The sequence below is a fragment of the Prochlorococcus sp. MIT 1303 genome, assembly GCF_001631965.1.
In the GTDB taxonomy this organism is placed as follows: domain Bacteria; phylum Cyanobacteriota; class Cyanobacteriia; order PCC-6307; family Cyanobiaceae; genus Prochlorococcus; species Prochlorococcus marinus_D.
Genome location: NZ_LVHK01000044.1, coordinates 113,524 through 171,194, shown reverse-complemented (window position 1 = coordinate 171,194; position 57,671 = coordinate 113,524). Strand labels below are relative to the sequence as shown.

50 protein-coding genes (2 of these 50 only partly in view) are annotated in these 57,671 nt (G+C 50.1%); 32 read left to right on the top strand and 18 right to left on the bottom strand.

Annotated features, from left to right (window positions below):
* Nucleotides 1–1,763, bottom strand: partial view of a molecular chaperone DnaK gene (gene dnaK / locus PMIT1303_RS10000; protein WP_063398589.1) — the 5' portion only. 148 nt of this gene lie to the left of the window's left edge; the window shows 1,763 of its 1,911 coding nt (coding positions 1–1,763); its start codon is at nt 1,761–1,763; the stop codon falls past the left edge of the window.
* A gap of 131 nt (nt 1,764–1,894) precedes the next feature.
* On the opposite strand from dnaK, the gene PMIT1303_RS09995 reads away from it, so the two are divergent.
* The 4 genes from PMIT1303_RS09995 to PMIT1303_RS09980 all read left to right on the top strand — a co-directional run bounded on the left by PMIT1303_RS09995 (nt 1,895) and on the right by PMIT1303_RS09980 (nt 4,227).
* Nucleotides 1,895–2,806, top strand: a complete 912-nt coding sequence (locus PMIT1303_RS09995; protein WP_041375294.1) for a shikimate dehydrogenase — start codon at nt 1,895–1,897, stop codon at nt 2,804–2,806.
* A gap of 24 nt (nt 2,807–2,830) precedes the next feature.
* Nucleotides 2,831–3,295 carry a Tic20 family protein gene (locus tag PMIT1303_RS09990; protein ID WP_011827574.1) on the top strand — a complete coding sequence of 155 codons (465 nt, stop codon included), beginning with the start codon at nt 2,831–2,833 and terminating at the stop codon, nt 3,293–3,295.
* A gap of 78 nt (nt 3,296–3,373) precedes the next feature.
* The gene (gene rpsF, locus PMIT1303_RS09985; protein ID WP_011827575.1) at nt 3,374–3,748 is read left to right on the top strand and encodes a 30S ribosomal protein S6; all 375 of its coding nucleotides are present in this window, start codon (nt 3,374–3,376) and stop codon (nt 3,746–3,748) included.
* A gap of 44 nt (nt 3,749–3,792) precedes the next feature.
* The gene (locus tag PMIT1303_RS09980) at nt 3,793–4,227 is read left to right on the top strand and encodes a hypothetical protein (protein WP_063398588.1); all 435 of its coding nucleotides are present in this window, start codon (nt 3,793–3,795) and stop codon (nt 4,225–4,227) included.
* 33 nt (nt 4,228–4,260) lie between these two features.
* Here PMIT1303_RS09980 and PMIT1303_RS09975 read toward each other — a convergent pair whose 3' ends face one another.
* A complete protein-coding gene (locus PMIT1303_RS09975) occupies nt 4,261–5,466 on the bottom strand; it encodes an argininosuccinate synthase (protein ID WP_063398587.1) in 1,206 nt (401 codons plus the stop codon).
* Nucleotides 5,466–5,696, bottom strand: a complete 231-nt coding sequence (locus PMIT1303_RS09970; protein WP_231901440.1) for a hypothetical protein — start codon at nt 5,694–5,696, stop codon at nt 5,466–5,468. The genes PMIT1303_RS09975 and PMIT1303_RS09970 overlap by 1 nt, the downstream gene beginning before the upstream one ends.
* Before the next feature lie 81 nt (nt 5,697–5,777).
* Between PMIT1303_RS09970 and PMIT1303_RS09965 the strand changes: the two genes are divergently transcribed.
* The 5 genes from PMIT1303_RS09965 (at nt 5,778) to PMIT1303_RS09945 (ending at nt 9,872) form a co-directional block, all read left to right on the top strand.
* Complete coding sequence (locus PMIT1303_RS09965) at nt 5,778–6,053, top strand: DUF3134 domain-containing protein (RefSeq protein WP_041374996.1); 276 nt, start codon at nt 5,778–5,780, stop codon at nt 6,051–6,053.
* Between the two features lie 61 nt (nt 6,054–6,114).
* The gene (gene mraY, locus PMIT1303_RS09960) at nt 6,115–7,236 is read left to right on the top strand and encodes a phospho-N-acetylmuramoyl-pentapeptide-transferase (protein WP_063398585.1); all 1,122 of its coding nucleotides are present in this window, start codon (nt 6,115–6,117) and stop codon (nt 7,234–7,236) included.
* Nucleotides 7,237–7,341: 105 nt separating this feature from the next.
* Nucleotides 7,342–7,956 (top strand): hypothetical protein, encoded by a 615-nt coding sequence (locus tag PMIT1303_RS09955; RefSeq protein WP_369818723.1) that lies wholly within the window; start codon nt 7,342–7,344, stop codon nt 7,954–7,956.
* Nucleotides 7,957–8,444: 488 nt separating this feature from the next.
* A complete protein-coding gene (locus tag PMIT1303_RS09950; protein WP_063398583.1) occupies nt 8,445–8,927 on the top strand; it encodes a zf-TFIIB domain-containing protein in 483 nt (160 codons plus the stop codon).
* A 195-nt stretch (nt 8,928–9,122) separates the two neighbouring features.
* Nucleotides 9,123–9,872: a hypothetical protein gene (locus PMIT1303_RS09945; protein ID WP_156486998.1), complete on the top strand. Its 750-nt coding sequence runs from the start codon at nt 9,123–9,125 to the stop codon at nt 9,870–9,872.
* A gap of 183 nt (nt 9,873–10,055) precedes the next feature.
* Here the strand turns inward: PMIT1303_RS09945 and PMIT1303_RS09940 are convergent, their stop codons facing one another.
* From PMIT1303_RS09940 to PMIT1303_RS09930, 3 genes are read right to left on the bottom strand one after another with little or no spacing between them, the layout of a single operon-like run.
* Nucleotides 10,056–12,137 carry a DUF3488 and transglutaminase-like domain-containing protein gene (locus PMIT1303_RS09940; protein ID WP_063398581.1) on the bottom strand — a complete coding sequence of 694 codons (2,082 nt, stop codon included), beginning with the start codon at nt 12,135–12,137 and terminating at the stop codon, nt 10,056–10,058.
* Nucleotides 12,134–13,066 (bottom strand): hypothetical protein, encoded by a 933-nt coding sequence (locus tag PMIT1303_RS09935; protein WP_063398580.1) that lies wholly within the window; start codon nt 13,064–13,066, stop codon nt 12,134–12,136. Before PMIT1303_RS09935 ends, PMIT1303_RS09940 begins: the two co-directional genes overlap by 4 nt.
* On the bottom strand, nt 13,063–13,977 hold the full coding sequence (locus tag PMIT1303_RS09930; protein WP_063398579.1) for a MoxR family ATPase: 915 nt from the start codon (nt 13,975–13,977) through the stop codon (nt 13,063–13,065). The genes PMIT1303_RS09935 and PMIT1303_RS09930 overlap by 4 nt, the downstream gene beginning before the upstream one ends.
* A gap of 539 nt (nt 13,978–14,516) precedes the next feature.
* On the opposite strand from PMIT1303_RS09930, the gene PMIT1303_RS09925 reads away from it, so the two are divergent.
* The 3 genes from PMIT1303_RS09925 (at nt 14,517) to purT (ending at nt 16,908) form a co-directional block, all read left to right on the top strand.
* Complete coding sequence (locus PMIT1303_RS09925; RefSeq protein WP_369818722.1) at nt 14,517–15,122, top strand: hypothetical protein; 606 nt, start codon at nt 14,517–14,519, stop codon at nt 15,120–15,122.
* Nucleotides 15,123–15,400: 278 nt separating this feature from the next.
* Entirely contained in the window at nt 15,401–15,649 is a 249-nt protein-coding gene (locus PMIT1303_RS09920) for a hypothetical protein (RefSeq protein WP_063398578.1), read from the top strand.
* 80 nt (nt 15,650–15,729) lie between these two features.
* Nucleotides 15,730–16,908 (top strand): formate-dependent phosphoribosylglycinamide formyltransferase, encoded by a 1,179-nt coding sequence (gene purT / locus PMIT1303_RS09915; RefSeq protein ID WP_063398577.1) that lies wholly within the window; start codon nt 15,730–15,732, stop codon nt 16,906–16,908.
* Here the strand turns inward: purT and PMIT1303_RS09910 are convergent.
* The 4 genes from PMIT1303_RS09910 to recN form a co-directional block, all read right to left on the bottom strand.
* A complete protein-coding gene (locus PMIT1303_RS09910) occupies nt 16,905–19,037 on the bottom strand; it encodes an HAD family hydrolase (RefSeq protein ID WP_063398576.1) in 2,133 nt (710 codons plus the stop codon). The two genes, purT and PMIT1303_RS09910, sit on opposite strands and share 4 nt — an antisense overlap.
* A 258-nt stretch (nt 19,038–19,295) precedes the next feature.
* The gene (locus PMIT1303_RS09905; protein ID WP_063398575.1) at nt 19,296–20,813 is read right to left on the bottom strand and encodes an alpha/beta fold hydrolase; all 1,518 of its coding nucleotides are present in this window, start codon (nt 20,811–20,813) and stop codon (nt 19,296–19,298) included.
* The gene (gene uvrA, locus PMIT1303_RS09900) at nt 20,813–23,773 is read right to left on the bottom strand and encodes an excinuclease ABC subunit UvrA (protein ID WP_063398574.1); all 2,961 of its coding nucleotides are present in this window, start codon (nt 23,771–23,773) and stop codon (nt 20,813–20,815) included. The genes PMIT1303_RS09905 and uvrA overlap by 1 nt, the downstream gene beginning before the upstream one ends.
* Before the next feature lie 45 nt (nt 23,774–23,818).
* The gene (gene recN, locus PMIT1303_RS09895) at nt 23,819–25,501 is read right to left on the bottom strand and encodes a DNA repair protein RecN (RefSeq protein ID WP_063398573.1); all 1,683 of its coding nucleotides are present in this window, start codon (nt 25,499–25,501) and stop codon (nt 23,819–23,821) included.
* A gap of 58 nt (nt 25,502–25,559) precedes the next feature.
* Here recN and PMIT1303_RS09890 point away from each other — a divergent pair, with 58 nt between their 5' ends.
* From PMIT1303_RS09890 to purF, 7 genes are all read left to right on the top strand, one after another.
* Nucleotides 25,560–27,449, top strand: a complete 1,890-nt coding sequence (locus tag PMIT1303_RS09890; RefSeq protein ID WP_231901439.1) for an AarF/ABC1/UbiB kinase family protein — start codon at nt 25,560–25,562, stop codon at nt 27,447–27,449.
* Nucleotides 27,450–27,473: 24 nt separating this feature from the next.
* Nucleotides 27,474–28,061, top strand: a complete 588-nt coding sequence (locus tag PMIT1303_RS09885) for an alpha/beta hydrolase (protein WP_063398571.1) — start codon at nt 27,474–27,476, stop codon at nt 28,059–28,061.
* A gap of 90 nt (nt 28,062–28,151) precedes the next feature.
* Complete coding sequence (gene thrC / locus PMIT1303_RS09880) at nt 28,152–29,210, top strand: threonine synthase (RefSeq protein WP_063398570.1); 1,059 nt, start codon at nt 28,152–28,154, stop codon at nt 29,208–29,210.
* Between the two features lie 409 nt (nt 29,211–29,619).
* On the top strand, nt 29,620–30,786 hold the full coding sequence (dnaN, locus tag PMIT1303_RS09875; protein ID WP_063398569.1) for a DNA polymerase III subunit beta: 1,167 nt from the start codon (nt 29,620–29,622) through the stop codon (nt 30,784–30,786).
* Nucleotides 30,787–30,789: 3 nt separating this feature from the next.
* The gene (locus PMIT1303_RS09870; protein WP_063398568.1) at nt 30,790–31,566 is read left to right on the top strand and encodes a hypothetical protein; all 777 of its coding nucleotides are present in this window, start codon (nt 30,790–30,792) and stop codon (nt 31,564–31,566) included.
* A gap of 57 nt (nt 31,567–31,623) precedes the next feature.
* A complete protein-coding gene (gene purL, locus PMIT1303_RS09865) occupies nt 31,624–34,008 on the top strand; it encodes a phosphoribosylformylglycinamidine synthase subunit PurL (RefSeq protein WP_063398567.1) in 2,385 nt (794 codons plus the stop codon).
* A 59-nt stretch (nt 34,009–34,067) separates the two neighbouring features.
* The gene (gene purF / locus PMIT1303_RS09860; RefSeq protein WP_011824694.1) at nt 34,068–35,525 is read left to right on the top strand and encodes an amidophosphoribosyltransferase; all 1,458 of its coding nucleotides are present in this window, start codon (nt 34,068–34,070) and stop codon (nt 35,523–35,525) included.
* Between the two features lie 35 nt (nt 35,526–35,560).
* Here purF and PMIT1303_RS09855 read toward each other — a convergent pair whose 3' ends face one another.
* The 3 genes from PMIT1303_RS09855 to queG form a co-directional block, all read right to left on the bottom strand.
* On the bottom strand, nt 35,561–38,050 hold the full coding sequence (locus tag PMIT1303_RS09855) for a DNA topoisomerase (ATP-hydrolyzing) subunit A (RefSeq protein ID WP_063398566.1): 2,490 nt from the start codon (nt 38,048–38,050) through the stop codon (nt 35,561–35,563).
* Between the two features lie 77 nt (nt 38,051–38,127).
* Nucleotides 38,128–39,021, bottom strand: coding sequence for a hypothetical protein (locus tag PMIT1303_RS09850; RefSeq protein ID WP_063398565.1), 894 nt, complete (start codon nt 39,019–39,021; stop codon nt 38,128–38,130).
* A gap of 9 nt (nt 39,022–39,030) precedes the next feature.
* Entirely contained in the window at nt 39,031–40,005 is a 975-nt protein-coding gene (gene queG, locus PMIT1303_RS09845; RefSeq protein ID WP_063398564.1) for a tRNA epoxyqueuosine(34) reductase QueG, read from the bottom strand.
* 86 nt (nt 40,006–40,091) lie between these two features.
* Between queG and PMIT1303_RS09840 the strand changes: the two genes are divergently transcribed.
* From PMIT1303_RS09840 to PMIT1303_RS09810, 7 genes are all read left to right on the top strand, one after another.
* A complete protein-coding gene (locus tag PMIT1303_RS09840; RefSeq protein WP_063394992.1) occupies nt 40,092–40,706 on the top strand; it encodes an HpsJ family protein in 615 nt (204 codons plus the stop codon).
* Nucleotides 40,707–40,774: 68 nt separating this feature from the next.
* Nucleotides 40,775–41,527, top strand: coding sequence for a DUF502 domain-containing protein (locus PMIT1303_RS09835; RefSeq protein WP_041374634.1), 753 nt, complete (start codon nt 40,775–40,777; stop codon nt 41,525–41,527).
* Between the two features lie 29 nt (nt 41,528–41,556).
* Complete coding sequence (gene nusB, locus PMIT1303_RS09830) at nt 41,557–42,192, top strand: transcription antitermination factor NusB (RefSeq protein WP_063398563.1); 636 nt, start codon at nt 41,557–41,559, stop codon at nt 42,190–42,192.
* Nucleotides 42,192–43,646, top strand: a complete 1,455-nt coding sequence (ftsY, locus tag PMIT1303_RS09825) for a signal recognition particle-docking protein FtsY (RefSeq protein ID WP_011824701.1) — start codon at nt 42,192–42,194, stop codon at nt 43,644–43,646. Before nusB ends, ftsY begins: the two co-directional genes overlap by 1 nt.
* Before the next feature lie 63 nt (nt 43,647–43,709).
* Complete coding sequence (locus PMIT1303_RS09820; protein WP_011824702.1) at nt 43,710–45,113, top strand: PP2C family protein-serine/threonine phosphatase; 1,404 nt, start codon at nt 43,710–43,712, stop codon at nt 45,111–45,113.
* Between the two features lie 29 nt (nt 45,114–45,142).
* Entirely contained in the window at nt 45,143–46,555 is a 1,413-nt protein-coding gene (gene argH / locus PMIT1303_RS09815) for an argininosuccinate lyase (protein WP_063398562.1), read from the top strand.
* 123 nt (nt 46,556–46,678) lie between these two features.
* Nucleotides 46,679–47,182, top strand: a complete 504-nt coding sequence (locus tag PMIT1303_RS09810; RefSeq protein WP_063398561.1) for an RNA-binding protein — start codon at nt 46,679–46,681, stop codon at nt 47,180–47,182.
* A 9-nt stretch (nt 47,183–47,191) separates the two neighbouring features.
* Here PMIT1303_RS09810 and dusA read toward each other — a convergent pair whose 3' ends face one another.
* Nucleotides 47,192–48,196 (bottom strand): tRNA dihydrouridine(20/20a) synthase DusA, encoded by a 1,005-nt coding sequence (gene dusA, locus PMIT1303_RS09805; protein ID WP_063398560.1) that lies wholly within the window; start codon nt 48,194–48,196, stop codon nt 47,192–47,194.
* A 69-nt stretch (nt 48,197–48,265) separates the two neighbouring features.
* Between dusA and msrB the strand changes: the two genes are divergently transcribed.
* Both msrB and PMIT1303_RS09795 read left to right on the top strand, forming a co-directional pair.
* On the top strand, nt 48,266–48,772 hold the full coding sequence (gene msrB, locus PMIT1303_RS09800) for a peptide-methionine (R)-S-oxide reductase MsrB (protein WP_063398947.1): 507 nt from the start codon (nt 48,266–48,268) through the stop codon (nt 48,770–48,772).
* Complete coding sequence (locus PMIT1303_RS09795) at nt 48,699–50,021, top strand: NAD(P)/FAD-dependent oxidoreductase (protein WP_063398559.1); 1,323 nt, start codon at nt 48,699–48,701, stop codon at nt 50,019–50,021. The genes msrB and PMIT1303_RS09795 overlap by 74 nt, the downstream gene beginning before the upstream one ends.
* Here PMIT1303_RS09795 and PMIT1303_RS09790 read toward each other — a convergent pair.
* The 3 genes from PMIT1303_RS09790 to PMIT1303_RS09780 are packed head-to-tail and all read right to left on the bottom strand — an operon-like array spanning nt 49,996 to nt 54,296.
* A complete protein-coding gene (locus PMIT1303_RS09790) occupies nt 49,996–51,276 on the bottom strand; it encodes a type II secretion system F family protein (protein WP_063398558.1) in 1,281 nt (426 codons plus the stop codon). The two genes, PMIT1303_RS09795 and PMIT1303_RS09790, sit on opposite strands and share 26 nt — an antisense overlap.
* Nucleotides 51,277–51,292: 16 nt before the next feature.
* The gene (locus PMIT1303_RS09785) at nt 51,293–52,369 is read right to left on the bottom strand and encodes a type IV pilus twitching motility protein PilT (RefSeq protein ID WP_063398557.1); all 1,077 of its coding nucleotides are present in this window, start codon (nt 52,367–52,369) and stop codon (nt 51,293–51,295) included.
* Nucleotides 52,370–52,379: 10 nt separating this feature from the next.
* Nucleotides 52,380–54,296, bottom strand: coding sequence for a GspE/PulE family protein (locus PMIT1303_RS09780; RefSeq protein ID WP_063398556.1), 1,917 nt, complete (start codon nt 54,294–54,296; stop codon nt 52,380–52,382).
* Between PMIT1303_RS09780 and grpE the strand changes: the two genes are divergently transcribed.
* From grpE to rsgA, 4 genes are read left to right on the top strand one after another with little or no spacing between them, the layout of a single operon-like run.
* A complete protein-coding gene (grpE, locus tag PMIT1303_RS09775; protein ID WP_063398555.1) occupies nt 54,295–55,008 on the top strand; it encodes a nucleotide exchange factor GrpE in 714 nt (237 codons plus the stop codon). The genes PMIT1303_RS09780 and grpE overlap by 2 nt on opposite strands.
* Before the next feature lie 44 nt (nt 55,009–55,052).
* Complete coding sequence (gene dnaJ / locus PMIT1303_RS09770) at nt 55,053–56,189, top strand: molecular chaperone DnaJ (RefSeq protein ID WP_063398554.1); 1,137 nt, start codon at nt 55,053–55,055, stop codon at nt 56,187–56,189.
* Complete coding sequence (locus PMIT1303_RS09765) at nt 56,186–56,431, top strand: sulfurtransferase TusA family protein (RefSeq protein WP_063398553.1); 246 nt, start codon at nt 56,186–56,188, stop codon at nt 56,429–56,431. The genes dnaJ and PMIT1303_RS09765 overlap by 4 nt, the downstream gene beginning before the upstream one ends.
* Complete coding sequence (rsgA, locus tag PMIT1303_RS09760; protein ID WP_063398552.1) at nt 56,418–57,383, top strand: ribosome small subunit-dependent GTPase A; 966 nt, start codon at nt 56,418–56,420, stop codon at nt 57,381–57,383. The genes PMIT1303_RS09765 and rsgA overlap by 14 nt, the downstream gene beginning before the upstream one ends.
* Here rsgA and PMIT1303_RS09755 read toward each other — a convergent pair.
* A protein-coding gene (locus tag PMIT1303_RS09755) for a YbaB/EbfC family nucleoid-associated protein (RefSeq protein WP_011824714.1) crosses the window boundary here: on the bottom strand, nt 57,340–57,671 show its 3' portion. 10 nt of this gene lie beyond the right edge of the window; the window shows 332 of its 342 coding nt (coding positions 11–342); the start codon falls outside the window, past its right edge; its stop codon occupies nt 57,340–57,342. The genes rsgA and PMIT1303_RS09755 overlap by 44 nt on opposite strands.

The following is a 57,671-nucleotide window of genomic DNA, read 5'->3' as shown; positions in this document are numbered from 1 at the left end:
TCCTGCTGCAGTTCCTCCAATAGTGACTTCATCGCATCAAAGTCATCTTTCTCAATGGCAGCCTTAAGCTTGACGCGCTTATCTTCCACCTTTGCCTTTGAATCAGCATCAACCTTGTCAGCCAACTCTCCGAGTTGCTTTTCCGCCTGATAAACAAGAGTCTCAGCCTGGTTCTTAATGTCAATGCGCTCACGCTTTTCTTTATCAGCTGAAGCATTGGTCTCAGCATCCTTAACCATCTTCTCAACCTCATTTTCAGAGAGGGTTGAAGCACCAGTAATCGAAATGCTTTGCTCCTTACCGCTACCCTTATCCTTGGCATTAACACTAAGAATACCGTTAGCATCGATATCAAAAGTCACCTCAATCTGAGGAACACCACGAGGGGCAGGAGGAATTCCATCAAGACGGAATGTTCCCAAGCTCTTATTATCAGAGGCCATCTCACGTTCACCCTGAAGCACGTGAATCTCCACATTGGTTTGTCCATCAACCGCCGTGGAATACGTTTCCGACTTCTTCGTAGGAACAGTCGTATTACGCGTAATCATCTTGGTCATCACACCACCAAGAGTCTCCACACCCAAGGAGAGAGGAGTGACGTCAAGCAGCAAGATGTCCTTAACTTCACCAGCCAATACCCCGCCCTGTATGGCAGCGCCTACTGCAACAACCTCATCAGGATTGACAGTCTGATTGGGATCTTTACCCGTAACCCTCTTAACAAGTTCCTGGACTGCAGGCATGCGGCTGGAGCCGCCCACCATCACGATTTCGTCAAGTTCACCAGAAGAGAGTTTGGCGTCCTTAAGAGCCTGCTCCACAGGTACACGACAACGATCAATCAGCTTTGAAGCCAATTCCTCAAATTTGGCACGTGTCAGGGTTAGATCGAGATGCTTAGGCCCCTCAGAGGTAGCAGTAATAAATGGCAGGTTGATCTCACTTTGCGTAGCACTGGAAAGCTCGATCTTGGCTTTCTCTCCCGCCTCAGTGAGCCGCTGAAGAGCCTGCTTATCCTGACGCAGATCAATACCTTCATTGGCCTTAAAAGTTGCAGCCAGATGATCAACAATCACTTTGTCGAAATCATCTCCGCCTAGATGAGTGTCACCAGAGGTAGATAGAACCTCAAAAACACCATCACCTACCTCGAGCACAGAAACATCAAAGGTTCCACCACCCAGGTCAAACACCAGAATTCGCTCATTGCTCTTCTTATCGAGGCCATACGCCAACGCAGCCGCGGTTGGCTCGTTAATGATGCGTAGCACCTCTAAGCCAGCTATCTTGCCGGCGTCTTTGGTGGCCTGTCTCTGTGAATCATTAAAATAGGCAGGCACCGTGATCACGGCCTGGGTTACGTTCTCACCGAGATACTTACCAGCGTCCTCAGCTAACTTGCGCAACACCTGAGCACTCACTTCCTCAGGAGAAAACTGCTTATCAAGAACCGGGCACTTCAACCTCACATTAGAGCCAGACTTCTCAACCTCATAGCTCACTTCCTTCGATTCTTCGTTCACCTCATCAACCCGACGACCAACGAAGCGCTTCGCTGAATAAAAGGTGTTATCAGTGTTCATCACCGCTTGGCGCTTGGCGATCTGGCCAACCAATTGATCCTGATTTTTGGTATACGCGACCACGGAGGGAGTTGTTCTAAACCCTTCAGCGTTAGCAATCACGACGGGCTTGCCACCCTCCATTACGGCGACACAACTGTTCGTGGTTCCAAGGTCAATGCCAACAACCTTTCCCATTCGTGCCGACCTCCTAAAGATCTCTGTCTTGAACAGGTGCATCCTCGGCAGTGAGGCCACTTAGAGGCGAGGTGTGGTTCCCGAACAGCTCGCCCGGCAGGCTGGGCACAGAACCCGATCAAGCAATGGGAATGATTAGCGGCACAACCTCCCTAATAGGCCTGCTCGGCCAACCAGTGCACCATTCCCTCTCACCAGTGATGCAAAACGCAGCCCTCACTGCAATGAATCTCGACTGGTGCTACATGGCCATGCCCTGCGAAACCAACGATCTGGCCAATGTGCTCTGCGCTCTGCGTTCGATCAACTGCCTTGGCCTGAACATCACCATCCCCCACAAACAAGACGTGGCCAAAACCTGTCGAGAGCTCAGCCCACTAGCAAAACGACTTAAAGCCGTCAACACTCTGATCCCTCATGTCGACGGCGGCTGGACAGGCACCAACACAGACGTGGCCGGTTTTATTGCACCCCTTCAAGAAAGCAAGTGCGAGTGGCATGGGCGTCGTGCCGTCGTGCTCGGTTGCGGTGGTAGCGCCCGCGCAGTCGTTGCAGGTCTACAAGATTTAAAATTGGCTCAAATCATGGTGGTTGGCCGCCGATCTGATGCGCTGAAGAGATTTCTCGATGATCTCCAGCCCAACCCAGCCAGCTCCGAATCTGATTGCCAAGTGCTCTTGCAAGGAATTCTCCAACAGGACCCTGCTCTGGTTGAACAGCTAACCAAAGCCGATCTGGTGGTCAACACCACACCAGTAGGCATGTCCCAAAACCGTTCGGAAACATCAACTCCTAGAGCGCCAATGCCCCTGGGGAAGAACATTTGGCAAAACCTAAGCCCAAAGACAACTCTCTATGACCTGATTTACACACCAAAACCAACCGCCTGGCTGACCTTAGGAACTGAACATGGCTGCCATTGCATAGATGGCCTCGAAATGCTTGTTCAACAAGGCGCTGCCTCTCTAAGGCTCTGGAGCGGCAACAACCAGGTGCCTGTCGAAGAGATGAGAAAAGCTGCTCTGGGCTGGCTCACGGTTTAGCGTCATAGCAGTGATCTGACCCCCATGCTGATCCCTATCTGGCAACGATTGCTGGGAGTGCTGATTTACATGCTCCCTTGGAGCGACACCATTCCATTTGGGCGAAGTTTATTTGTGCAATTTCCATTGCTTGAATTGCTTGCACTTCCAGCCCTACCCTTCATGATCCTGGAACAAGGGATCCCGTTCGGAAGTCTTCTAATATTTTTCTTGCTCTTTCTTGCCGTTGTAAGGAACCCTAAAGTTCCCTATTTTCTTCGCTTCAACACACTGCAAGCACTACTAGTAGACATTGTTGTCGTACTACTGGGCTATGCCTTCCAAATCCTTCTACAACCTCTTAGTGGTGCTTTCATGCTGCGCACGCTAACCAGCACTGTGCTGGTCGCAATGCTTGCCATCGTGATTTTCGCCCTCATCGAATGCCTAAGAGGACGTGAACCAGACCTGCCAGGTATCAGCCAAGCCGTTCGCATGCAGCTCTCCTAAAACAATGACCACAAAGAGATAGGCTGGTCGCTCCGTCGCTCACTGCCGTGAGCCTTTAAGTCCCTGTCGGAACACCTAATGAGTCAACAACCTTATTACGAAACCATGTACATCCTCAGGCCGGACATCCCGGAAGAGGAAGTCGAAACCCATGTCACCAAGTACCGCGAGATGGTGACTGAAGCTGGGGCAGAGGTCCTCGACAATCAAATGCGTGGCAAGCGACGCCTGGCCTATCCAATCTCAAATCACAAGGAAGGCATCTATGTGCAGCTAAGCCACAACGGCAATGGACAACAAGTGGCCGTGCTGGAAAAAGCCATGCGTCTCAGTGAAGACGTGATTCGCTACCTAACTGTGAAGCAGGAAGGTCCGCTACCTGCTCCCAGAATCGTCCCCGGGAGTGAGCCTGAGCCAGTAGAACAGCAGGAAGCCGCAGCCGTAGAAGCCTGATCAACACCATTGTTGAAAAAGCTGCTTGGCGTTACCTTTCTGCCATGCGCGTTGCCCATCAGGACCATCAAAGCCCTCTTCCAATTTGGAAGAAACAGGAAACACAACAAGAAAATAAAAAAATAACCAGACGTGATGCCATCCAACAATGGCGGAAATCAACAGGCAAGTTGCTGCTAACCAAGGCTGAGATCAGATCTAACTGCAAAGAAAATCCTTATGACCAACAAGATCTACTTAAAAGTCAAATCAAAGACCTTAAGGAGCAAGTCCAGGAATACGAAGCACTCCTAAAGGAACTCCCTGATATTTTCGAACGAAAATTTCAACAACGACTCATCCCCCTACTAGAGCGCTATCGCCTAATCACGCATACTCAAAACTCTGCTATTCAAACTGAGTCAATCATGCTTGAGGAGCCTCACACATTAAGAGTGCCTTCCCTGCTTCGCACAAGATGGCTTGGAGGCAGAGGATAATCTCCACAAGAAAACTAATCAAAAGATCACAACTTAGCCTCGCCGAGCTGCTGCCCAAAGGCGACTTGGAAGTCCCCAGATGTAGATAAATCCTTCAGCAGCCCTGTGGTCAAAGTTGTCCTCGCTGCCATAGGTAGCCATCTCAGATATATACAAGCTGTTGGTGTCAGAGCTCCGGCCAATCACCATGGCATTGCCTTTATGGAGACGAATCCGCACCAAGCCATTCACATAAATCTGAGTGCGATCCATGAATCCATCCAGAGCATCCTTCAAAGGGGAAAACCAAAGACCCTGATAGACCAGCTCAGCCCATTGCATCTCCAATTGACGCTTCATGCGCAACACATCCGCAGCAAGTGTCAAACTCTCCAATTCCTGATGAGCACGAATCAATAAAAGTAACCCTGGAGTTTCATAAATCTCCCGACTCTTGATACCAACCACCCGATTCTCAATGATGTCAAGGCGACCGAAACCATGCCGTCCAGCAAGACGATTCGCCTCCTTGATCAAACCCACCGAATCAAGTCGCACCCCATCAATAGCCACAGGATTACCAGCTTCAAAACTGATCTCAATGTCCTGAGCCTGAGAGGGTGCAGCGTCAATCGAGGAGGTCATGGCAAAGACCTCCTCGGGCGGAGCCACCATCGGATCTTCAAGAGGACCCGCTTCAATACTTCGACCCAAAAGATTCAGATCAATCGAATAAGGCGATTTCTTACTCACGGGGGCAGGGATCCCACAGCGTTCGCCATAGGCGATCGCCTCCTCTCTGCTCATGCTCCATTCCCGAGCGGGAGTTAGCACCTTGAGATCAGGTGCTAGTGCTGCAATGGCCAAATCAAAACGCACCTGATCGTTGCCTTTACCCGTACAGCCATGAGCAACCGCATCGGCCCCGACCTCCCTGGCAACCTCTACCAACTGACGAGCAATCAGGGGGCGAGCTAAAGCCGTAGACAGTGGATAACGACCTTCATAAAGAGCATTGGCACGAATCGCCGGCAAAGCAAACTGTTCTACAAAAGGCTCTATCAAATCTCCCACCAGAGACTGACTAGCACCAGCATCAAGAGCCTTAAGGCGGATGGGATCAAGCTCATCACCCTGACCTAAATCGGCAGCAAAGGTGATCACCTCGTCTACCCCCCATTCATGCTTGAGATATGGGATGCAAACGCTGGTATCAACACCACCGGAATAAGCAAGCACCACCTTCTTCGCACGCCCCATCAACTGGACTCCGAATCACAATTCAAAGATTCTCCCTTCCCGTTGACCAAAGACCCGGAATCAGCCGTAGGAAATCCCTCCCGCATGACCCAAATCCCGAGGCCAACCGCAGGAGCAAAGAGCAACAACGCCACCAGGAGGGGCCGAATTACAAAAGGCTCAGGATGCAACAGACCCCAAAACCGCAAGCCAAAGCTGAGTAGTAAGGCCAAGCCCCAGGCAAGAACCATCAAGATCAGCTTGGAAGAAAAAAACACCTGATCAAAGGAAGTCAATGAACTATGTTGGCTGATTGGTCTATGTCCTCACAAATGAGCGCCCTCGATACGATCAACCTGAGCGCACTCGACGGCATCAACCCTGCTCTTACGCGCTATAGAAGAACAGAACCTGCCCCAGTTTTGCCCCTACGCGAAGAACCAGATCTGCTGAGTTGGCTCGAAGCAAGTGGGAGGCTAGTCGCCGATGAAGAATCCACCTCACCAGAGGTCAGCACAGTAGAGGAAGAGGAGCTTTCGGCCTTGATGGGAGAGAAAGAAGATTACAAAGCCGACGACGAACAAACAGAAGAAAACTGGGAAGAATAGCCATTTTCTCAAACCGAAGAAGCCTGCTCACTTCATTACGCACCGCCAATCAAGCCCTGACGTGAGCAACTCTCCGAAGCCATTGGCTGATACGGATACACAAAGGTGGTGGACTAATGGGACAACGTCCGCAAGCTTGCTCGGGATCGTTATCTTTGCTGCAAGCTTCACATCAGACCGCTTCATAGCCAACAGTCTGCTCAGCTTGCCGTTGATGATTTCAACACTGATTTCAGTGCTGATCGCAAGCTGGGGCATCCCAAAGTTAAGGGCCCTAAAAATGGGGCAAGTGATTCGAGAAGACGGACCACAGACTCATCAGCGCAAATCTGGCACCCCAACCATGGGTGGGCTGCTAGTCGTTCCTGCTGGGGTCATCATCGGAAGTTTCGTCAGTGTTACTGACGAAAGCAGCGAGCAACTACTAGCTCTGGCATGCATCACCCTGGCTTACATGGTGATCGGTGGCTTCGACGACTGGTGCAGTCTCACGCGGGGAACCAACACTGGTCTTACCCCTCGAGGAAAACTTCTACTTCAAGCCGCAGCCGGCCTGATCTTTCTCACTTGGGCGGGCTGGCAAAACTGGATCGACTCCAGCATCGCCCTGCCCCTTGGCATGTCCATCCAGATGGGATTCATGATCTGGCCACTAGCACTGTTCGTGTTCCTAGCGGAAAGCAACGCCACCAATCTCACCGACGGACTCGATGGGCTAGCCAGTGGTTGCGGGGCACTTGTCTTCACTGGACTAGCAATTCAACTGATGCTCAGAGGCAATGATGGCGATCCTGTACTAGCAGGCTTCTGCATGGCAATGGCAGGGGCCTGGCTCGGTTTTCTGATGCACAACCGCAACCCAGCCCAGGTGTTCATGGGCGACACAGGCTCTCTAGCAATGGGGGCCGCCTTGAGTGGAGTCGCAATCCTCTCCAACAGCCTCTGGCCGCTATTGCTCATGGGTGGTGTTTTCTTGGCTGAATCCCTCTCTGTGATTATTCAGGTGTGGGTGTTCAAAGCCACAAAAGGGCCTAACGGCGTTGGACGACGCGTGTTCCGCATGGCCCCGCTTCACCACCACTTCGAACTGGGGGGTGCCGACGAGCAAATGGTGGTGCGAAGATTTTGGTCGATCACTGGCGGCTTAGTGCTGCTGGGTCTGCTATTACGCCCCACTGCATAAGTGCTCGCATGAGTTACTTCTATAAGAAATAAAGATGCACTTTTAAACTCACTTCTTGCAAGCAACTCGTATCAGTTCCAGAATATCAATACCGAAATGAAGGTCATGAAACTACAGGGCTGGAGCATCACTTCTTGGGCCACTGGCATGATCCTTCTGATGCTTACCATCTTTTTCGTTTTGAGCGGCTGGAGTGCCGAAACGATCAAAGCAGGCATTGATTACACCGGTAGAAGCTCTCTATTTCTCTTCTCCATTGCCTTTACCGCATCGAGTGTCTATTCCCTCTGGAAAACACCTTTTACGACCTGGACTCTTCACAACAGGCGCTACATCGGACTGAGCTTTGCAGCTTCACACTTCATTCACCTCAGCCTGATTGTGTTGATCTCTTTGAACTTCCCAGAACCTTTTCTCGAAGATCAATCAATGGGCCAGTGGATTTTCGGTGGTCTTGGTTATGTTTTTGTTTTCCTGATGGCCTTAACTTCCACTGATCGAGCCCAGCAATGGATGGGCATGAAAAATTGGAAGAGACTTCATTTGATTGGCAGCCACTGGCTTTGGACCGTCTTTCTGCTCACCTACGTTGAACACACACGTGAAGACCCAAAGTTCTACATCCCCTTCCTGGTGTACACATTGGCCTTGCTTCCTCTGAGGCTTGTCAAGCACACACCCACGAAGGCACCTCATGGTGCAGCATCCTTAACTCACTAAATCCAAGTCTTATCAAGATACCATTCATCAAAATATTTAAATGGCGGATGCCAGGATTCTAAAGCCACTTTAAAGACGACTTTAAGCCATCTTTTTGCTCCCACAAAATCAATGCAAAACAAAGGCAATTGTAATGTATTTGTAAAAAATGCTAGCGCAGAGTCACACAGCCTAGACAAACAACAATATTCAGGTCTTGGCTTTCAAAGCTTTAGCGACAATTACAGTTAGCATTTACTGGCTGATTTTATCGAAAATGCTCATGCTGAATTCAAAAATTGGCAAGATATTTACCAGCAAAATTTTAGTGTGACTTTCAATAGTCATTTGCATAGAAACAACTATGCGGTTGCTATCGATGCACTAGCCCATGCCAACTTCTCTTACTGTGATAGGGACAGCAGCATTGTCAAGCGCTTTGAGCAACATTCTGTTCGCAAGGCTTAAGTCCGCTATAGTTTTATATAAATAAAGGGAGTAGAGTCACTATGCAATGCCCGGCATGTGAGAAACAAACCACACATATTATCATTTGCGGAACAGAGCTTGATGTATGCCAAGGAGGCTGCGGTGGAATATGGTTTGATAATTATGAGTTAAATAAATTCGACGAGACACACGAAGAAGCTGGCCAACTTCTTGACATTGAAATGGATTCAAATGTCAAGTTAGATTTAGAAACAAGAAGGAATTGCCCCAAATGTGTTGATATTAAGCTCATGCGACATTACTTCAGCATCAAGAGAAAGGTGGTGGTCGATGAATGTGCGAACTGTGGTGGAATCTGGCTAGATGGTGGAGAATTAAATAAAGCAAGGGGCCTATATGCCTCTGAAGAAGACAAGAAAATCGCCACAGAAAACCTATACAATGAACTATTCCAGCGTGAGATAGGTAAGGAGAGTGAGCAGCTCTACACTAATAAAAACAAACAAATAAGAATGGGCAATATTTTGAAATTCATCCATTAAACTACGTCATAAAGCTTGTCAGACATGACACCAGCGCTAATATGATTATTATGCTTTCAAGCCAGCCTTGGCCTTTCCATCAGCACGTTAATGACCTGGTCAATAAACTCTATTCTTTGCAGAGTGCTCTGATCGAGAACTTCTCAAAACTAATGATGCTAGCTAAGCCATGGAGAAAGCTTGTTTAAATAATTCATGAAGAGCTTTATTTTTGTGGCAACCTTTTTATCGTTGCTTGTCTCCTCTTGCAATAAAGAAGCGGCAAACTTTCCGACAAGAAAAACAGATGAGTCAGCAAGGCGAAAAAATGTTCATAGCAAGAGAAGAAGTCCTGGTTCCAATCATGTTCATGACTTAAAGGAGATCACCAATGTTTCGGCATTGATCAACCGTCTGGTTTCTGCAGATAAAAGATGGAGGCCAAAGGTTATAACAATTGCAGATGGCTCAAAGCGCTATACATATCAAAAAAGACTTCATGAAGGAACCCTTACGTTGGAGGAGTTAAAGCAAAGAATCAAGAACCCCTCCAAATTTCAGGCGGAAAAAACTGCTATTGCTCAACTTATAAAAAAGTTGAGGTCACTTGGGATACCCATTTTTATCGGGGAAACACATTCTGTTCAAGCAGTAGGAACATGGAATCCGTCAAGCAATCGAATAATACTTCGACAAGTATTAGTTGACAATGGAACGCTAGATTTTCATGAAGCGCTAAGCCACGAAGCAATACATGTGGCCCAAAGTTGTGCGTCAGGTTCCATTAATAATAAACCGCGCCCCCTTGGACTGCCACTCAAATATTCCGTATCAATAGATGAAAAGGTTGCTCACCCTTTATACGCAATAAATTTCAAAGACAATTTGCAAATAGAGCGCGAAGCCTATTCCCATAGCAGAGAGCCTGGAAAAGCACGTAAGCTTCTTGATCATTACTGCAACTGATAAAAAAAATTTAGCTGATATCTAATCTTACGACCAGAAACCAACTCTGGTAAAATATTTATCCCTCTTTCTCACTCAACAAAACTATAAGAATCGCCTAATTTATCACCCCTAACTATTTACTTACTCTTCAGCAAGTAAACCATGAATATGTCATGACAATAGTCAGTGGTGATGTCGTGATCATTTCCTTTCACTCTTGCGATCTTGATAGATGACTTTTATGTTAGACAGCTGTTGGTTTAAGACTTGTAGTTTGACTTCAGCAGATTTTATTAATGATTTGGCACGCATTCTGAATTGAAAAATGAAGTTTGTCTTGTTCAGACGCCTGAGCGTGCGCAGCTGAATGATCAACTGACGTTGAGGAATGCTGTGGTTCTCGGCGAACCGCTGTTCCTGATAGGCCATCACGAGCTGCACAAGCTTTTGTTTGAATTCGCTTGAAAGTCCTTTGTTAGCCAGGCATGACTCAAGTGGTTCTCCCGCTTGGGGTGTGATCCCCAGCCTGAATAAGCAGTCGTCTAGTTCTTTGCGGAGCTTGTTTTTGTTTTGTGGTTGTAGCCAGCCCAGCACCACAAGAGCGACTGCCAGCAAAATGGCCACGCTTACCAGCAGTAGTGTTCCTTGCCAGCGGCTGGCATGGGCACCAAAAAGTTTGCGTAGCAATTCTTCCTGTTTGGCTTGGTCAAATTGCATCACCCATAAGTTCCAGTTCAAATCAAGGGTTTGCCATTGCCCTTGTAGCCAACGCATCCAGCCGGGGGCATTAAATAGCAGTCGTTGATCGGCATTGCTGCCTGCAGCAGCAAGACTGTTAAAAAGGTTTTGCTCAAGGCGACTTGGTACGACCCATCCTGTGGGATCTACGCGGATCCAGCCCCGCCCTGGTAGCCAGACTTCACTCCAGGCATGAGCATCAGCCTGGGTCACCTTCAGGTGACCGTTTTCATTGCCAAAATCTTGTATCCATTCTCCGCCCTGGTAGCCAATCACAACCCTGGCGGGGACATCTGCGGCCCGCATTAAGGCAGTAAAACCAGCAGCAAAATGCTCGCAGAATCCTTTCTTGTTTTCAAAGAGAAAGGTATCAAGGGCATCTCGATAGGGAAGAAGACCAGGCTTGAGTGTGTAGCGGAAGCCTTGAGCGAGAAACCAGCGCTTGGCTCTCTCCAGACGTTGTTCGGGTTCGGGCAATTGACTCCATTGATTGCCTAGAGCTTTTAAACGTGGGTTGCTGTTGTTGGGAAGATACTTGTCAGTCGGTCTGGAAGGCAGTTTGCGCCAGGGCTCTTTCGCATCAGGGCCCGCCGCTACCAGGCTGTAAACAATGCGGCTTTGCACTGGCATTGGTTGCCAAAGACCGCCGTTGTTGCTGCGACGAATCTCAGACGGCATGGGTAGACCACGGCCATTCCATGGCAACCAATGCAGGTTGTTGGCTTCTAGCAGCACCAGTTGTTGCGGTAGTAAGGCCTCCGAAGTTGGCGGTGTCGGTGAGGCCAGGCTCGGTTCTGCCTTGGAGATCGACCAGCGGCGACCATCGAACTCGTTCAGCGCCATCACTCGCCAATACCGCTGAGCAGGAGGAGGAGGAGCCATGCCTTTGAACTGCAGGCGCATAGCTGTGGAATTGTTTTGAACCAGGGAGGCAATTGAGCCTGGAACCAGTTGATCGCTAAGGCCTGTCTGATGAGCAGTTTGCAATTGCCATAGGGGCCCAATTCGCGGTGCAAGCAAAAACAAGGCCACCATCAGCGGCAGGCTGACGCTCACCAAAAGCAGCAGACTTTGTAGAAGTCCGCGGCCTTTTGCGGCACCAAGCTCCAGGCCCAGTAGAGACCCCACTGCCAGAAAAGCTGAGATCCCTTGCATCAGACTGGATCCCAACCCTTGGGCGAAAACACCAGCCATCCCAATGGCTAGTAACAGCAGCAGACCAGTGCGACGAATCGCCGCTGGCTGGAGAGCTTCCAGCAGCTTGAGACCGCTTAATAGCCAAAACAGGTTGGCGCAGCTGATCAGCAAACCGCTCATCGCACCGAGCGAAATCTGGGTTAGCCAGGCCATTCCCAAGCCAAACAGCAAACCATTGGGAAGCCAGCCCGGACGTTGAAGTAGAGGGGGGGACCACAATTTCAGAAAAATGAGTAACGGCAAGCTGATCAGCACCATCGGTTGGGCTTCACGCATGCTCAGCAATTGGAGCCATAACGTCGCCAATGATCCGCTTTGCAAATAAATGGCAAGGCGGATATTGCTCATGCCAAAGCCAGGGCTTGCAATGCAGCGTCGAGATGTTGCCGACCACGGCCATGGGGCAGGTTGCACCCTGGTAGTTCCATGGCAAAGGGCTGATCGCTTTGACAGAGCTTCATGACTCGATCCGTCAAGTGCTCAAGAGCTGTCTCGAAGGGCAACTGCGGATCTAGCTTGAGTACGCGTTGACTTGCGGCTGCGGCGCTGAAGCGTTTTGTCAGCCAGCCACGCCCTCCTGCAAGTTGTTTCCATGCAACCCGTTGGAGACCTTCTTCCGGTCGATGGGGGCTGAGGTCCTGGAAGTCGTCTGTGCCGTTGGCATGGTTTGTATGGCTCGTGGTTTGATGTTCTTGCTGCCATGGTCGCCACTGTTCGATGACCGGACCTGAAACAGCCTTGGGATAGATAAGTTGTTGTTGGGGTGGCAACCAGTAGCTCCAGCAGACGAAAAGGCCTAGTGGTGCCCTTGAGAAAATCTTGAGTCGACCAGGCGTTTGGAGGCCTCGCCGGCTTGGTTGCCAACATGGTTGTGCCAAGGAGATACCTATTGGCACCAATGGTTGCACCATTAAGGGTTGATGGCTGAATACAAGCCGCAGTCCATACCTCTCATGGCGGCTTTGAAGACAGATGGGATAAGGCACCAGTTCGCCTGCAAAGCCAGCATCAACTGCGGCAATGGAGAGCTCAAGTCCTTGCAGGTTGAACTGAGTGAGGAACATGCTTAACAGGAACAGGCCGGAGCAGAGGAAGGCCAGAAGTAATGGCCCATTGCTGTTGCTGTTGATGCCAATCAGGTAGAGCACTGCGATACCAAGCAGCCAGAGTCCGCCAAAAGCTGAAGGCAGGATGTAGAGCTTGCGCATGCTGAGGGTTAGCTGCGTTCCTTCACGGGTAAGACGCTGCTTCAGCCGCTTGCGAAGACCCTGGATCATCGAATGGCGTCCACCTGTTTGAGTAAATGTTCGCTAAGGCTGTCTGGGCCTCTTGGTTGACCAGCATCCAATCGGTGTTCAGCAATAGCTGTAAACACGGAAATCACATCGGCTGGGGTGACGTATTTGCGCTGCTCTAGTAGTGCCCAGCCCCTGGCGGCGGCGATGAGGCCTTGGCCAGCTCTTGGTGAGAGCGCGGCAGGACTGTTTTGGTATCTGCTGGTTGCTAATAGATCGAGTACATAGTCCACAAGTGAGCTTTGCACTGTTAAATCACTGCATTGCTGCTGGGCTTCGATCAAGCCACGGCAATCGATGCCGTTCTCCAACTGATCCACTGGATTGGCATGGCCTAAAAGCAAATTGCGCTCGGCATCTCGATCGGGAAAACCAATTGAAAGCCGCATCAGAAAGCGGTCGAGTTGTGATTCAGGTAGTGGCGATGTGCCGGTTTGATCCAAACCGTTTTGAGTTGCAATCACAAAAAATGGCTGAGGTAGTGGATGGCTGATGCCATCAACGCTGACTACGTTGGAAGACATGGCTTCCAAGAGGGCACTCTGAGTGCGTGGGCTGGCGCGGTTGATCTCATCGGCAAGCAGCACATTGCAAAACAACGGCCCCTGATGAAACTGAAAGGTTTCGGTTTTTTTTTCGTAAATCGATACGCCGATGAGATCAGCAGGTAGAAGATCATTTGTGAAATGAACCCTGTTGAAGGTCAGGCCAAAACTGCGAGCCAAGGCTTCCGCCAAGGTGGTTTTGCCCATGCCAGGAAGATCTTCAATTAATAGATGTCCGCGTGCTAGTAGACAGGAAACGGCAAGACGCACCTGCTGGGGTTTGCCTAAAACAACGCCATTGATCTGATGCAACACCTGATCTAGCAGCTGGGGGAGTGCTGCGGACATGCAGGACACGACAATTCCCTATCAAGCCTAAGCGCGTATTACTGCGCTGGTAAAAGGCCAGGGAAGTGCACGATACGTAGTTCACGTGATTAAAAATATGCTCGCTGATTAGTTGACTTATTTGTGGTATCGATCACTGCGAAGGCTCCTAAGGCAAGACTTTTGTTTGATAACTTATTTTATGAATTTTAAGCCTTAGGCTCCTAATACTGGCTGCCCTTTTAGGCAACACTCAAAATAGCTAACAGCCAAGACTGTCAAAACTTCAAAAGCTACCAAGAAAATAAGCTCAGGCATAAGCGAATTATATGATTTTTTATTTTCCTTACTACCTAACTACGCCAATACTTACATCACATGACTGATGAGATGCATCATTACCAATCAATTGATCGAGCATAGAAAAGCTTACAGGCTCTTCAAGAGGGTAGACATTTGGTAAAATACCTCCCTCTCTATGAAAGATGGATGCACTTTTAAACTCACTTCTTGCAAGCAACTCGTATCAGTTCCAGAATATCAATACCGAAATGAAGGTCATGAAACTACAGGGCTGGAGCATCACTTCTTGGGCCACTGGCATGATCCTTTTGATGCTTACCATCTTTTTCGTTTTGAGCGGCTGGAGTGCCGAAACGATCAAAGCAGGCATTGATTACACCGGTAGAAGCTCTCTATTTCTCTTCTCCATTGCCTTTACCGCATCGAGTGTCTATTCCCTCTGGAAAACACCTTTTACGACCTGGACTCTTCACAACAGGCGCTACATCGGACTGAGCTTTGCAGCTTCACACTTCATTCACCTCAGCCTGATTGTGTTGATCTCTTTGAACTTCCCAGAACCTTTTCTCGAAGATCAATCAATGGGCCAGTGGATTTTCGGTGGTCTTGGTTATGTTTTTGTTTTCCTGATGGCCTTAACTTCCACTGATCGAGCCCAGCAATGGATGGGCATGAAAAATTGGAAGAGACTTCATTTGATTGGCAGCCACTGGCTTTGGACCGTCTTTCTGCTCACCTACGTTGAACACACACGTGAAGACCCAAAGTTCTACATCCCCTTCCTGGTGTACACATTGGCCTTGCTTCCTCTGAGGCTTGTCAAGCACACACCCACGAAGGCACCTCATGGTGCATCACCCTGAAATCACTAAACTCCAAGTCTTATCAAGCAAAGTGAGCGTTTTGCTCGTGCAAACAAAGCCAATGGGGGCAAAGGCCAGAGATTCTCAATTGTGTCGTACTTATTGAGAACAACCTCTCTCGGTCGGGCAGGTTTGTCCGCCGATAATGATTGAACTGTTAACACAGAAAAACTGCCAACGAGAAAAATCCATACCAACCCAATAGCAAATGTGGTCTGCGGAACCTCGAAGCGTCAAACACCCAGTCGTCATCACCATCAATCTTGTGTATTAAAGAAATGAGTTACTTCACCTGGAAAGAGGCTGGTCTCACAAGCGACTGCGCAAGCCTTGAAGCCATGGCTTCCCGTTTCGAAGAGGCTGCAAGTCTGATGCGCCGCATGGCCCGAGAAGGCTTTCGGCTGGAACAAAACATGCAACAACAACGCATCACTCATCCTGATCCCAATGTATTCGAAGCCTGGGGGTTCATCAGCGAAGAACCAGCCTTTCGACAGCTCACGCTGATCCCTGATCTCAAAGTGTAAAGGGATCTCAAATACCACTTTTAAGGCAATTCCCCTAACCAGCCGAGCGCGAAGATCAACTCATCATTAACACCTTCATGATGACTGTCTTACCAAAAACCTTGCTGTTACTTGGCAGCGGAGAACTCGGCAAAGAAATAACAATCGCCGCTCAACGGTTGGGCTGCCATGTCATCGCCTGTGATCGATACTCCGGGGCCCCGGCCATGCAAGTAGCAGACCAAGCAGAGGTTCTGGACATGAACAATTCAGAAGCCCTCACAGCCATCATCAGGCATCACCAACCGGATGTAGTCATTCCAGAGATCGAAGCATTGGCAGTCAATGCACTAGCAGAGCTTGAAAACGAAGGAATCACAGTGATCCCTACGGCCCGAGCCACAGCCGTAACGATGAATCGCGATCGAATCAGAGATCTCGCCAGCGCTGAATTGGCTCTACTGACCCCAAAATTTGCTTATGCCGGCAGTGCCGAAGAACTCAAACATGCAGCTGAGCCCCTGGGCTGGCCAGTGGTGGTCAAACCAGTCATGAGCTCCTCCGGCAAAGGCCAAAGTGTGGTTAGCAATCCTGAAGGCCTACGGCAAGCCTGGCAAGCCGCTATGGCAGGGTCCCGGGGTAACTCAACGCGAGTCATCGTGGAAGAGTTCCTTCACTTTGATCTCGAAATTACCTTGCTCACAATTCGCCAAGAGGATGGCTCCACCCTCTTCTGCGAACCAATCGGCCATGAACAAATTGGAGGAGATTATCAATGCAGCTGGCAACCAGCAGAACTCTCTACTGAACAACTCAAGCAAGCCCAATCAATGGCTCTGACTATTACCAAAAATCTTGGTGGTGTGGGATTGTTCGGGGTGGAGTTCTTTCTTTGTGGCAATGAAGTGATTTTCTCGGAACTATCACCAAGACCACATGACACCGGACTTGTCACCCTTATCAGCCAAAACCTTAGTGAATTCGAACTACACCTGCGCGCAGTGCTGAACTTACCTATTCCTACTATTCAAACTGCAGATGCAGCAGCAAGCAGGGTAATCCTGGCAAAAGACAATCTCTCATCCATTTCCTACAAAGGAGTGGAGAAAGCCCTCTCAGAAATTGACACCCAGATATTGCTGTTCGGCAAACCCAATGCTCGACCAGGGCGTCGCATGGGGGTTGCTTTAGCCAAAGGCAAGTCTATGGAGGCAGTTCGCTCTAAAGCTGATCGAGCCGCCGCATCCATCCAGGTAATAAAGGGTAAGGGTGTCAGTTAAGACTTTAAGAAAAATCGATAGTGATTTAAGCCATCTAAAAGTCCAAACAAATGCGGGTTGTTAGCAAAAAACACTCGTTGCTGATGTCGCAAACCCTCCAGACAAGGATCATGCTCTGCAAGGACTACTGAAGCAGTCAATCCCCTTACCAATTCAGCATCACCTTGTTGACTGGCAACAACCAAAATCTGCTCAAGAGGTAATCCCCAACGAAGAGAGAGATAGCGAATGGCTTCGCTTCGGGAAGCTCGCAAAGGCACCACATCCAAAAACCAATGACAACGCAAATGAGGACGTGCCGCCTGACTCCTTTGCCTTAAACGCTGACGGACGAGTGGCAAAATCGCCTCACCATGCTCTTTCAATAGATAACTCACCTTGTGAGGACCCTGCTCCTGATCGTCCTGAAGCGTCAAATGGTCCTTGAGATCAGCTAAAGCAGACACCACTGCCTGTCGCCGCCAATCAACGTCGATATGGGCCTGCCAAAAGCGATCCGACTGATCCTCCAATCCGTAATGGATTTCAGTACCCGCGCGACTAATCCAAACCCGAGGAGAAGGAAGATTCAGCTCTGCATAACGCTTTTTTGCAGCCTGCACAGAACGACCCGTCAATACTCCCAGACCATGCGCATCGCCAGAGCCAATGGATTCCAATCCCTCCCGCAGCGAAGCCAAACCCTCTGCCTCGGGTTCTTCGAGAGAACTATCAAGATCAAGCAACAACAAACTCTGCCCCAGTGGACTGCCCAGACACTCTTTATCTGTGGCCCAGATTCGTGGCTGAGACAATTCAAGACGTTGCTTCATCAATGCCAAGTAATGGCAAACATGAGCATCCCAACTGAAATGCCGACTGACCGCCTCAATCCCGTTATCACTCCAAAGACGCCACTGATCTGCGTCTGAACCAGCCTGCTCCATTACATCCTGAAGTGCCTCCAGATCAGTAACGTCAACCAACAAGCCGTTGTCACAACGAGCAAGGATGTCGCGTGGACCACCGTCATCAGTCGCCACCATCGGCAAACCACAGGCCGCCGCTTCAAGCAAAGTGAGCCCAAAGGGCTCGGTAAGCGCTGGATTCACAAACAAACCACGATTCAAGGCTGCCCATCGGTAAATCGCTGGGATCTGATCACGACGGTGCTGTTTGGGATAAGCCACCCGGCCATAGAGGTCGTAACGATCCACGAGATCAAAAACCTGCTGGAACACCTCCCGCTGTTGCTTCTCCAACTGACGAGGATCATCCCGACAGCCGAGTACAAGCACAAGATTATGCCGTTGACGCAACACAGGCGAGCGGCCGTAAGCCTCCACCAAAAAAGGAATATTCTTACGACGCACAGCTCTGGAAATGGCCAAAAGAGGAGGTAAAGAAGGTTTCCTCAAAAAGGGCGCGAGCAATCCATCAACAACATCCGTTTCACTAGAAGATTGGAGTGGATGGAAGCGAATGGAATCAACGCCGGGAGGCACCACCTCCGCTTGCTCCGGAACAAAACGCCCATAGCGAGCGTATTGATGATCAATTTCCTGGCGAGTACTCGTAATCACCAAACTGCAATGAGCAAGAGTGAACTCTTCAGCATCAATGCGTTGACCAATGGCATATGTTTGCTCGATCTGTTCATGGTCTCCACCAACTCCCAACAGACGCCGCAACTTTTCCCTGCCCAAGGAATGACCTGTAAACACCAAGGGAACACCCAGCCTGCGACTCACAAGGGCTCCCACATAGCCTGCATCGGCGTAATGAGCATGAATCCAATCAGGAAGATGTTCTTGCTGCTGGAGATGGCTAACGGTCTGATCCGCTAAATCATCCAAATAGGGCCAAAACAACTCCTTGCGCAAATATCGTCTTGGTCCAAAAGGCAGCCTGATGATCTTGGCCCCAGGAGCAATATCCTCAATGGGATTGGCATAGTCAGTAGAAACACGACGATCATGAATTAAGCGGGTAACCACCTCAACCTGCTCAATTTCCGAACGCGCTGCCAGGCCCCTGACAAGCTCGAGCACATAAAGAGCCTGGCCTCCTGTATCAGCATCGCGACCCAATTCCAAGTCGTGAGATCGAAACAGTCCATGAAGATGCAGATGAAGCAATCTCAAACCCATCTGATGCCTCCAAGGCGATCAACGAAACCATCCAGATGCGGATGGCCATCAAGAAATAATCAAGGAACTTCCATCCTCATAAGCCTAAAGAAAGGATGAGAACCAAACCTCCCAGCTCACTAGAAACGACAACAATATATTCCCTCTATGTGTTTTCTCTTTTAAAAAGAAAAATCCTAGAACGAATCGTTGAGAAATACAAACCTCAAAGACAGAATAATGAAGCCTCTTGCTCGCAACAAGCCAGGCCAAAAAGCCTCAGCGATACAGGTTCAGAGCCGCATCAGTCACATCCACTAAAGGATGCACAGCATCACCCCAACCGCCGCCACTAAAGGTGGCAACACCAGGATTTGCAAGCTGTTCATTAATCCAAGCAAGAATGAGGGGCGCCAAAGTGGCCGGCTGAAGCTGATTTGCAGGTGCCATCAAGTTGAAGTGACCACCATCTTGGGCAAGCACCAAGCGATGGCCAAACTCCAAAGCACCACTATCACGCATGGGCACCAGAGCCTCAGGCACCGGAGGCACGACCCAATCACGAGTGCCACTAACCAACAAAACCTTGGCTGTCAAAACTGAAGTTCTACTTGGATCAAATAGAAGACGTAACGGCGGACTCACCGCCACAACTGCCTTGACCCGTGAGTCTTCAACAGAAGACTCATTCATTTTGGAAAGCCAACTGCACTGCAGTATCCAGCTGATATTGCGCTCAGGGTCATCCTGGTTATGACAACGAGCAGCGAGCTTCACATCCGTTGAGCGTGCCCCAGCCAATTGAATCGCCGTAGTCGCCCCCCATGAATGACCAACAACAGCGACCTCATCTGTATTGAGGGAAAGTCTTGACAACAAACCACCTGACTCCACAGCAGAGAGCATCGCAGTCACATCCATCGCACGAAGACGCAACTCTTGAGGTCCCGGCGGAGGTTGATCACCCGCCAACATCGCCTTCTGCTGATCAGCATCACTGCCCTGATGCTCCGGGAGCAACACCGTATAACCGTTAGCAGAAAGATATTCAGCCCAACCCTGAAGATCTCTCGGAGACTCCCAAAGCCCATGTGAAATGACCACCAAGCGACCATTTGCACGAGACTTCGGTTGTATCACCACCACCCGTATCGGTTTCGAGCGATGGGAAGCCTGAAAATCAACTTGCTGACTTAACCACAACCCGGTAAGCGGCATGCGTAATCCAGTTTTAATCTGAACAGGAGCCTCTTTCTCCACAAGCAGATTTGCTGCTAGCTGATTACGTTGAAGCCGTGAGACATAGCTGGCCAATTTCGACAAATTGATGGATGCAGCTTGACCAGGGATTTGTCGCAACAAACCAAGCACAGTTGGCTGACCACTCTTGGAAGCACGCGAAAGCGCCTCAAGCAACATCCTTCCACTGGTGTCTTGGGGCAACCCCTCAACTTGAACCAACTTGGTTACTACGATCAGAGCCTGCTCCAAAAGAGGCTGCCCGACAGACTTCTCAATCACCTTCTCAATCTGCGCTGGCAGGGGAGCGTTAAAGACCTGATTGAGAAGTCGCACAAAAGCACCATCCGTAGCCCGATCCAACTCCACAAAATCGGGATTGGCATCAATTAGATCGCCTGCGCTCTGAGCAGCGCCAAGCTCAAAATATATCTGACTTTCCAGTACAGGCAAATCAAACACCAAGCGTTCAAGTGCAGGAGCAGCGCTTGGAAAAAGTCCAAGCCCCGCTCCAAAACTGATTGCAAACAGCCAAAGACGGGAACGAAAAAACATCATCAAGCTGCAACAGACACAGTCTCAGGAGGATGCTTCGCTAACACCTTCTTGAGATAATGCCCCGTATGGCTAGTGGGATGGGATGCAACCTGTTCTGGAGTCCCCGTGACCAGAAGATCGCCACCACAATCTCCTCCTTCAGGGCCAAGATCAATAATCCAATCAGAACAACGAATTACATCCAAGTTGTGTTCTATCACGATAATTGAATTGCCTTTATCAACAAGACGCTGCATAACATCCATCAACTTATGAACGTCGTAAAAACTGAGGCCAGTGGTTGGTTCATCAATCAAATAAAGGGTTTTACCAGTAGCGCGCTTTGAGAGCTCGGTAGCAAGCTTCACACGTTGAGCTTCACCACCTGAAAGCGTGGGCGCAGGCTGACCTAACTTCACATATCCCAGTCCCACATCAACCAACGTGCGCAATCGATCAGCCGCCTGGGGAATAGCAGAAAAAACCTCTGCAGCCTGCTCAACCGTCATCTGCAAAACATCTGCAATGGTGTGGCCCTTGTAAGTGACCTGTAAGGTCTCCCGATTAAATCGAGCACCTTTGCAGACATCGCACTGAACATAAACATCTGGCAAAAAGTTCATTTCAATCACATTCACCCCTTGACCACGACAAGCCTCACAGCGACCACCTTTCACATTGAAACTAAACTGACCAACCTGATAACCACGAGCCTTTGCCTCAACGGAAGCAGCAAATACCTGACGAATCGGATCAAACGCACCGGTGTAGGTGGCTGGATTAGAGCGCGGTGTACGGCCGATTGGAGACTGGTCAATCACGATCACCTTGTCGATCGCATTGACACCTCGCAACTCGCCCAAGCCTTGAGGGAAAGGCACCTTCAAACCCAAACTGTGATCTAAGGCAGGATGAAGTAACTCATTCACCAAAGTGCTCTTACCACTACCACTGACTCCTGTGACCGCAACAAGGCGCCCTAAAGGAAAATCTACGGTGAGATTTTTAAGATTATTGCGATCACAATCAATCAAACGAAGCCTGCGACTGCTTCCTTCTCTCCTCTCTCTAGGTGTAGGAATAGAGCGGCGGCCACTGAGATATGCACCTGTCAAAGATTCTTCAGCCATCAACAGATGATCCAAAGATCCTTCAACAACAATATGACCCCCATGCACCCCTGCCCCTGGACCAATATCTACAAGATGGTCAGCGGCACGAATGGTGTCCTCATCATGTTCTACCACCAATAAAGTGTTACCCAGATCCCTTAAACGTCTGAGCGTGGCTAACAGACGATCATTGTCCCGCTGATGCAAACCAATGCTTGGTTCATCAAGCACATAAAGCACACCCGTAAGACCAGCACCGATCTGAGTCGCCAAACGAATCCTCTGAGCCTCACCGCCAGATAAGGTCATCGCGGGTCGATCCAAACTGAGATATTCGAGCCCAACATCAAGAAGAAAGCGAAGACGCATATGAATCTCACGCAAGACCAAATCACCGATCTGGATCTGACGTGAATTGAGCAAAGGCTCAGATCCATTAGCTGCTCCAACGCCCATCAGCTTTTCGATGCGTTCAAGAGTCAGCGCCACGCTGATAGAAGTGAGTTCAGTAATCCGATAAGGACCCACCTTCACCGCCAGGGCTTCGGGTCGGAGCCGCTGACCGCCACAGGCTTCACAAGGAACCAGCTCGAGGTACTTCTCCAACTTCTGGCGCTGGGCTTCTCCGCTGGCATCACGGAGCTGCCGCTCAAGGATTGGAAGAATGCCCTCAAACGGGCGGGTGTACCCCCCTTTGCCCTTGCGATACCGGCTATCGGCCTGAATCAGAATCGGTTCGCGGCTTCCATTGAGCAACACATCCAACTGTTCGTCCGTGAGCTCATTCCATGGGGTCTTGATCTCAAAGCCAAAGGCTTCACCCACTGAATAGAGCAGAGAGAAGTAATAGCTGTTGTCTTTTTCCGCCCAGGGAGCAACAGCGGCGTACACCGGCTGGGATGGATCCGGAATCACCCGGTCCACGGTGAATTTGCGCAGATGGCCAATGCCATGGCAAGCCTCACAGGCGCCATAGGGACTGTTGAAGGAAAACAGCCGTGGCGACAGTTCCTCCATCACAGCGCCGTGCACCGGGCAGGCGAAGTTCTCGGAATAGAGACGCTCCCGCTCAACGCCGTCGGGAAGTTCCTCACCCTTCTTGGGCACCACCTCCACCAACGCCAAACCATCGCCGCGTTTGAGAGCCGTGCGGAGGGAATCGGTCAGCCGTTCCTGGATCCCCTCACGGGCAACAAGACGATCGACCACCACTTCGATGTTGTGGCTGTGGTTCTTGTCCAGCTCAATGTTGTCGGCCAGCTCGCGCACCTCACCGTTGATGCGAACCCGGGCGAAACCCTCTGCTGCCAGGCCACTGATCAGCTTGGTGTGGGTGCCCTTCTTGCCGCGCACCACCGGCGCCAACAACTGATAGCGGGTCCCCTCCGGCAAAAGAAGGATCTGATCGACCATCTCGTCGATGCTCTGCGGCTTAATCGAGCGGCCACATTTGGGGCAGTGGGGTTCGCCAGCGCGACCGAACAACAAACGAAGGTAATCCTGAATCTCCGTGACGGTGCCCACCGTCGACCGCGGGTTGTGACTGGTGGATTTCTGGTCGATCGAGATCGCCGGCGAGAGACCCTCGATCGCATCGACATCGGGCTTGTCCACCTGCCCCAAGAACTGCCTGGCATAGGCCGACAGACTTTCGACATAGCGGCGTTGTCCCTCCGCAAAGATCGTGTCGAAGGCCAGCGAACTCTTGCCGCTGCCACTGACTCCGGTGAACACCACCAGCTTGTTGCGGGGGATGGTGACGTCGACGTTCTTGAGGTTGTGCTGCCGGGCACCCCTCACGCGAATCACGTCGTCCTGAGTCGCCAGCCGGCCAGCTGAGTCAGCGATCTTGGCAGCAGCTCGCGCCATCAGGACCCGTTGGAAAGCTCAAGAGCTTAGGCAGAACCGAAGCCTTCAAGCTGTGCGCTGGTCCAGCAGGCTCGCTGCATAGGCATCAGCCTGATTACCACCAGCGAGGTCAGCTAGCTCCTGGCGGCGTTCCTGAGTGTCCCGCAGTCGGGACACTCGCGAGTGAGTCACGCCGTCCTCCACATGCTTACTTACCCGGAAATGGTGATCGGCCACGGCCGCCACGAGCGGTTGGTGGGTGACGCAAAACACCTGGCGTTGACGCGCCAGGGTCTGAAGAAGATCCGCCATCGCTCCACTAACGCGTCCACTGACGCCGGCATCAATCTCGTCAAACAACAGCGTGCTGGACCCATCCACTGCGGCAAGGGTGGTCTTAAGCGCCAGCAGAAAACGGGACATCTCACCACCGGACGCCACCTCCGTCAACGGTGCCATCGGTTGGCCAGGATTGGCGGAAAACAGGAATTGCACAGCATCCGCACCATGGTCAGCGGGATCACAGGGGGTGAGATCCACCTTGAAACGCATGTTGGCCAGGCCCATTGGGGGCAACAGCTCAAGCAACGACGCCTCCAGAGCCTCCGCTGCATTGGAACGCTCGCGATGCAACGCCGCATTGGCTTGATCACGGCTCTGGCGTCGGTCGTTCTCGTCCTGATGCAGGCGGGCGAGATCAGCCGCGAATCCTTCAGCACCCAGACGGTGAAGCAGGTCATCGCGACGCAGAATCAAACCGGCCAGATCAAGGCCATAGCGGCGCTGCAGGCGTTTTAGTACCGACAGGCGGTCTTGGATCCGCTCCAGATGATCTGGATCGCTCTCGAGCGCCAGACCGTATTGATCGAGGGATCGCAGCAAAGCGTCAACACCGGCCCCGAGATCCAGAGCCTGATCCCGCAGCGGCTCCAGGGAACCATCCAGCTGGGCCATGGCCTGAAGCTCCTGGATGGACGCCGAGAAGTGATCCTGCAGAGAGGGCCCCTGATCCGCACCATCGCGGAGACGCCCAAACAACAAGGCCAGACCCTCGAGAAGCCTCACGCCATGAACCAGGCGATCCTGTTCATGCTCCAGCCGCTGCTGCTCGTCTGGATCCTCGAGATCAGCAGCTTGAAGCTGCTCCAACTGCTGCTCCTGTTCAGCCCGCTCCTGTTCGAAACGCTGCTGTTCCTGCTCGAGAGCGATCAGGGCATCTGCAGCAACGCGCCAGTCCGTCCAGGCATCAGCCACCTGTGCCTTGACCTCTGCCAGCGAAGAACCACCGAGACGGTCCAGCCATAACCGTTGCTGCCCCGCACGCGACAACAGCTGGATCTGGCCCTGAACAGTGAGATCAATCAGCAGCGGTCTGAGCTCAAGCAACTGCTGACGATTCACCGTACTGCCGTTCAGCCGGCAGCGACTAGAAAAGCGATCACCCTCCTGCCGTTTCCATTCACGACTGATCAAGAGCTCCTCTTCAGGGTCAAACTCCGCCCCGATCAACCACTGTTCAAGCGCAGGGCTGAGTTGAAACGCAGCTTCGATCCTGGCTCGATCAGAACCAGCGCGTAGCAAACGAACGCCGCTGGCCCCCTGCGCTCCACCCAGCACCGCATCGAGGGCATCGAGAAGAATCGACTTGCCTGCGCCGGTCTCGCCGGTGAGCACCGTAAAGCCGGAGCTGAACTCCAGTTCAAGACTCTCGATCAGAGCTATGTTCTGCAGCAGCAGACCGGTGAGCACGTCCAGCCCTGTGATGATTCCGACCGTAGCGGCAGCAAGGTTCGTTTAGAAGGGGTGAATGATCAAGACCCCACTCAGGATGGAAACAGAACTCGGGGATTTCATCGAGGCGGCAGGCCTACTTGAATACGACCCTGCTGCAATTACCAGAATTTATGCCGGCCATCCACAGCGCCTTTTGCGCCGACTCTGGCAAACACTTCTACCAATTGGTCTCTTCCTGATTGGCTTAGCAGGGGACAAAGTTTTTGGCTTACTGAACGATGCAAATCGTGCTCGGGAACGAGCACGAGAATTCGCGGAACTCTTAGTAGAGCTTGGCCCTGCTTTCATTAAGGCTGGACAAGCTCTTTCCAGTCGACCAGACCTAGTACCACCAGTTCTACTGGAAGAACTTTCACAACTACAAGACCAATTGCCAGGCTTCGACAGTGTCATGGCTATGGCCTGCATAGAAGAAGATCTTGAAACACCAATCGAAGAGATCTACGAACAACTCGACAAAGAACCCATCTCTGCCGCCTCTCTAGGACAGGTCCACCGAGGCGTACTCAAAGGAGGTCAACAGGTGGCCGTGAAGGTACAACGACCAGGACTTCGTGAACAAATCACCCTTGATCTCTACATCGTACGGAACATTGCCGCATGGCTCAAAAGCAATGTGAGGTTGATACGTAGTGATCTTGTGGCGCTGATTGATGAGCTAGGCCGAAGAGTATTTGAAGAGATGGATTACCTTAATGAAGCTGCCAATGCAGAGCGTTTCCGCACGCTTCACAGCCATAATCAACGCATCGCTGTACCAATAATCTATCGACAAGCTACTAGCCGTAGAGTACTTACAATGGAATGGATTGATGGAGTAAAACTCACTAATCTAAAGGCAGTGAGAGAGCTAGGAATCGATCCCAATAATATGGTTGAAGTCGGAGTTAACTGCAGCTTGCAACAGTTGTTGGAACACGGGTTTTTCCACGCTGATCCACATCCTGGCAACCTTCTAGCTATGGCCGATGGGCGGCTCTGCTACCTCGATTTCGGAATGATGAGTGAGGTGAGCCGAGAATCACGTACAGGCTTAATTGAAGCAGTAGTACATCTGGTAAACCGTAATTTCAACAACCTTTCACGAGACTTTGTAAAACTCGGTTTTCTAGCAGAAGATGTCAATCTAGAACCAATTGTACCTGCGTTTGAAAGTGTCTTCAGCCAAGCTCTAGAGATGGGTGTAAGTCGCCTTGATTTCAAAAGCGTAACTGATGACCTCTCTGGCGTAATGTACAAGTTCCCTTTCAAGGTACCTCCATACTACGCATTAATTATTCGTTCACTGATAACCCTTGAAGGTATCGCATTAAGCGTAGATTCAGAATTCAAAATTCTTGGTGCCGCTTATCCTTACTTCGCTCGGCGACTCATGGAAGATCCCGACCCTCAATTACGCCAAAGCCTCAAAGAAATGCTATTTGACGGAGAAATCTTCCGCTGGACTCGACTAGAAAACCTTGTAGCAAGTGCTGCAAGCCAAGCCCAGCTCGACTTAGACAGCTTAATTGATCAGGTCATCGATTTCCTGTTCTCAATCAACGGTGGTCTCTTGAGAGAACAACTTGTTGAAGCAATAATCAACCGCCTTGACGCCTTTGGCTGGCAAACATTTCAACGTCTAGGTCGTAACCTACCGCGATCCTTGCAACCTCCACTTATAGCCATTGGTTCGGAGTCTGAAAATTCTGACGATGGCTCACTGCTTGATTTAGAACCAATTCGGCAACTGATCGTTATCTTGCAAAACCTGCCAGGCTTCACTCCTGAACTAGTCCTCAGCCGCCTACCAAGACTGATCCGCGAACCTGATACCCACAAAATGGGTATAAAAGTTGCGCAGGGTCTCGCCGAACGTGGTGTTGTCCGTCTTGTCAAGGTAGCAGCAGGAGTTTCACCCTAAATTCTGTGACTAAAGGGTTCACTAATGAATCAATCCAAAAAACATTCTTATCGATCTCTGATGGCTCTCTGCCTAAGTTTGGGATTAAGTCTGTTTTCAACGATGCCGAAAGCAGAAGCAGCCAAAGAAGTGGCCTTAGTCAGTGGTGCCTTCCGCCGCTCAATCTCAGTGTCAGATTTGGAATATCTAGCAAAAACAGGAAAAGCCAGAGGCCTGTTAAAAGATGCCCTGAAATTCAGTCGACAAAACCCAGAAACTGTTTCAAAGCTCCTCAATAAAAAGCTAGAACTTCCTATAGGGCTTACCAGTCGATTAATGACCACCCGCATTGGCAACGTAATCATCAACCGCATATCCAAAATCATCTACCCTCTCAACGTGCCAAACCCTTCGGTAAGCGTTCCAGCATTCAGAGCTGGAGTCATCAATGGCATGCAAATAGGGAAGGGCGGTCTTAATGCCATCCACTTTCTAAAAGCCTATCCCAACGAAACAATGACAGTAAACCTACCGGCTCTGTTTGGAATCATGCAAAAAGCTGAGTCAATCGCTGGTCTAGTGAAATTCTTTTCCGATTCGCCACTAGACGGCCTTAAGGAATCTAAGCCTTAAGGCTTAGATTCCAACTAAACACTGCTCTCTTGCTCTGTATTGGTGTCCCTCAGCCAAAACCTCCCTGAAGCTATCTCCACAACCCCTGTGATGCAGGATTGGCCTGGCCTAATAGAAGCGTATAGATCCTGGTTACCGGTAAGCGATACCACACCTGTCGTGACACTCAAAGAAGGAGCGACGCCATTGATCCCTGTCAGCTCCATAGCTGAACAGATTGGCAGGGGAGTCAAAGTCTACGTGAAATACGACGGCCTCAACCCCACAGGGTCCTTTAAGGACAGAGGCATGACGATGGCGATCAGCAAGGCCAAAGAAGCTAATTGTGAAGGAGTGATATGTGCCAGTACAGGCAACACATCTGCTGCTGCTGCTGCATATGCAAGACGCGCTGGTATGCGTGCTTTTGTATTAATTCCAGACGGTTATGTAGCGCAAGGAAAGTTAGCTCAAGCTTTAGTTTATGGCGCTGAAGTGCTAGCAATTCGAGGCAATTTTGATCGTGCTCTCGACATTGTTCAAGAAATGGCCTTGAAATACCCAGTAACTCTGGTGAATTCCGTTAACCCCTACCGGCTTCAAGGTCAAAAAACTGCAGCCTTTGAAATTGTTGATGCTCTCGGAGAAGCCCCAGAATGGCTGTGCATCCCAATGGGTAATGCAGGTAACATCACTGCTTATTGGATGGGTTTTCAAGAATACAAACAAGCCGGAAAATGTCAACTTCTACCACAAATGATGGGATTCCAAGCAAGTGGGTCTGCTCCATTAGTTTTCAACAAAACCGTAAACAATCCAAATACAATTGCAACGGCAATTAGAATAGGCAACCCAGTCAACAAAGAAAAGGCCATTGCCGCAAAGTCAAGCAGCAATGGAGCCTTTCTTGATGTTTCAGATGAAAAAATTCTAGAAGCTTACAAATTGCTTGGTCGCGAGGAAGGGATTTTCTGTGAACCTGCAAGTGCTGCTTCTGTAGCAGGATTATTAAAACGTGCGTCTGAAGTCCCTTCAGGGGCAACAGTTGTATGTGTCCTGACTGGCAACGGTTTAAAAGATCCAGATTGTGCCATCAATAACAACGATGCAACATTTCATACAGATGTAAATCCAGATCTAACCACTGTGGCTCATGTCATGGGTTTTTAAGGATCAAGCAAACACCAGCATCTCGAATAGACCATCTAAAATCTGACTGTGGAAATCATGCTCAAATTATTATTAAAATTGGGGAAAAGGCCGCAAAACCCAACCATTTAAAAACTTCAGCCTTTTCCCCAATTGATTAAAATGTGGAAAGAACACCATCTCTCCACATGTCCAACTATCCTTTCCACAAGTCTATAACCATTAGAGTCCAGTCACCATAAAGGATTTGTACAATTTTCCACGATTTCCTCAAGCCCTACTACTACGATTCTTTTAATTTCTTTTAATAATTTAATTAATAAAGACGGGAGGTTATGAATGAGAATGATCTGCCATTGCACTTCTTGCTGGCTTGTGAAATTCTGGGAGACCTCTTCAGCGTTCTTGTTCTAGTCGTGACATTGATTCAATGAAACTGGTTTGTTCACAGGCTGAACTCAATACAGCACTACAGCTCGTTAGCAGAGCCGTGGCTTCACGACCCACTCATCCAGTGCTAGCCAACGTCCTTCTCACTGCTGATGCTGGCACCGATCGTCTGAGCCTCACGGGTTTTGACCTGAGCCTTGGTATTCAAACGGTATTGACTGCCTCGGTGGAATCGAGTGGCGCGATTACTTTGCCTGCGCGCCTATTAGGGGAAATTGTTTCAAGGCTTTCAAGTGATTCACCTATCACTTTGGCCACTGATGAGGCTGGTGAACAGGTTGAACTCAAAAGTTCAAGCGGGAGTTATCAGATGCGTGGCATGTCTGCTGATGATTTTCCTGAATTACCTCTTGTTGAAAGTGGTAAGGCTGTCAAGGTTAATGCGATGGCTCTTTTGAAAGCTCTTCGAGGAACTCTTTTTGCTAGCAGTTCAGATGAAGCTAAACAGTTACTAACAGGAGTTCATCTGCATTTTGATGGTAAAGCGATGGAAGCAGCGGCAACTGATGGTCACCGCCTTGCAGTTTTAAGCTTGGCAGATGCCTTAGCTGTTGAGACTACGGTCTCATCTGAGATGGATGATGAAGGTGAGAATTTTTCCGTAACGCTTCCTTCTCGCTCTCTGCGGGAAGTAGAGCGTTTGATCGCTGGATGGCGTGGTGATGATCAAGTGAGTTTGTTTTGCGATAAAGGTCAGGTGGTGTTTTTAGCTGCTGATCAAGTCGTAACTAGTCGAACATTAGACGGTACCTATCCTAACTATCGTCAGTTAATTCCTGATGGTTTTGCTCGGAGTTTCGATGTTGATCGGCGTGCTTTTATTGCAGCTTTAGAACGAATAGCTGTATTAGCTGATCAACATAACAATGTTGTAAAGGTTAGTGGTGACAATACTTCTGAGATTTTACAAATTAGTGCTGATGCTCAGGATGTAGGCAGTGGTTCTGAATCGCTATCGGCTGAATTTAATGGGGATGCTGTTCAGATTGCTTTTAATGTTCGTTATGTACTAGATGGTTTGAAGGTGATGGATAGTGACCGTATTGTACTGCGCTGTAATGCTCCAACTACACCTGCAATTATTTCGCCAAAGGATGATGATATTGGTTTTACATATTTGGTGATGCCAGTACAAATTCGTTCTTGAACTTTGAATCTTCCTGATCAGATTTTATTGAGTGATTTGTTGCATCATCGTGTCCGTTGTGATCAGGGGTTAGATCACGGCCCTGGTGTAATGCCTTGGATGCATCCTCCTGTTCATCGTTTACTTGGTTGGGTTAGTCGTCCATCAGCACTTCGAGTGTCGAGGGATGTTTGGCGGTTGGATCAGTCGCGTGGGATTAATGAGCAAGAGGTTTTTGTTAAAGGGCAACCGGCTGTTTCTGATCAGATCACGCTTGAGCGTCTTCCGACTTTGTTAGATGCTGATTTGTTGGATCGCGATGGGCACCGCCTCGGTTTGGTGGCTGATTTTGTTTTTATTCCCACAACAGGGAAAATCCTTCATTATTTGGTCTCTCGCAGTGATCCTCGGCTTCCAGGCAGTAGTCGATGGCGATTAACAACTGATCGCATTGTTGATCAGCAACCAGGAATGGTTGCTACTGCTTTGCGTGGTTTAGATGATCTTCCCTTGGTTCATTCCAGTGTTCGTCAGGGTTTAATCAAGCGTTCCCGTCATTGGCGCGATCAACTTCACAAGATTGGTGACCGGGCCAGTGATCGTTTGGAAGGCTGGTTGGAGGATCCTCCCTGGGATGAACCAGTTGAGCGTTCTTGGAAGTCTTCTGATATGGCTGAAATGGATCCCTTAGAAGGTTGGGATGATCAACAGACTGACAATTTTTCTCAATCAACTGAAGAATTACGTCGCCGCCGCCGTCCGGACGGTAGAGGCGATGGTCAGGATGATCCTTGGGTTTGAGCTTTATAAGCAAAACTGGGAAGAGATGAGTTAGATCTCGTGTGTCAGGGCTCCGATTTGACAGTTGACTATGACGTGGCTGCGGCTTTACGTCATGAAGGTCTTAAACCACATGATTACGACGAGATTTGTCGTCGTCTCCAACGTGCACCTAACCGAGTTGAGCTGGGAATGTTTGGTGTGATGTGGTCTGAACACTGCTGTTATCGCAATTCAAGGCCTTTGCTCAGCAGCTTTCCTACAAGTGGTCATCGGATTTTGGTTGGTCCTGGAGAAAATGCTGGTGTCGTCGATTTAGGAGATGGTCAGAGCTTGGCTTTCAAAATCGAAAGCCATAATCATCCTTCTGCATTGGAACCTTTTCAAGGAGCTGCTACAGGTGTTGGCGGAATCTTGAGAGATATTTTTACTATGGGTGCAAGGCCTATTGCGCTCCTTAATGCTTTACGTTTTGGACCTCTTGAAGATGAACGTAATGTTGGTCTTATGGAGGGGGTCGTTGAAGGTATTGCTCATTACGGCAATTGCGTGGGAGTTCCTACCGTTGGTGGTGAGGTGGCGTTTGATTCCAGTTATTCCGGCAACCCGTTAGTTAATGCAATGGCTCTTGGGCTGATGGAAACAGATGAGATTGTTTGTTCTGGGGCTCATGGTGTTGGTTATCCGGTGATTTATGTCGGTAGTACAACTGGTCGTGATGGTATGGGTGGTGCCAGTTTTGCTAGTGCAGAGCTCACAAAAGCTTCTCTGGATGATCGTCCTGCGGTTCAGGTTGGTGATCCATTTTTGGAAAAAGGTTTAATTGAAGCTTGTCTTGAAGCTTTTAAGAGTGGCGATGTTGTTGCTGCTCAGGATATGGGTGCGGCTGGTCTTACTTGTAGCTGTTCGGAGATGGCTGCTAAGGGTGGTCTTGGTATTGAACTCGATCTTGATCGAGTTCCTGCTCGTGAGCTTGGGATGACTCCATATGAGTTTTTACTTTCGGAATCTCAAGAGAGAATGCTTTTTGTGGTGAAGCCTGGACAAGAGCAATCTTTGATGGAGAGATTTATCCGTTGGGGGTTGCAAGCAGCAATTGTTGGTTGCGTTCTTGAAGAGAAGGTGGTTCGTGTTTTGCAAAAAGGAGAAGTTGTTGCTGAGGTGCCTGCTAATGCATTAGCTGATGACACTCCAATTGATCGACATGAATTATTGAGTGATCCTCCGCTAGAGATTCAGGCCAAATGGGACTGGCAGGAGAATCTATTACCAGTTGTTGGTTTAAAAGGGATCAATTTAAATTCACAATCTCATTTTGGTAGTAATCTTTCATGGGATGAAATTCTTCTAAAGTTACTTGATGACCCTACGATTGCTTCAAAACGTTGGGTTTATCGTCAATATGACCATCAGGTTCAAGCCAATACAGTTTCAGCCCCAGGAGTTTCTGATGCTGCTGTTGTGAGATTACGTCCACAACAAGGTAAAGGCTCTGTAGATGAGGTAAAGCGGGGAGTTGCGGCAGTTGTTGATTGTCCTAATCGATGGGTTTTTCTTGATCCAGAACGTGGTGCTATGGCCGCTGTAGCAGAAGCGGCCAGAAATCTTAGTTGTGTTGGTGCGGAGCCTTTGGCTGTCACAGATAATCTCAATTTTCCTTCTCCGGAAACGCCTACTGGGTATTGGCAATTGGCTTTAGCTTGTCGTGGTCTTTCTAAGGCTTGCAAGACTTTTTCAACACCAGTAACTGGAGGAAATGTTTCTCTATATAATGAGACTCGCTTAGCTGATGGAGAAATACAACCTATTCACCCAACACCAGTTGTTGGAATGGTTGGCTTAGTTCATGATCTTGCAAATGTTTGTGGTCAGGCTTGGCTTGAGCCTGGTGATTTGATTTGGCTTTTAGGCGTGCCTATCGATACAACAGTTGGGGTTGATCCTCGCGTTAGCCTTGCGGGTAGTAGTTATCTTGAATGTATTCATGGTTTAGTTACTGGTAGGCCTCCGGAGATTGATCTGAAATTCGAGTGTTTAGTTCAATCTTTCCTACGCAATTCTATTACCGAGGGATTTGTTCGCTCTGCTCATGATCTAAGTGATGGAGGTCTTGCAGTTGCAGTTGCTGAGTGCTGTATCGCTGCAAACTTGGGTGCACATCTTGAGTTACCATCCAGCGATGCTCGATTGGATCGGTTGTTATTTGCGGAAGGTGGTTCACGCATCTTGGTGAGTGTTCCGTCGACGCAGGCTGTTGCCTGGCAAAAGGTTTTAAATCAGGCAAAGACCGCATCCCCTGGCGCAGTGTTTGATCAGTACCTTGGTGTTGTTACGGCTGATGAGGAGTTGCTGATCACTCAGGCTGGCAATCGCTTGGTTCAGCTTCCTTTGAATCAGCTGAGGGAGTGCTTTGAGCAGGCAATCCCTCGTCGTATGGGCTTGGATCTCTCTTCAAGCGTCTGAGTTGAGCTTTGGTGCAAAATGTCTTCCTTGGCTTATGCATTTGAGGAGTTGAGCTTCACATGTGCGGCATTGTTGGCATTGTTTCTACTGCGCTGGTCAATCAGCAGATTTATGACAGCTTGCTGCTTCTACAGCACCGGGGTCAGGACTCTACTGGCATAGCCACCATGGATGGCAGTGTTTTTCACTTGCATAAGGCAAGGGGGCAAGTGCGGGAGGCCTATCGCACACGTGATATGCGTTCCTTAATCGGTAATATTGGTCTTGGTCATGTCAGATATGCAACTAAGGGTGCAGCTGAGCGGGAAGAAGAAGCACAACCATTTTATGTGAATGCTCCTTACGGAATCATTCTTATTCATAACGGTAACCTTACCAATACTCGAGAGCTTGATCGCGACTTGTTCAATATTGATCGTCGCCATACAAATTCAAAGAGTGATACGGAGATGTTGCTTAATGTTCTAGCTACTGAATTGCAATTGAAAATTTATGGTAGTGATCTTACTCCTGATCAGGTATTTGATGCTGTAACGTCTGTACATCAACGAGTAGAAGGTTCTTATACATCTATTGCTTTGATTGCAGGGCACGGTCTTCTTGCCTTTCGCGATCCGTTTGGGATTAGGCCATTGGTCCTTGGTAAACGTAAGTCTTTAGAAGGTGCTGATGAGTGGATTGTAGCTAGTGAGTCATTGGTATTAGAGAATGGTGATTATGAGATTGTTAGGGATGTTGATCCTGGAGAGGCTATTTTTATTACTCAAAATGGTGAGCTTTATTCACGTCAGTGTGCGAAGAATCCGCGTCTTGTGCCATGTTCATTTGAGTATGTTTATCTTGCTCGACCTGATTCAGTGATGAGTGGAATTTCGGTTTACGAGGCTCGATTAAGGATGGGGGATCGACTTGCAGAAACTATTGCAAAGTACACGCCATCTGGCGATATAGATGTTGTGATGCCAATTCCTGACTCTTCACGGCCTGCTGCTATGCAAGTGGCTAGACAGCTTGGGATTGAATATCGAGAGGGCTTTTTTAAAAATCGTTATGTAGGCCGTACATTTATTATGCCTGGACAAGCTCAACGTAAGAAATCTGTTAGACAAAAGTTAAATGCTATGGGAACAGAATTTAAAGGTAAGAATGTTTTAATTGTGGATGATTCAATTGTACGTGGCACGACTTCGAAGGAGATAGTACAAATGGCTCGAGTTGCCGGTGCGAATAAAGTCACGTTTACTTCTGCAGCACCACCAGTGCGATATTCACATGTTTATGGCATAAATATGCCAAATCGGCATGAGCTGATTGCTTATAATCGCACTATTCCTGAAATCTCTTCTGAACTTTCCACTGATCACATGGTCTATCAAGAGGTTGCTGATCTAGAAGCAGCAATTGTTGAAGGTTCAGGTGTTTCTGAGCTTGAGCTTTCTTGTTTTACCGGAGAGTATATTACAGGGACAGTTACTTCTGAATATCTTGATTGGATAGAACGCACACAATTGTCTTAATAAAGGTGATTATCAAGGCCTTAAGTGTTAAATGCTTAATCTATAATATTATTAGTCGTGATTAGTGGCACGAGTTTTTGAATTTCTTCGTTGTCTTTTAATTCCATAATGTTTAGATTTGGTTTGATAGGCATGGTCAGTTCCAGTTCTCCAGCTTCGATACGGCCATGGCGACCTTGGCTACTTACTAGGCCGACCAACTTATTGCCATTACAGATGTCAACGACTCGATCTTGATCTCGGCTTGAATCTTTTATTGTTAACCCAATTTCGCCTAAATCTCCTCTCTGGCAGACTCTTATCGAAGAGACCAATAGCTTGGCGAATTTACCTAGGCGTGTGACAAGTAATACAGTGCTTTCACAGTTTGGTGGACAAGAAATTGCTCCAACGACCATTTCTTCTGGTAATAGTCGCATTGTCATAGGCCCCTGAGCTAATTTTCCCATCAATGGCATGCTGTCGTTATTAACATTAATTCTGATTACTCTTCCTATGTTACTTGCTAAAATGACATCATCATTTGCTTTGCAAATGAATGCTGATTTTAATTCAACACCATCTTTTAATTTAACAATGGTTGCTGCTCTTCCGGAAAGTTCCATTACTTCTTCTAAGGGTAATCGTTTGAAGCGTCCATCGCTGCTCAGTAGACCTAGGCTTAGGTTTTGATCTACGAGCAAGGGGAATATGTTGATCAATGTTTCTTTTTCTAATCCTCCTGGTAGGAAGCGTTCCAGCGACCCGGGTTGTTGCCCTGCAAATTCCCACCGGACTAGAGCTACTCGACCATTGTTTGTCACCGCAAGTAGACGTGGGGCTGGTTCAATTGGCAAGATCAATCTGGCTGGCGAGGTTCCATCGCCGAGTTTGCAGGCTTCGTTGAGGTGAAGTCGACCGAGGATTTGTGGGCTCATTACCTTGACCTGGCTGTCTTGTTGGATGAGTATTCGTCCATCACTTGGCAGGGCGGATAGTGCTTGTTGTCGTTGAACTTCAGCATTCGGTCTTTGGTTTGCCGCTCGCTCAGCGACCAGATCATCGCCACCCTCCACAAGGCGAGTTCGGCGGGGGTTGTTAAAGCGCTTTTTGAGCTGTCGAAGTTCTTGAATGAGTACTTCCAGCATGCTTTCACGATTTTCGAGAAGGAATTGAAGTTGTTCTTGTTTGCCTTGCAGTTCTTTGGCTTCTTGCCTCAAACTGCTTTGTTCCAGACTCGTAAGTCGTCGTAGTGGCATTGCCAAAACAGCGTCGGCTTGCTTTTCATTTAGATCTAATTGCACCATCAGACGGGCTCTTGCAGCAGCAGCATCTGCAGCCTCTTGGATCATTGCAATGACAGCTTGTAGTGCGTTCAATGCTGTGATCAATCCTTCCACCACTTCCAGGCGAGTTTTTGTTTTTCCTAGGGCATGGTTGGTTCTTCGGATAACTGTGAGTTCTCGGTACTCGAGAAAGGTTTGTAGCAATTTTCTCAGCGAAAGTTGTTGTGGTTGGCCGTTAACAAGAGCCAGAAGAATTGCACCGAAATTGCTTTGTAGGGAGGTGCGTCGATGCAGATCGCCGAGAACATTCTCTGGGTTGGCATCTCGGCGCAGTTCCACCACTATCCTCATTCCTTCTCGGTCGCTTTCGTCGCGAATATCGGCAATGCCACCGATTTTTCCATTGTTAACAAGATCTGCCAGTTTTTCGATCCAGCCAGCTTTGCTGAGTTGATAGGGCAATTCAGTGACGACAACAGCATTTCGGCGGTGCCTACCCTTTCCAGGTTGTATTTCTTCGACATGGGCCACGCCACGCATTGGGATGCTGCCGCGTCCTTTGAGGTAGGTCTCATGGATGCCAGTGCCCAGCAGGATCTCTCCACCAGTTGGAAAGTCTGGGCCAGGAATTAGACCAAGTAATTTGTCGTCACTGAGATCGGGCTTGCGTATCAGGGCAATCAATCCATCGACCACTTCGCCAAGGTTGTGGGGTGGAATGCTGGTCGCCATACCCACGGCGATTCCCGAACAACCATTTAGTAGTAGGAAGGGAAGTTGGGCTGGCAGTACTGAGGGTTCCTGTTGGGAGCCATCAAAATTCGCAGTAAAATCAACTGTTTCCTCACCGATTTCATCCAACAACGCCATATGGGCGATTGAAGCCAGACGCGTTTCTGTGTAACGCATGGCCGCAGGCGGATCGTCATCAACGGAGCCGAAGTTGCCGTGTCCATCCAACACTGGGAAACGGCTTGAAAAGTTCTGAACGAGTCGAACGAGTGCGTCGTAAACGGCTTGATCGCCATGAGGGTGATATTTCCCTAGGACATCTCCAACAACACGGGCGCATTTTCTATAGGGACGATCTGGCGTCAGGCCTAGCTCGTGCATTGCAAATAGGATGCGCCTCTGAACTGGCTTGAGGCCATCCCGGGCATCGGGCAATGCTCTTCCTACGATTACGCTCATCGCGTATTCGAGATAGGAGCGTTGCATCTCTTGATGCAACGCGATTGGTTGAAGGCGCTCCTCGGCCATCCAGATTTGGGATTAGAGGGCTTAAAGCGCTCAGCCTACAGATCTACTTAGCGGATACCAGCACTGTTGATCAGTGCCTATTGGTTTGTATCAGCGTTGGCTTCAGCTCGTTCCACGGCTGATCGTAGATTTGGGTTTGTCAGTAAATGACTGGTGGCTTGGCGAAGGCGTTCTCCCCAGAGCTGCTCTTTCTGGTGTCTTGGTAAGACGTAATTTGGATTTTCTGCGAGGGCTTGGTTGGCAAGTGCGAGTGCTTCTGTGCTGCCAGGGTTGATTTGATTCAATGCAGCCGCAAGGGCAAGCATTGGTTCAGCATTGCGTTTGATTTGTAGTACACGCCGCCAGCGGTTGATGGCAGCTTTGATTTTGCCCATTTCAAACAACACGATTCCTTGGTTATTAACGGCTTCCCAGAATGTTGGCTTTAAGCCGGAGGCTTTTTCAAAAGCCTCGAGAGCGATCTGAAGATTGGCTTGCATCACTCTTGCGTTGCCTAGATCAAAGTAAGCACCAGCATTGTCTGGGTCGAGTTCTAGACCTTGGATGAGGAGGCTCACGGCGTCTGCAGGCCGGTTATCGCGCAGGGCAAGGGAAGCTTCAGCGAACCAAAGGCCTGCTTTCTTGGGGTTGAGTTGTTTTGCTCGCGCTAGAGAATGGCTTGCAGCATCAAGTTGATCGCTGCGTAGTTGGGCTTCTGCAAAAATTGACCAGAGACGCTCATCTTCTGGTTGCAGTCGGACAGCAAGTGCTGCCAATAGCGCGGCCTCTTTTGGTTGACCCAGTTGCAGCAATTGGGCGGCTGTGCGTCCAATGCCGAGGCTGGCTCCTTTTAATTCAAGAGGACTTGGCTCGTAGACGTAGGGAATGAGGGCATGAGTAGGAGGTGTTGCCACAATTGTGGTGATGAGCCCTAGAACAGCTCCTCTGAGCCAGCCGTTAAGCGGTTTATATCGCAGCTGGTTCAGTTTCATTCCATGGATTTAGTTCTTTTGCAGCGTAGGAGGTTTGTTGGTTTGCGTTGAGGCTGCATTGCGACGCCACATCCATGGTTTGATTCTTTTCAGAGCAGATCCGCGTAACTGTTCACTCCAAGTTGTATCGCTCCATGAGAGGGCCTGATTGTGCGTCAGCTTGAGTAACCAATCACGAGGCTGTACATCAGGATCATTGCTATGGGGAAGAGATTGTTGATTCCATGGGCAGACGTCTTGACAGATGTCACATCCGGCGACCCAATCCCCCAAGGACCTCACAATGTTTTCTGGTAAGTCAGGGTTCCGGTTTTCGATTGTGTGGTATGCCAGGCATCGACGTGAATCGATCACAAAGGGTTCGGTGATGGCTTCGGTGGGACACATCTCTAGACAGGATTGGCATTTGCCGCACAGGGACTGGGCGGGTTGGTCTGGGGTGAGTGGTTCGGTGCAAAGAAGATGACCCAGCACCATCCATGAACCTCGCTGGGTATTGATCAGGTTGCTGTGCTTGCCGATCCAACCGAGACCGGCCTCTTCTGCCCAGGCTTTGTCGAGTAATGGAGCGGTATCTACGCAGATTTTCCAGCGGCAGTTAGGTCGCTGTTGTTCAAGCCAGCGACCTACTCTTCGGAGCCTTTGCTTGATCACTCGGTGATAGTCCCGTCCCCATGCATAGCGAGCAACTAATAATTTGCCTGGAACTCTTTGTACATTGACGAAGTAGTTCAGACCTACCGCCAGCAGGCTTGTCATCCCTTCGAGTAGTTGGTCCGCCTGTTGCCTTTGCGATGAGGCCATCCATGCCATGTCGGCCTGATGACCAGCTTTTAGCCAGCGCTGTAGAGCAGCGGAGCGAAGTTGGAGTCGGTCACTACCCGGGAACCTGGCAATTCCTACAGGATCAAAACCTTGTTTTTTTGCTTGCTCTTTGAGCTCATGGCTGAGTTGATCTTGGTTGGCGCAGATTTTCACAACCATCAACCGTACACTTGATTACCTTTTGGCATCGTGCCTTGCCTGCTTCTGAGTTGGGATCAAGTTCAGCCGGTCGTTTAACTCCTTTGATGCGCTGGCTTGGACTCACCCTCGTGATTTTGCTGCTGTTGCAGATGGTTGTCTTGCTTGGTGCAAGCGATTGGGCTTCGGCGGAGTTTCAGCAAGTGATGGTTCAGCGTTTGGTTACGCTTTCTCCGATGGGATTTATAGGTCTGTTGCTGATGTTGATCAGTTCCAGGCTGGATCATCCAGGCAAAGCAAAACTGCCGATTCGCTGGCTGATTTGTGCTTTTTCTAGTCTTTTTGCTATTGCCATGATCGCAGTGATTCCAATGGCGATCTCCGGTAATCAGACCCTCGCTGGACAGGCAAATCAAACTTTGAAGCAAAGGCGAGATCAGCTTGAGGAAGCCCGTAGACAGGCTCAGAACCCTGAAGCTCTCAAGGTCCTTGGTGCTCAGCTTGCACAAGCTGGTCAGTTGCCTGCTACTGCAACAGATGAAGATCAGCAAAAGGCAGCCAATGATTTCGTCGCTGGTCAATTGACTCAGATGGATCAGCAGATCCAGCAAATGGAGCGGCAGCGCAATCTTGCAGTGAATCAGCGTCGTTTTGGTGGCACCCTTAGTGCTGTTGTGCTTGCAGTGGCTTTTGTGTTGCTTGCGCTCACAGCCGTGCTTTAAAACTCGGCAGAAGTCAGACAGCTGGTTAGGTTGGTTCAATCAAGTCCGCTTTTGGCCTCAGACTTTCCTTGGTGCAGTCCAATCCCAGAACAGATCTTCCGCTGACCTCAAGGCTTCAGCAGGATCTCAAGAACGATCTCATTGCAGGGTTGTTGGTAGTCATACCTTTGGCGACAACGATCTGGTTGGCTACCACTGTCAGCAGATTTGTACTGGCATTTCTTACGTCGATCCCCAAACAGGTCAATCCGTTCATCACCCTTAATCCACTTCTTCAGGATCTGATTAATTTGAGCCTGGGCCTTACGGTGCCTTTGCTTGGCATCCTTTTGATTGGCTTGATGGCTCGCAATATTGTTGGACGTTGGCTGCTTGAGTTTGGTGAGGGAACTCTTTCTCGGATACCTCTTGCTGGTTCGGTTTATAAGACCCTTAAGCAGCTTTTGGAAACTTTCCTAAGAGATAATTCGAAGCGTTTTCGTCGAGTGGTGTTGGTGGAATATCCCCGTGAGGGCTTGTTTAGTGTTGGGTTTGTGACCGGTTTGGTAGGTCCCTCACTACAAGCTGAGCTTGATCAGCCTTTGCTGAGTGTGTTTATTCCCACTGCCCCTAATCCCACCACGGGTTGGTATACCTTGGTGCCGGAATCTTCGGTTCGCAATTTAAATATTTCCGTGGAGGATGCTTTCCGCACAATTATTTCAGCAGGAATTGTGAACCCTGATGAACAAGAGCCTCCTATGAATCGCAGTTTCTCAAGTTTGATGACTCAATTGCGTTCTAATACTGCCCCGTCTTCTACGACTACGACCCAGGTTTGAGTTCGTCTCCTCCCGTTTTTGTGTCGATCATGCAGTCCAGATCACTTGCTCGAGAACTGGCTCTTTTGGTGCTTGGTCAGATTCCCGAACGTGAAAGTTCGAGGTTGAAAACAATATCTTTGGAGAGTCTTCTTCAGAAGGCTTTTGATACCCTGAGTCAACATTGGAGAGAGGGTCTTGATACTTGTGCTGTTGAGCTTGAGAATGCTCAACAGCATTTACTCGATAGTGAGTTTCAAGATCGTGATGCGAGCTCTACGAGTCAGGTTCGTGAGCATTTACAGGCTTGTCTTATTGGTGCAGAACAGGTTATTAATGGTGTTTCAACAAGTTTGGAAATCCCCCGTTTGCTGGCGTTAGGAAACCAGGAGCAGATTCGGCTTGGGGCTCTAGAGCGTGTGAGGTTGGTGATAGAACAACGCAACAGCATTGATGCAAGTATTGATGCTGTTATGGAGGGCTGGCGCTTGAGTCGTTTGCCTCGTATTGATCGGGATATCTTGAGGTTGGCTGTGGTGGACTTGACTGCTCTTCAGACTCCATCTGCTGTGGCTTGCAATGAAGCTGTTGAATTGGCCCATCGCTACAGCGATGATCAAGGTCGTCGCATGATTAATGGTGTCTTGAGACGCTTGCATGATGCCTCCACTGTGACGTTGGCCTAATGGTTTACGACTGGTTTAATCGTCAAGCCAGTGACGATGTTTCTACTGAGAAAGTTTTAGAGGAGAAAGCAGAAGGCTCTGAGGAGCTCAGCTCCGATTCCTCTAATAATCAAGAGGAATCTTCTCCAATGAACCAGGAGGAATCCTCTTTGGAGTGGGCTCGCAATGCTTATGCCCGCTTAAAAGCACAGCAAGAGCAGCAGAAAACGTCACAGGCTTCAGTTGAGATTGACTCTGCTAGCGAAACAGCCCTTACTGCGAATGTTCAACCTGAATTGAGTGCTCAGTCTTCAAGTCTTGAGGCTGGGGGTTCTTTATTGGAGCAAGCTGCCCTCCAGAGGCAGTCTCGTCAACAAGAGCTTGAAGCAAGGGTTGAGGAGGTTTCGCCTCAACTAGCTCAGCAATCTCAATTTTCGGAAACCTCGCCTGAACCCAAGCTTGGTGAGTTTGACGAAACCTTTGCGTGGTCTGCAGAAGTGCTTGCCGCACAGGGGCGTAAGCCGGAAAAAATTTCTTTAGAGGAGATTGATTGGTTGGGTCGACTCAGGCGTGGTCTTGAAAAGACCCGTCAAGGTTTTGTCAAAGGCCTTTTGGAAAACCTCGGGGATGACCCCCTTACTCCTGAGGTGCTTGATGACCTTGAAACATTACTTTTGAGAGCTGATGCGGGAGTTGAAGCTACGGATCAAGTTCTCGATGCGCTTCGTCGCCGAATGAACGAAGAAGTTGTGGATCCTGCTGAAGGACTTCGCTTTCTTAAACAACAACTTTGCAATCTTTTGGAGGCTCCGATTCAGGACACTGGCACTGATCTTTTGGCGCCAGAACGGGGTCGTCTCAATATCTGGTTATTTGTGGGAGTGAATGGTGTTGGCAAGACCACCACTCTTGGCAAGTTGGCAAACTTGGCAGTACGCAGTGGTTACAGCGCTTTGATTGCTGCTGCTGACACCTTTCGGGCCGCTGCTGTTGAACAGGTCAAGGTGTGGGGTGCTCGCAGTGGTGTTCCGGTCATAGCCAATTCCACTGCCAATGCTGATCCTGCTGCTGTTGTGTTTGATGCAATTGGTGCGGCCCGATCTAAATCAACAGACCTTGTGCTTGTTGACACAGCTGGTCGTTTGCAGACAAAGCACAATTTGATGGAGGAGCTACAGAAGGTTCGACGAATTATTGATCGTTTAGCACCTGAAGCCAGGGTTGAATCTCTTTTGATACTTGATGCCAGTCAAGGTCAGAACGGATTGCGACAAGCCATGGCTTTTGCCCAGGCGGCCGCTCTTACAGGGGTAGTGATTACCAAGTTGGATGGCACATCTCGTGGTGGAGTGGCCTTAGCGGTGGCTTCAGAAGCGAGGTTGCCGATTCGTTTTATCGGCGCTGGTGAAGGGATCCGTGATTTACGACCGTTCAACAGTTTTGAATTTGTTGAGGCACTCTTGGCTAACTATTGATGTTCTGGCGGCTGCCTGAAGCAGTTGATCTTGCTAACTTTCTAACCCTGCTGTGCCGTTGCTGTGAGCAGTAAGCCGCCACGGCGACATCAGACTCCTTCTTTTCGTAGCGCTTCTCAGCAGGTGTCAGCCTCTACGTCGTTGCGGCAATTGCTTGATAGCTTGTCGAGGGAGCAGCGCCGAAATCAGGACTTGTTGGTTTCGTTGGGTTTTGCCCTGCGCAGTTTCACCAATCTGCATCGTTTTCTCGAATTGGTCCCTGTGGTGGCCTCCCGCCTGGTGGGCGTACAAGGAGCATTGCTTGTGCCTTTTCAGGTTGATGGTCGTTTGTGGAGAGAGCAGCTTCAGGCAGTGCCATTTGATCAGAGTCAGGAATTAGTGAGGCAGTTGGCTTCATTTGAAGCAGGTTTTGCCACAGGTTTCGGTACTGATGAGGCACAGGTTCTTGCTATGGATCAGTTGGTTCAGCGCCATTTGGCTAGGGCCGGGATGTTTGCCACCTCATTAGTTGCTCGCGGGCAGCAGCGTGGCAGGCTTTATGTTTTTGATCCTCAAGCAGCTCTGATTTGGAGTGATGTTCACCGTCGCCATGTGCAGTTGGTGGCTGACCTTACTGGGGTGGCTATTGAGAACGATCTGATGCTTCAGGAGGCTCGTCTTCACGAGCGGGTGGATCGTCAACTCAGTATCGGGGCAGAGATTCAGGCTCAGCTCTTGCCAGATCGTTGTCCTGTGATTGAAGGTGTCGAGCTTGCGGCTCGTTGCCGTCCCGCCTTTCAGGTCGGCGGCGATTATTACGATTTCATCCCTACCCGTCCAGAACTGATCGGTCGACGTAAGGAACGAGGTCGTTGGGGTCTTGTGATGGGAGATGTGATGGGTAAGGGTGTACCTGCTGGTTTATTAATGACCATGCTCAGGGGCATGTTGCGTGCAGAGGTGTTAAGTGGTCTGCCGCCCAATCGGATTCTCCATGATCTCAATCAGCTAGCTCAAGAGGACTTGGCTCAGTCCCATAGGTTTGTGACTCTTTTTTATTCTGACTACGATCCGCGCACGCGTCGTCTTCGCTATGCAAATGCTGCTCATAATCCTCCTCTGATCTGGCGAGCTGAGCAACGCAGTGTGAGTCGGCTTGATGTGCCTGGTTTGCTGATTGGACTTCAGCCAGAGGCGGATTACAGCTGTGGTGAAATTTTGCTCAAGCCTGGTGACGTGATTATTTACTACACAGACGGTGTTACCGAAGCTTCTGGCATCACCGGAGATCGTTTTGATGAAGCTCGCTTGATTCGCACAATGGAGGGATCTTGTCGAAGTGGTTTAGGCGCACAGGGGATTCTTGATCAGTTATTTGCCCGTTTGGATCGGTTTGTCGGTGTGGACCATCAACTGGAAGATGATGCCTCAATGGTGGTTTTGAAAGTGCCAGAGGAGGTAACGCTGCCGTCTGTGTCCCTGGCCTGACAAGCTGTTGACTCGCTGCTCATGAAGGGATGGCAGGTGGAGTAACCGGTGGTTCTGCAGAAGGCTGGAGCAAAAGGTTTGAAGAGGGATTGCATCCGGTTATTGAGCGGTTCAATGCTTCCATCAGCTTTGACATCACTCTGCTCCAAGAAGATTTAGATGGGTCTATCGCTCATGCACGCATGCTTGGCGAATGTGGAGTGATCAGTCTTGAAGAGGCGGCTCAGCTTGAGGGCGGCCTTGAGAAAATCCGCTCAGAGGCAGCGGCAGGAGAGTTTCAGCCAGGACTTGTTGATGAAGATGTTCATTTCGCTGTTGAACGGCGCCTGATCGCTTTATTAGGGCCTGTCGGTAAGAAACTTCATACCGGCCGAAGTCGCAATGATCAGGTAGGCACGGATCTGCGCTTGTGGTTACGGCGTCGCTTGGATGATTTGGATTGTGTATTGGAGCGGTTTCAGCATGCTCTTTTGACACAGGCAGAATCCCATCGTCAAACTTTGATTCCCGGATACACCCACTTACAGCGTGCCCAGCCGCTTTGCTTGGCCCATCATCTTTTGGCTTATATCGAGATGATCCAAAGGGATAGAGATCGGCTTAAAGATGTTCGCGGACGAGTCAATATTTCGCCGCTTGGCGCGGCTGCCCTTGCAGGAACATCAGTGCCTATTGATCGCCAAAATACAGCAGCAGCACTTGGCTTTGAGTGTATTTACGCGAATAGTCTGGATGCGGTAAGTGATCGCGATTTTGCTGTTGAGTACACAGCGGCGGCTTCGTTGGTCATGGTCCATCTCAGTCGCCTGGCGGAGGAGGTGATTTTCTGGGCGTCTGAGGAATTTGCATTTGTGCGTCTTAGCGACCGTTGTGCCACTGGCAGCAGCTTGATGCCTCAGAAGAAGAATCCTGATGTGCCTGAATTGGTACGAGGCAAATGTGGTCGTGTGTTTGGTCACCTTCAGGGTCTCCTGACCATGATTAAGGGATTGCCATTGGCTTACAACAAGGATTTTCAGGAGGATAAGGAAGCTCTCTTTGACACCGTTCGCACTACTAAAGATTGTGTGGAAGCCATGTCGATTTTGATGGAGCAAGGGTTGGAGTTTTGTTCGGAACGCTTGGCAGCTGCCGTTGAATCCGATTTTTCCAATGCCACTGATGTGGCTGACTACCTGGTTGCTAAAGGAGTGCCCTTTCGGGAGGCCTACCAATTGGTGGGTGCGGTTGTGAAGCGTTGTTTAGACGAAGGGATTTTGCTTTGTGATCTAAGCCTTGAACAATGGCAGGAATTTCACTCCGCTATTGCTGAGGATTTGCATGAAGCATTGGCTCCAAAGCGGGTTGTGGCTGTGCGGATTAGTGAAGGTGGCACTGGTTTTGATCGAGTTGAGGAGCAACTGCGTCACTGGCGTAGCCGCCTTGATTCCGGACTGTCATGATCGAAATGCCTCGGCGGGTCTACGCTGATGGCGCCAAAGGTGGATTGATTCATTCCCGAATCATGAACTAATGGCTATACCTGGCCAATTGGTCCACTACTTTTTTTACGGTCCACAAGGAAAGTGAGTATTTTTGTCGGCAATCTTCCCTTCCGCGCTGAGCAGGAAGACGTTATTGAATTGTTTGCACCTTTTGGTGAGGTTGCGAATTGTGCTTTGCCCTTGGAACGCGACACAGGACGCAAAAGGGGCTTTGCTTTTGTTGAGATGGCTGATGAGTCAGCTGAGCCTGCGGCTATCGAGGCTCTTCAAGGGGCGGAAATGATGGGTCGCCCTTTGAGGATTAATAAGGCAGAGCCACGTGGCAGTGCGCCCCGTCGTGGTGGCGGCGGCGGATATGGCGGTGGCGGCGGTGGATATGGCGGCGGCGGCGGTGGATATGGCGGCGGCGGCGGCGGTGGAGATCGTGGTTCCGGAGCTCGTGGTTGGGAAGATCGCAGTTATGGCGGAGCTTCTCCTGAAACAAGTTCCTATGACGAGGGTCGCACTCGTCGTCGTAGGGGAGGCGCTGCACCTGAGGGTGAAGGTGGTGACAGCTACAGCGGATATGAGGGAGCGGAGGGCTGAGTTAAGTCCTTAAAGCCCGGCATCTTCAAGTTGCTGGGCTGCTTTTTGTAGCACTCTTAGATCGGCATCGGCTTTTTGAGCCTTGATGCCAAGCTCTCGCCGCCAGGCTTTGGCGCCCGGTACCCCTTCAACGAGTTGTAAAAGATGTCGGCAAAGATCCCATAGCCGGCCACCTCGGCTTAGGTGGTTTTCGGCATGAGGGAGTAATCCTCCTATGACTTGAGAAGCATTGATTGAGCGTGGTTGTTCTCCATAGACCAGCTCATCCATGCTCTGCCAGCGGAGCGGATGCGCATACGCTGCTCGCCCCACCATTGCCCCATCACAGGTTTGCAGCGCTGTTAGGCAGTCGGCAGGGTGTTCTAGTCCTCCATTGATTTCAATAGTGAGCTGCGGGCGTTGTTGCTTGAGATGGGTGACTCGTTGATGTTGAAGTGGTGGAATCGTGCGGTTTTGTTTGGGGTCAAGCCCTTCTAGCCAGGCTTTTCGTGCATGCACAGTAAAGCGAGTGGCTCCTGCGATGGACACTCGGTCGACAAAGGTCATGAGTAGAGCGTCGCTATCGAAATCATCAATTCCTAGACGGTGTTTCACTGTGACTGGAAGAGGGCTCGCCATCGCCATCGCTTCAACACAACGTGCGACTTGATCAGGTTTAGCCATTAGGCAGGCACCGAAGTTGCCTGCTTTTGCTCTTGAGCTGGGACATCCCACGTTGAGGTTGATTTCGTCGTAGCCCCAGGCATCGGCTAGACGCGCTGCTTCTGCAAGCATTTTTGGATCATCGCCTCCTACTTGTAGAGACAGGGGATGCTCGATGATGTCGAAATCGAGCAGATGATCAAGACGGTTGCTGTGATGCAGAGCTTGGGCCACCAACATTTCCGTGTACAGCAACGCCCGGCGACTGATTTGTCGCATTAGTACCCTGAAGTGTCGATCTGTGCAGTCGAGCATTGGAGCCACGCTGAACCGATAAGCACCATCAACCTGTGGCGTGAAAGGAGCCATCATTGATTCATGCTGCCTTCATAGTTGTGTTGCGCTTTCCTAGAAAGAAGGTCATTGATTTTGGCTGCGCTTATGCCCATTACTGCTTTGCTATTGAGTCGTCGTTCTCTGCTGATAGCCACTATTGCAGGAGCCTTTGGTGTTTATAGGAGACCTGCAGCAGCCTTTGCTGCTACGAGGGCTGAGGATCTTGATTGGTCGCTTAGTAATGAGCAGTGGGCAAAGCGTCTTTCCCCTGAGGCTTATCGGGTGCTTCGAGAGGAGGGAACCGAGCGCCCTTTTACGAGTTCTCTCAACAAGGAGAAGCGTGTGGGCATCTATCACTGTGCAGGTTGCGATCTGCCGTTGTTTTCTTCTGCGGCGAAATTCGATAGTGGTACTGGCTGGCCAAGTTTCTGGGAGCCCCTTGCTGGAGCTATTCAAACGAAAGTAGATTTCAAATTGATTATTCCTCGCAGCGAATATCATTGCCGGCGCTGTGGCGGTCATCAGGGACATGTCTTCAATGATGGTCCCAGGCCAACCGGCAAGCGCTATTGCAATAACGGAGTTGCCCTTACTTTCCGACCCGCCAGTTGATTTGATCGTTGTTGGTGGTGGTGCCTCAGGTTTTTTTGGGGCAATCACTGCGGCTGAGGAGGGTTTGGCTTTTGTGCATGTGTTGGAGGCCACCTCTGAGCCATTGACGAAGGTGAAGATCAGTGGTGGCGGCCGTTGCAACGTGACTCATGCCTGCTGGGAGCCAGGTGATTTGGTGACCAATTACCCCCGAGGTGGCCGCCCATTGCGGGGCCTCTTTAGCCGTTTTGCTACCGGTGATGCGGTGGCTTGGTTTGCCGATCGGGGCCTGGAGCTTGTGGCAGAGCCGGATGGGCGGATGTTCCCTGTGGCTAATTGCTCCTCTGCAGTGGTGGCGTGTCTGCAGCAGGCAGCAGTGGTGGCTGGGGTCCGCTTGCGCAGTCAGAAGCTTGTAAAGAGTTTGGAGCGTCTGGGTGCTGCAGGGTTTTTAGTTCAATGTCGGGATGGCTCTTCTTTTGAGGCTCAAAGGGTTTTATTGGCTACGGGTGGGCATCCCAGTGGTCGTCGCTTGGCGGCAGCGATGGGTCATCAGCTTGTCCCGTCTGTTCCTTCTCTGTTCAGTCTTGCTCTGGAGGCACCTGCGTTAATCGCCTGTTCTGGTTTGGCTCTCGATGGCGTTCATCTCAGTCTTAAGGCAGGAGGTCAAAACTTTCAGCAGACCGGCAGGGTGTTGATTACTCATTGGGGATTAAGTGGGCCGGCCATTCTGCGGCTTACTGCTTTTGCTGCAAGGGTTTTGCAAGGTGATCACTATCGGGGAAAACTTTTTGTCAATTGGCTTGGCATGAGTAGTCACAATCTGGTGAAGCAGTCACTGCGTGACCTACGTCATCACCAAGGTAGACGCACTCTGGGATCAGCTCGTCCTGTGCCTAACTTGCCCCGTCGTCTTTGGTTGTCCTTGTTGGTTCAAGTGGGTGCTAATCCGGATTTGCGTTGGGCGGATTGTCCTGCCCGTTTGGAACGTCTTTTGTTTGAAGCTTTGGTTTCCAGCTGTTACTCAATCGGTGGCAAGGGGCCATTTGGAGAAGAGTTCGTTACGGCTGGGGGAGTGCAGTTGGGTGAGGTGAATCTCGCGACGATGGAGAGTCGAGTGTGTCCAGGCCTTTATTTTGCTGGGGAACTTCTTGATGTGGATGGGCTGACGGGAGGGTTCAACTTTCAGCATTGTTGGACCAGCGGTTGGCTTGCTGGTCAGGCCATTGCAAAGGGTTTGCAGCTTGCTACTGGATCTGATCAAACACGGTGAACATGGGGAGATACATCGCCAGCAGGATGGAGCCCACGATGCCACCTACTACTACGATCATCGCGGGCTCAAGCGCTGAGGTAAGAGCTTTCACCGTGGTAGAGACCTCATCTTCGTAAAAATCAGCCACCTTGCTGATCATTTGATCCATATCTCCGGTTTCCTCGCCAATGGCCAGCATGCTTAAGGCCATTTCTGGAAGCACTTTTTGGCGAATCAAGGCAACACTAAGGAGCACCCCTTCCTGCACAAGGGTGCGTGATTCAAGAATGGCGTCGGAAATGATTGTATTGCCAGCGGTTTCACTGGCAATTTCTAGTGACATCAGGATTGGTACGCCTGCTTTGATCAGTGAGCTGAAGATTCTGCAGAATTGAGCTGTGGCAGTTTTGATGATTAGATCTCCGAATAGGGGAATTCGCAGCGTCAGTCGATCGATCTGACGTCGTCCTTGGTAAGTGGCGTAGTAGCGGTTGAAAATCAAAGCGCACACCACTAGGACACCTGCTAATAGCAGGGAATAGGAGGAGCGCAATAAGTTGCTTAGGTCGACCATCAACTGGGTGAATAGCGGCAGCTCGGCGCCTAAATCTTCAAAGATGCCTGCAAAGGTGGGGATTAAGAAGATGGTCATGCCTAGGAATACGAGGATCGCTATCACCAGCACGGCGACTGGGTATCCCAGGGCCCCTTTGATTTGGTTCTTGAGTCGGGCATTGTCTTCTAATAGCTTGGCGAGTCGCTTGAGAGCTTCATCCAAAACACCACCAGCTTCTCCGGCTGCCACCATGGCGATACTTAGTTGATCGAATACCTTTGGCCACTTGCGCATAGCAGTGCCCATGGCACTGCCTTCATTTACATCAAGAGACACCTTCATCAAGGCACGTTTGAACATAGGCAAGCGCTGCTGACTAGCCATTAGGTCGAGACTGCGCACGATCGGAACGCCTGCATCTACCAGAGTTGCGAATTTGTTTGCGAAAACTGCTTTTTCTTTTACACCTGGAGGCTTTTCGAAAGCTGCACTTAGATCGATGGAAAAGAGTCCAATTTTTGATGATTCTGTGTTGTTTTGGCGGTCAATTTTTTTGCTATTTTCTTGTCCTTTATTGTTGAGGGTTGCTTGCAGGTCAGTTGCTCGTATTCCACGACGACGTAGTAACTTTTTTGCTGTTGTTAGGTCGGCCGCTTTGATGGTCATCGTGCGTGTTTGACCACTTGCAGATTCGTAGGTTGCGACAAAGGAGGTCATCGCTTAGTTCTGACTCTTAGCCATCGTTGAGGAGTTGCTCCAGTTCGCTGGGTTTACTGGCTTTGGCGATGGCTTCAGAGCGGCTAATTTCACCTTGTTTAGTCAGACTCGCAAGGGCTTTTTCTAGTGTTTGCATCCCTAGTTCTCCTCCGGTTTGAATTTGGGAGTAGAGCTGTGCAGTTTTGCCTTCTCTGATCAGGTTTGCTGTGGCTGGGGTGTTGATCAAGATTTCTTGAGCCATGACTCGCCCAAACTGTTCTGGTTGTGGATTTTGGCGACGGCAGAGTGTTTGCGAAAAAATGGCTAGCAGGCTTCCTGAGAGTTGAACTCTGATTTGGGTTTGTTGGTTTGGGGGGAAAACATCGACCATGCGATCGACCGTTTGTGCCGCTGAGTTGGTGTGCAGGGTGCCGAACACGAGGTGACCTGTTTCGGCGGCGCTGATGGCCAGTTGAATGGTTTCCAGGTCGCGCATTTCGCCCACTAGGATCACATCAGGATCTTCACGTAGTGCCGCACGCAGGGCATTGCCAAAACTGCGTGTGTCTTCATTGAGCTGTCGCTGGTGCACAAGGCTGAGATCGCTTTTGTATACGAATTCGATTGGATCTTCGATCGTGAGGATATGTTCGCTTCTGGTGTGATTGATGTGGTCCAGCAGGGAAGCCAGGGTTGTTGTTTTGCCTGATCCGGTTGGTCCTGTTACTAGCACTAATCCCCTTGGTCGTTTGCTGGTTTCGATGACTACTGGTGGCAGGTTGAGACTTTCAATACTCGGGATCGTGCTACCAAGAGCCCGTAGACAGGCGGCGTAACTTCCCTTCTGTCGATAGACATTCACACGAAAGCGCGCCACACCCTTTAGCCCATAGGCACAGTCAAGCTCCCAGGTTTGTTCAAGAGTCTTTCTCTGACTGTTGTTGAGCATTGAGAAAATCAGCTTGTTGCATGTTTCTTCGGATAGGGGGGTATTGGTCATTGGCTTTAATTCACCGCTGAATCGTCCATACGGGGGCTGGCCGGTAGCAATGTGAAGATCACTGCCGCCACCTTGAACAAGCTGTTCCATCAGGTCCTCGATCATTAGATCCATGACGGGCCCTTCATTGGCGTGCGGTTAGACAGTAGGGACATTCCAGCCAGTCGTCTTGGAGGCCTGCCCCGCAGACGTTGCAGGTGACAGTGCTAAGGGCTCTGGCGCGGCGCTCTGATTCCAATCCGGAATCGGTGAGGATCATTCGTTCTACTTCTTCAAGGGTGGTGTGGCCTTCTCGCACCAGGTCAAGGCTGTAGCCCAACAGAGTTTTCATACCAGCCTCGAGCGCCAGACGTCTTACCAAATCAGTAGTGGCACCTTTGGCGACGGCTGTAGCGAGCTCTTCGTTCATGCGCAGTACTTCATAGACACCAACTCGGCCCTTGTAGCCGCTGCCTTGACAGTTGGGGCACGGCTGTTTTTCTTGAGCGTGATGGTGGGCCTTGAAAAAGGTCACGCCAGTTTCTTTATGGGCAATCAATCCAAATCGACCCAGTTCTTTTTCAGTTGGGTGATAGGGCTTACGACAAGAACTGCATACTCTTCGTAGAAGTCTTTGAGAGACGATGCCAATCAACGAGGCGCTCACCATGAATGGTTCCACGCCCATCTCGTTGAGGCGGGCGATGGCACTTGATGCGTCATTGCAATGCAGCGTGGTTAGCACCAGATGACCAGTCAGTGCGGCTTCGATGGCGGTTTTTGCGGTTTCTAGGTCACGGGTTTCACCGACCAGCAGAACGTCTGGGTCTTGACGCATGAAGGCTCTCAGTGCAGTACTGAAATCGAAGCCTTTTTCCCTGTTCACTTGACATTGGGTAATCCCAGGGAGGGTGTATTCGATGGGATCTTCTACGGTGGAAATGTTGATACCAGGCTCGTTGCGTTCTGCCAGTAGGGAGTAAAGGGTTGTTGACTTGCCTGATCCTGTTGGACCTGTCACAAGGATCATGCCGAAGGGCTTAGAGCCCAAGTTGCGTACGAGAGAGAGAGCACTTGGGTTGCTGATCAGTTTGTCTAGCCCGAGTTGTGTAGCACTGCTGTCGAGGAGTCGCAGACAGATTTTTTCCCCGTAACGGCTGGGCAGGCTATTAACCCTGAAATCGACCATACGATTGCGATATGTGCGACGAATGCGACCGTCCTGAGCCATGCGCCGTTCTGCGATGTCTAGGTCGGCCATGATCTTGAAGCGTGAGGTAACAGCAGGGATCAACCGGCTCGGGAGGGGTTCGATATAGCGTTGCAATACACCGTCTTGACGGAAGCGAATCTGTAGTCCGTCTTGTTGCGGCTCAACGTGTACGTCGCTGGCTTCTGTTTGCAGTGCCTCTAGCAGTATGCGGTCCACCAGGTTGATGACTGGTGAGCTGTCTGAGTCCATCAAGCTGGACTCCAAATCCTCTACGGAACTAGCAAGTCTGGCTTGTTCTTCAGGATCTTCTTCGAGCATGCCTTCTGCACTAAATCCTGCCAGCAGGGAGGTTGGTGTTTGTGCAATTGGCTTTGTTGATTTTGACTTGGATGCAGATTCAACGTGCTGCTCAGATCTCATTGGTGCAAGTAGCTGGCTGATGTCGGATGCCAGCGCGAGACGGAATTCTGTGCTGAAGCCTTGGGACTGCAGCACTGAGATCAGTTGATTTTTGGTTTGCTCATTGCATTGGTCCGAGATGGCTACAACCAAATGTTGGTTGTGCATGTTGATTGGCAGGGCCTGGAATTGTTGCCACGTTGAGATGTCAAGCGTGGTTTGGTTGGCCATTAGCTCCACTCCGACAACAAGTTCTTCTTGGCTAAGCACACTGACTTGTAGGAGCAGTTCCAGTTCCAGTCGCTCCTGGATGCTGTTGGTTGCTTTGGGGATTGGTCGGCCCTGGGTCACGAAGAAGAAATGAAATTGGAGGTGCGGGCTTCCGCCGCTTGTGGGAGGTGTGCTACTCCCATCAACATGTATAGACGTGAATTTGCAACCGGTCAGCATGAGTGGCGACGCCCCTACCCCAGCTCACGATCCTGCTGCTGAGGGTTTAGAGGCTTCCTTGCCTCTGGAATCAGTGGCATCTATGAATTCAGACGAGGGTCAGCCTTCAGCTCAATCTGCACCATTAGCGGATAATGAGGCTCGCTTACAGCAGTTGGAGCAGGAGCACAGCAGCCTGCGGGAAGAGCACGAAACTCTTCGTAGTCAGTACATGCGGATTGCTGCAGATTTCGATAATTTCCGCAAACGTCAGAGTCGCGATCAGGACGATCTGCGATTGCAGCTCATCTGTACTACTTTGAGTGAAATTCTGCCGGTGGTGGACAATTTTGAGCGAGCTCGTCAGCAATTAGAGCCTCAGGGAGAGGAGGCCCAGGCTCTTCATCGCAGTTATCAGGGTCTTTATAAACAGCTTGTTGAGGTGCTCAAGCAATTGGGCGTTGCTTCAATGCGGGTTGTTGGACAGGCGTTTGATCCCACGCTCCATGAGGCTGTTTCAAGAGAGCCCAGTGAGGAGCATCCAGAGGATGTAGTCACAGAGGAGCTTCAGCGTGGATATCACCTCAATGGCAGGGTGCTTCGCCATGCTCTTGTGAAGGTGTCTATGGGACCAGGCCCGCAGAGTGGCGCCTCTCCTTCTTCAGCTCAATCCAATGATGACTCCACTGCAACTTTTCAAGGTGAGGCAGATCCTGATCAACCAGGGGTCTGATTGCATGCTGTTGCCCTTTAGGGTGAAGGAGTGTTGACGAGCTGATGGCTGATTATTACGACCTGCTAGGGGTCAGCAAAGATGCTGATGGCGATACCCTGAAGCGGGCTTATCGCCGTTTGGCACGTCAGTATCACCCAGATATCAATAAGGATCCTGGTGCAGAGGATCGTTTCAAGGAGATCGGTCGTGCTTATGAGGTGCTTAGTGATCCTCAGACTCGTGGCCGTTATGACCAATTTGGCGAGGCTGGGCTTGGGGGTGCAGGGGGCATGCCCGATGTGGGAGATATGGGTGGCTTTGCCGATCTCTTTGAGACCTTTTTTAGTGGTTTTGGTGGGGCTGGTGGATCTGGTGGTGGTCGTCCACGAAGACGGGGACCGCAGCAAGGAGATGATCTTCGCTACGACTTGAAGATTGATTTTGAGCAAGCTGTTTTCGGACAGGAACGAGAAATCAAAATTCCCCATCTTGAAACTTGCGACACCTGTAACGGCACTGGAGCCAAGGTGGGTAGTGGACCAACGACCTGTTCCACTTGTGGTGGTGTTGGTCAGGTGCGACGAGCGACCAGAACACCTTTCGGGAGTTTCACTCAGGTGGCGGAATGTCCCAGTTGTGAAGGTACTGGACAGGTGATTTCAGATCCTTGTGGTGCATGTGCTGGCCAGGGTGTACGTCAGGTTCGCAAGAAATTGCGCATCAATATTCCCGCTGGGGTTGATACCGGAACTCGTCTGAGAGTTGCCGGTGAGGGAAATGCTGGTTTGCGGGGTGGACCTTCTGGAGACCTTTACGTATTTTTGACGGTGAAATCCCATCCCCAATTGCGACGTGATGGGATTACGGTGCTTTCAGAAGTCAACGTGAGTTACCTCCAAGCAATCCTTGGAGACATCATTGAGGTTGATACGGTTGATGGCAACACCAGTCTTGAGATTCCTGCTGGAACGCAGCCCAATGCTGTACTAATCCTTGAAAACAAGGGTATTCCTAAGCTAGGTAACCCAGTAGCAAGAGGTAATCAGCGCATTTCTATCAATGTGAAGTTGCCCATTCGTCTTTCTGATGAGGAGAGGGGCTTGCTTGAAGATCTGGCTGGCCATCATTCCGCTAAAGGTAGGCAGCATCACCACCACAACAGTGGTTTGTTTGCTCGTTTGTTTGGTCAGAAAGGATGACCGCCCAGCTGGTTCCTGATCAGCAGATTGATTTGCGTGGCACTCCCTGCCCGATCAATTTTATTCGCTGTCGCTTGGCTCTCGAGGGTCTTAAGGCCAAGGAACGTCTTCAGGTGGATCTTGACCGTGGGGAACCTGAGGCGATGGTGGTGCCAGGGTTAGTAGAGGCAGGCCATCGCGTCGAGATTATTGCTCAGGGAAACACTTGGTTGAGGTTGATGGTGACCTGTGGCGGCGGCTGAGGCACCGCGGCTTGCAGGGATGGTGGTGGCCTTACAAGCCAATTTTCTCGAGGTAGAACTCGAGACTTTTAATCCGTCTTCATTGGTGAGCTGGACACGATCAACTGATGCTGAACCATTGCGCTTGCTTTGTACTCGTCGAACGCGCCTTGACCATCGCGGGGCTGCAGTGCATGTGGGGGATCGAGTTTGGGTGGAAGCAATCGATTGGCAGGAGCGTCGAGCTGTGGTTGGTGATGTGGAACCTAGGCAGAGTTGGATCAACCGCCCGCCAGTCGCCAACGTTACGGCTGTTGTTGTTGCCTTGGCAGTCAAGCAGCCTTGCTTTGACGCTGACCAAGCGAGTCGTTTTCTACTGTCCGCTGAGCAGACTGGTGTTGATGTTCACCTCATCCTCACCAAACGCGACCTGATCACTTCGGATCAGCTCGAGCAGCAGCTAGTGCGGCTAAGGGGTTGGGGGTATCGGCCTATGGCGGTCTCTGTGCAGACCGGAGAGGGGTTGGGTGCCCTAAAAAACAAACTCAGCAGTACACGACTTGCTGTCTTTTGTGGTCCTTCAGGTGTGGGTAAGACCAGTTTGCTCAATCAGCTCTTACCCGAGCTATCCCTGCGCGTAGGCGCTGTTTCTGGAAGATTACAACGTGGCAGGCATACCACTCGTCATGTTGAACTCTTTCGACTGTGTGAAGGATCTCTTGTTGCTGATACACCAGGGTTTAATCGACCTGAACTTCCTGCTGATCCGCGCAAGCTTGCGGTGTTGTTCCCTGAACTTGATGGACAGCTTGAAGATTATCCCTGCAGATTTAGGGATTGTTTCCATCGTGATGAGCCCGGTTGTGGGGTCGACAAAAGTTGGGAACGATATCCAATCTATAAGCGTTTTTTGGAGGAGATGGAGTGCCTCAGTCGCTCATCCCGGGGAGGTTCAGGTTCAGGCCTCCTGTAAGTTCTTCCATTTGCTCTTTCATGGTGGTGGTGGAGTGCTCATAGGCGGATTGAAGAGCGGCCAAGATCGCGGTTTCGCTGGCATCTTGTCCTTCGGCAAGCAGTGAGGGTTCAAGGCGCACACGCAGTGGTTGCTGGTTGCCAGATAGCCAGATACTTGCTCTGCCGTCTGGGCTGCTGCCCTCAATTTCCATGGCATCTAGCTCTTCCTGCAGTTTTTGGGCGTTTTGTTGGATTTGTTGGGCCTTGCGGAAGGCTTCGGTGAGTTGGCCGAAATTGGGAAGTCCGA

Excerpts from the sequence above, each read along its gene's own strand:
- purF (WP_011824694.1), top strand. The coding sequence starts at position 34,068 with ATGTGCGGCATTGTTGGCATTGTTTCTACTGCGCTGGTCAATCAGCAG.
- PMIT1303_RS09855 (WP_063398566.1), bottom strand. The coding sequence starts at position 38,050 with ATGGCCGAGGAGCGCCTTCAACCAATCGCGTTGCATCAAGAGATGCAA.
- purT (WP_063398577.1), top strand. The coding sequence starts at position 15,730 with ATGACTGTCTTACCAAAAACCTTGCTGTTACTTGGCAGCGGAGAACTC.
- PMIT1303_RS09970 (WP_231901440.1), bottom strand. The coding sequence starts at position 5,696 with ATGGTTCTTGCCTGGGGCTTGGCCTTACTACTCAGCTTTGGCTTGCGG.
- rpsF (WP_011827575.1), top strand. The coding sequence starts at position 3,374 with ATGAGTCAACAACCTTATTACGAAACCATGTACATCCTCAGGCCGGAC.
- PMIT1303_RS09940 (WP_063398581.1), bottom strand. The coding sequence starts at position 12,137 with ATGAGCAATATCCGCCTTGCCATTTATTTGCAAAGCGGATCATTGGCG.
- PMIT1303_RS09990 (WP_011827574.1), top strand. The coding sequence starts at position 2,831 with ATGCTGATCCCTATCTGGCAACGATTGCTGGGAGTGCTGATTTACATG.
- PMIT1303_RS09975 (WP_063398587.1), bottom strand. The coding sequence starts at position 5,466 with ATGGGGCGTGCGAAGAAGGTGGTGCTTGCTTATTCCGGTGGTGTTGAT.
- PMIT1303_RS09795 (WP_063398559.1), top strand. The coding sequence starts at position 48,699 with ATGATGGTCCCAGGCCAACCGGCAAGCGCTATTGCAATAACGGAGTTG.
- argH (WP_063398562.1), top strand. The coding sequence starts at position 45,143 with ATGGCAGGTGGAGTAACCGGTGGTTCTGCAGAAGGCTGGAGCAAAAGG.
- thrC (WP_063398570.1), top strand. The coding sequence starts at position 28,152 with ATGCAGGATTGGCCTGGCCTAATAGAAGCGTATAGATCCTGGTTACCG.
- PMIT1303_RS09930 (WP_063398579.1), bottom strand. The coding sequence starts at position 13,977 with ATGTCCGCAGCACTCCCCCAGCTGCTAGATCAGGTGTTGCATCAGATC.
- PMIT1303_RS09965 (WP_041374996.1), top strand. The coding sequence starts at position 5,778 with ATGAGCGCCCTCGATACGATCAACCTGAGCGCACTCGACGGCATCAAC.
- dnaJ (WP_063398554.1), top strand. The coding sequence starts at position 55,053 with ATGGCTGATTATTACGACCTGCTAGGGGTCAGCAAAGATGCTGATGGC.
- dusA (WP_063398560.1), bottom strand. The coding sequence starts at position 48,196 with ATGATGGCTCCTTTCACGCCACAGGTTGATGGTGCTTATCGGTTCAGC.
- dnaN (WP_063398569.1), top strand. The coding sequence starts at position 29,620 with ATGAAACTGGTTTGTTCACAGGCTGAACTCAATACAGCACTACAGCTC.
- PMIT1303_RS09790 (WP_063398558.1), bottom strand. The coding sequence starts at position 51,276 with ATGACCTCCTTTGTCGCAACCTACGAATCTGCAAGTGGTCAAACACGC.
- PMIT1303_RS09910 (WP_063398576.1), bottom strand. The coding sequence starts at position 19,037 with ATGGGTTTGAGATTGCTTCATCTGCATCTTCATGGACTGTTTCGATCT.
- PMIT1303_RS09980 (WP_063398588.1), top strand. The coding sequence starts at position 3,793 with ATGCGCGTTGCCCATCAGGACCATCAAAGCCCTCTTCCAATTTGGAAG.
- queG (WP_063398564.1), bottom strand. The coding sequence starts at position 40,005 with ATGGTTGTGAAAATCTGCGCCAACCAAGATCAACTCAGCCATGAGCTC.
- PMIT1303_RS09945 (WP_156486998.1), top strand. The coding sequence starts at position 9,123 with ATGAAGAGCTTTATTTTTGTGGCAACCTTTTTATCGTTGCTTGTCTCC.
- PMIT1303_RS09780 (WP_063398556.1), bottom strand. The coding sequence starts at position 54,296 with ATGCTGACCGGTTGCAAATTCACGTCTATACATGTTGATGGGAGTAGC.
- PMIT1303_RS09885 (WP_063398571.1), top strand. The coding sequence starts at position 27,474 with ATGAATCAATCCAAAAAACATTCTTATCGATCTCTGATGGCTCTCTGC.
- PMIT1303_RS09850 (WP_063398565.1), bottom strand. The coding sequence starts at position 39,021 with ATGAAACTGAACCAGCTGCGATATAAACCGCTTAACGGCTGGCTCAGA.
- PMIT1303_RS09765 (WP_063398553.1), top strand. The coding sequence starts at position 56,186 with ATGACCGCCCAGCTGGTTCCTGATCAGCAGATTGATTTGCGTGGCACT.
- msrB (WP_063398947.1), top strand. The coding sequence starts at position 48,266 with ATGCCCATTACTGCTTTGCTATTGAGTCGTCGTTCTCTGCTGATAGCC.
- PMIT1303_RS09890 (WP_231901439.1), top strand. The coding sequence starts at position 25,560 with ATGATCAAGACCCCACTCAGGATGGAAACAGAACTCGGGGATTTCATC.
- nusB (WP_063398563.1), top strand. The coding sequence starts at position 41,557 with ATGCAGTCCAGATCACTTGCTCGAGAACTGGCTCTTTTGGTGCTTGGT.
- PMIT1303_RS09995 (WP_041375294.1), top strand. The coding sequence starts at position 1,895 with ATGATTAGCGGCACAACCTCCCTAATAGGCCTGCTCGGCCAACCAGTG.
- PMIT1303_RS09935 (WP_063398580.1), bottom strand. The coding sequence starts at position 13,066 with ATGATCCAGGGTCTTCGCAAGCGGCTGAAGCAGCGTCTTACCCGTGAA.
- PMIT1303_RS09920 (WP_063398578.1), top strand. The coding sequence starts at position 15,401 with ATGAGTTACTTCACCTGGAAAGAGGCTGGTCTCACAAGCGACTGCGCA.
- PMIT1303_RS09785 (WP_063398557.1), bottom strand. The coding sequence starts at position 52,369 with ATGGATCTAATGATCGAGGACCTGATGGAACAGCTTGTTCAAGGTGGC.
- PMIT1303_RS09840 (WP_063394992.1), top strand. The coding sequence starts at position 40,092 with ATGCGCTGGCTTGGACTCACCCTCGTGATTTTGCTGCTGTTGCAGATG.
- PMIT1303_RS09955 (WP_369818723.1), top strand. The coding sequence starts at position 7,342 with ATGAAACTACAGGGCTGGAGCATCACTTCTTGGGCCACTGGCATGATC.
- PMIT1303_RS09905 (WP_063398575.1), bottom strand. The coding sequence starts at position 20,813 with ATGATGTTTTTTCGTTCCCGTCTTTGGCTGTTTGCAATCAGTTTTGGA.
- PMIT1303_RS09925 (WP_369818722.1), top strand. The coding sequence starts at position 14,517 with ATGAAACTACAGGGCTGGAGCATCACTTCTTGGGCCACTGGCATGATC.
- grpE (WP_063398555.1), top strand. The coding sequence starts at position 54,295 with ATGAGTGGCGACGCCCCTACCCCAGCTCACGATCCTGCTGCTGAGGGT.
- uvrA (WP_063398574.1), bottom strand. The coding sequence starts at position 23,773 with ATGGCGCGAGCTGCTGCCAAGATCGCTGACTCAGCTGGCCGGCTGGCG.
- ftsY (WP_011824701.1), top strand. The coding sequence starts at position 42,192 with ATGGTTTACGACTGGTTTAATCGTCAAGCCAGTGACGATGTTTCTACT.
- PMIT1303_RS09950 (WP_063398583.1), top strand. The coding sequence starts at position 8,445 with ATGCAATGCCCGGCATGTGAGAAACAAACCACACATATTATCATTTGC.